The sequence below is a fragment of the Pseudomonas sp. GNP012 genome (assembly GCF_054343835.1).
Genome location: NZ_JBTGUU010000001.1, coordinates 230,686 through 286,764, shown reverse-complemented (window position 1 = coordinate 286,764; position 56,079 = coordinate 230,686). Strand labels below are relative to the sequence as shown.

54 protein-coding genes and 1 pseudogene (1 of these 55 only partly in view) are annotated in these 56,079 nt (G+C 60.4%); 27 read left to right on the top strand and 28 right to left on the bottom strand.

Annotated elements, in window-relative coordinates; translation table 11 throughout:
• Window positions 1-123 precede the first annotated feature (123 nt).
• Window positions 124-1,305 (bottom strand): NO-inducible flavohemoprotein, encoded by a 1,182-nt coding sequence (gene hmpA / locus ACXX83_RS01230; protein WP_126049370.1) that lies wholly within the window; start codon window positions 1,303-1,305, stop codon window positions 124-126.
• Window positions 1,306-1,461: 156 nt separating this feature from the next.
• On the opposite strand from hmpA, the gene norR reads away from it, so the two are divergent.
• The 4 genes from norR (at window position 1,462) to ACXX83_RS01210 (ending at window position 5,091) form a co-directional block, all read left to right on the top strand.
• Entirely contained in the window at window positions 1,462-3,012 is a 1,551-nt protein-coding gene (gene norR / locus ACXX83_RS01225) for a nitric oxide reductase transcriptional regulator NorR (protein WP_217837231.1), read from the top strand.
• Between the two features lie 187 nt (window positions 3,013-3,199).
• Complete coding sequence (locus ACXX83_RS01220; protein ID WP_458547375.1) at window positions 3,200-4,102, top strand: chemotaxis protein CheV; 903 nt, start codon at window positions 3,200-3,202, stop codon at window positions 4,100-4,102.
• 27 nt (window positions 4,103-4,129) lie between these two features.
• On the top strand, window positions 4,130-4,588 hold the full coding sequence (locus ACXX83_RS01215; RefSeq protein ID WP_193601746.1) for a GNAT family N-acetyltransferase: 459 nt from the start codon (window positions 4,130-4,132) through the stop codon (window positions 4,586-4,588).
• A 176-nt stretch (window positions 4,589-4,764) separates the two neighbouring features.
• The gene (locus tag ACXX83_RS01210; RefSeq protein WP_458547374.1) at window positions 4,765-5,091 is read left to right on the top strand and encodes a hypothetical protein; all 327 of its coding nucleotides are present in this window, start codon (window positions 4,765-4,767) and stop codon (window positions 5,089-5,091) included.
• A 93-nt stretch (window positions 5,092-5,184) separates the two neighbouring features.
• On the opposite strand, the gene ACXX83_RS01205 is transcribed toward ACXX83_RS01210, so the two are convergent.
• Window positions 5,185-5,442, bottom strand: a complete 258-nt coding sequence (locus ACXX83_RS01205) for a hypothetical protein (RefSeq protein ID WP_458547373.1) — start codon at window positions 5,440-5,442, stop codon at window positions 5,185-5,187.
• 213 nt (window positions 5,443-5,655) lie between these two features.
• Here ACXX83_RS01205 and ACXX83_RS01200 point away from each other — a divergent pair, with 213 nt between their 5' ends.
• Window positions 5,656-6,630, top strand: coding sequence for a 2-hydroxyacid dehydrogenase (locus tag ACXX83_RS01200; RefSeq protein WP_458547372.1), 975 nt, complete (start codon window positions 5,656-5,658; stop codon window positions 6,628-6,630).
• 196 nt (window positions 6,631-6,826) lie between these two features.
• Entirely contained in the window at window positions 6,827-7,336 is a 510-nt protein-coding gene (locus tag ACXX83_RS01195) for a DUF2165 family protein (protein ID WP_217837228.1), read from the top strand.
• A 6-nt stretch (window positions 7,337-7,342) separates the two neighbouring features.
• Here the strand turns inward: ACXX83_RS01195 and ACXX83_RS01190 are convergent, their stop codons facing one another.
• A complete protein-coding gene (locus tag ACXX83_RS01190) occupies window positions 7,343-8,245 on the bottom strand; it encodes a DMT family transporter (RefSeq protein WP_095965844.1) in 903 nt (300 codons plus the stop codon).
• Between the two features lie 151 nt (window positions 8,246-8,396).
• Here ACXX83_RS01190 and ACXX83_RS01185 point away from each other — a divergent pair, with 151 nt between their 5' ends.
• Entirely contained in the window at window positions 8,397-9,272 is an 876-nt protein-coding gene (locus ACXX83_RS01185) for an AraC family transcriptional regulator (RefSeq protein ID WP_217837227.1), read from the top strand.
• A gap of 93 nt (window positions 9,273-9,365) precedes the next feature.
• Here the strand turns inward: ACXX83_RS01185 and ACXX83_RS01180 are convergent, their stop codons facing one another.
• The 5 genes from ACXX83_RS01180 to ACXX83_RS01160 all read right to left on the bottom strand — a co-directional run bounded on the left by ACXX83_RS01180 (window position 9,366) and on the right by ACXX83_RS01160 (window position 15,398).
• On the bottom strand, window positions 9,366-11,795 hold the full coding sequence (locus tag ACXX83_RS01180) for a TonB-dependent siderophore receptor (protein ID WP_458547371.1): 2,430 nt from the start codon (window positions 11,793-11,795) through the stop codon (window positions 9,366-9,368).
• 239 nt (window positions 11,796-12,034) lie between these two features.
• Window positions 12,035-13,024, bottom strand: a complete 990-nt coding sequence (locus ACXX83_RS01175) for a FecR family protein (RefSeq protein WP_458547370.1) — start codon at window positions 13,022-13,024, stop codon at window positions 12,035-12,037.
• The gene (locus tag ACXX83_RS01170) at window positions 13,021-13,593 is read right to left on the bottom strand and encodes an RNA polymerase sigma factor (protein ID WP_041474778.1); all 573 of its coding nucleotides are present in this window, start codon (window positions 13,591-13,593) and stop codon (window positions 13,021-13,023) included. The genes ACXX83_RS01175 and ACXX83_RS01170 overlap by 4 nt, the downstream gene beginning before the upstream one ends.
• 235 nt (window positions 13,594-13,828) lie before the next feature.
• Entirely contained in the window at window positions 13,829-14,236 is a 408-nt protein-coding gene (locus ACXX83_RS01165) for an HPF/RaiA family ribosome-associated protein (protein WP_007970346.1), read from the bottom strand.
• A 214-nt stretch (window positions 14,237-14,450) separates the two neighbouring features.
• Window positions 14,451-15,398 carry a LysR substrate-binding domain-containing protein gene (locus ACXX83_RS01160; protein ID WP_217837224.1) on the bottom strand — a complete coding sequence of 316 codons (948 nt, stop codon included), beginning with the start codon at window positions 15,396-15,398 and terminating at the stop codon, window positions 14,451-14,453.
• Window positions 15,399-15,533: 135 nt separating this feature from the next.
• Here ACXX83_RS01160 and ACXX83_RS01155 point away from each other — a divergent pair, with 135 nt between their 5' ends.
• Entirely contained in the window at window positions 15,534-16,910 is a 1,377-nt protein-coding gene (locus ACXX83_RS01155) for an L-serine ammonia-lyase (protein ID WP_458547369.1), read from the top strand.
• A gap of 309 nt (window positions 16,911-17,219) precedes the next feature.
• Window positions 17,220-17,537 (top strand): DUF3509 domain-containing protein, encoded by a 318-nt coding sequence (locus tag ACXX83_RS01150; RefSeq protein WP_126049345.1) that lies wholly within the window; start codon window positions 17,220-17,222, stop codon window positions 17,535-17,537.
• Here ACXX83_RS01150 and ACXX83_RS01145 read toward each other — a convergent pair.
• Entirely contained in the window at window positions 17,534-18,034 is a 501-nt protein-coding gene (locus ACXX83_RS01145) for a phosphate-starvation-inducible protein PsiE (protein WP_458547368.1), read from the bottom strand. The two genes, ACXX83_RS01150 and ACXX83_RS01145, sit on opposite strands and share 4 nt — an antisense overlap.
• A gap of 276 nt (window positions 18,035-18,310) precedes the next feature.
• Between ACXX83_RS01145 and ACXX83_RS01140 the strand changes: the two are divergent.
• Window positions 18,311-18,550: pseudogene (locus ACXX83_RS01140) on the top strand (YebG family protein); the annotation flags it as partial.
• A 260-nt stretch (window positions 18,551-18,810) separates the two neighbouring features.
• Here the strand turns inward: ACXX83_RS01140 and ACXX83_RS01135 are convergent.
• Window positions 18,811-19,830 (bottom strand): Glu/Leu/Phe/Val dehydrogenase family protein, encoded by a 1,020-nt coding sequence (locus tag ACXX83_RS01135; RefSeq protein ID WP_007970336.1) that lies wholly within the window; start codon window positions 19,828-19,830, stop codon window positions 18,811-18,813.
• Between the two features lie 183 nt (window positions 19,831-20,013).
• Here ACXX83_RS01135 and ACXX83_RS01130 point away from each other — a divergent pair, with 183 nt between their 5' ends.
• A complete protein-coding gene (locus tag ACXX83_RS01130; protein WP_126049341.1) occupies window positions 20,014-20,817 on the top strand; it encodes a SirB1 family protein in 804 nt (267 codons plus the stop codon).
• A 117-nt stretch (window positions 20,818-20,934) separates the two neighbouring features.
• Here ACXX83_RS01130 and maiA read toward each other — a convergent pair whose 3' ends face one another.
• Genes maiA through hmgA form a run of 3 tightly spaced genes read right to left on the bottom strand, consistent with a single transcriptional unit; the run spans window position 20,935 to window position 24,195 of the window.
• On the bottom strand, window positions 20,935-21,570 hold the full coding sequence (gene maiA, locus ACXX83_RS01125; protein WP_407802207.1) for a maleylacetoacetate isomerase: 636 nt from the start codon (window positions 21,568-21,570) through the stop codon (window positions 20,935-20,937).
• Between the two features lie 12 nt (window positions 21,571-21,582).
• Entirely contained in the window at window positions 21,583-22,887 is a 1,305-nt protein-coding gene (gene fahA, locus ACXX83_RS01120; protein WP_015093535.1) for a fumarylacetoacetase, read from the bottom strand.
• A 3-nt stretch (window positions 22,888-22,890) separates the two neighbouring features.
• Window positions 22,891-24,195 carry a homogentisate 1,2-dioxygenase gene (gene hmgA, locus ACXX83_RS01115; protein WP_458547367.1) on the bottom strand — a complete coding sequence of 435 codons (1,305 nt, stop codon included), beginning with the start codon at window positions 24,193-24,195 and terminating at the stop codon, window positions 22,891-22,893.
• A 163-nt stretch (window positions 24,196-24,358) separates the two neighbouring features.
• Between hmgA and ACXX83_RS01110 the strand changes: the two genes are divergently transcribed.
• Complete coding sequence (locus ACXX83_RS01110; RefSeq protein WP_217837219.1) at window positions 24,359-25,156, top strand: IclR family transcriptional regulator; 798 nt, start codon at window positions 24,359-24,361, stop codon at window positions 25,154-25,156.
• Window positions 25,157-25,225: 69 nt separating this feature from the next.
• Here the strand turns inward: ACXX83_RS01110 and ACXX83_RS01105 are convergent, their stop codons facing one another.
• The 3 genes from ACXX83_RS01105 to ACXX83_RS01095 all read right to left on the bottom strand — a co-directional run bounded on the left by ACXX83_RS01105 (window position 25,226) and on the right by ACXX83_RS01095 (window position 31,102).
• Window positions 25,226-27,772, bottom strand: a complete 2,547-nt coding sequence (locus tag ACXX83_RS01105; RefSeq protein WP_458547366.1) for a helix-turn-helix transcriptional regulator — start codon at window positions 27,770-27,772, stop codon at window positions 25,226-25,228.
• Window positions 27,773-27,914: 142 nt separating this feature from the next.
• On the bottom strand, window positions 27,915-29,285 hold the full coding sequence (locus ACXX83_RS01100; protein ID WP_458547365.1) for a DUF1329 domain-containing protein: 1,371 nt from the start codon (window positions 29,283-29,285) through the stop codon (window positions 27,915-27,917).
• A gap of 23 nt (window positions 29,286-29,308) precedes the next feature.
• Window positions 29,309-31,102 (bottom strand): DUF1302 domain-containing protein, encoded by a 1,794-nt coding sequence (locus ACXX83_RS01095; protein ID WP_458547364.1) that lies wholly within the window; start codon window positions 31,100-31,102, stop codon window positions 29,309-29,311.
• Between the two features lie 544 nt (window positions 31,103-31,646).
• Here ACXX83_RS01095 and ACXX83_RS01090 point away from each other — a divergent pair.
• Window positions 31,647-32,417 (top strand): N-acetylmuramoyl-L-alanine amidase, encoded by a 771-nt coding sequence (locus tag ACXX83_RS01090; RefSeq protein ID WP_458550152.1) that lies wholly within the window; start codon window positions 31,647-31,649, stop codon window positions 32,415-32,417.
• Window positions 32,418-32,491: 74 nt separating this feature from the next.
• On the opposite strand, the gene ACXX83_RS01085 is transcribed toward ACXX83_RS01090, so the two are convergent.
• The 4 genes from ACXX83_RS01085 to ACXX83_RS01070 form a co-directional block, all read right to left on the bottom strand.
• Window positions 32,492-33,403 (bottom strand): SDR family oxidoreductase, encoded by a 912-nt coding sequence (locus tag ACXX83_RS01085; RefSeq protein ID WP_126049324.1) that lies wholly within the window; start codon window positions 33,401-33,403, stop codon window positions 32,492-32,494.
• A 296-nt stretch (window positions 33,404-33,699) separates the two neighbouring features.
• Complete coding sequence (locus tag ACXX83_RS01080; RefSeq protein WP_217837213.1) at window positions 33,700-34,602, bottom strand: alpha/beta fold hydrolase; 903 nt, start codon at window positions 34,600-34,602, stop codon at window positions 33,700-33,702.
• The gene (locus ACXX83_RS01075) at window positions 34,602-35,384 is read right to left on the bottom strand and encodes a class II aldolase/adducin family protein (protein WP_217837212.1); all 783 of its coding nucleotides are present in this window, start codon (window positions 35,382-35,384) and stop codon (window positions 34,602-34,604) included. The genes ACXX83_RS01080 and ACXX83_RS01075 overlap by 1 nt, the downstream gene beginning before the upstream one ends.
• A gap of 226 nt (window positions 35,385-35,610) precedes the next feature.
• The gene (locus ACXX83_RS01070) at window positions 35,611-36,066 is read right to left on the bottom strand and encodes a flavodoxin (protein WP_458547363.1); all 456 of its coding nucleotides are present in this window, start codon (window positions 36,064-36,066) and stop codon (window positions 35,611-35,613) included.
• A 102-nt stretch (window positions 36,067-36,168) separates the two neighbouring features.
• On the opposite strand from ACXX83_RS01070, the gene ACXX83_RS01065 reads away from it, so the two are divergent.
• Window positions 36,169-36,645, top strand: a complete 477-nt coding sequence (locus ACXX83_RS01065) for a PAS domain-containing protein (RefSeq protein WP_217837210.1) — start codon at window positions 36,169-36,171, stop codon at window positions 36,643-36,645.
• A 54-nt stretch (window positions 36,646-36,699) separates the two neighbouring features.
• Window positions 36,700-37,305, top strand: coding sequence for a hypothetical protein (locus tag ACXX83_RS01060; RefSeq protein WP_217837209.1), 606 nt, complete (start codon window positions 36,700-36,702; stop codon window positions 37,303-37,305).
• Between the two features lie 3 nt (window positions 37,306-37,308).
• Here the strand turns inward: ACXX83_RS01060 and ACXX83_RS01055 are convergent, their stop codons facing one another.
• Window positions 37,309-38,268, bottom strand: a complete 960-nt coding sequence (locus tag ACXX83_RS01055) for a MerR family transcriptional regulator (RefSeq protein WP_217837208.1) — start codon at window positions 38,266-38,268, stop codon at window positions 37,309-37,311.
• Window positions 38,269-38,491: 223 nt separating this feature from the next.
• Between ACXX83_RS01055 and ACXX83_RS01050 the strand changes: the two genes are divergently transcribed.
• The 7 genes from ACXX83_RS01050 (at window position 38,492) to ACXX83_RS01020 (ending at window position 43,123) form a co-directional block, all read left to right on the top strand.
• A complete protein-coding gene (locus ACXX83_RS01050; protein ID WP_458547362.1) occupies window positions 38,492-39,061 on the top strand; it encodes a putative antibiotic biosynthesis monooxygenase in 570 nt (189 codons plus the stop codon).
• A gap of 173 nt (window positions 39,062-39,234) precedes the next feature.
• The gene (gene folM, locus ACXX83_RS01045) at window positions 39,235-39,945 is read left to right on the top strand and encodes a dihydromonapterin reductase (RefSeq protein WP_007970306.1); all 711 of its coding nucleotides are present in this window, start codon (window positions 39,235-39,237) and stop codon (window positions 39,943-39,945) included.
• Between the two features lie 20 nt (window positions 39,946-39,965).
• The gene (gene folE / locus ACXX83_RS01040) at window positions 39,966-40,526 is read left to right on the top strand and encodes a GTP cyclohydrolase I FolE (protein ID WP_102701473.1); all 561 of its coding nucleotides are present in this window, start codon (window positions 39,966-39,968) and stop codon (window positions 40,524-40,526) included.
• A gap of 2 nt (window positions 40,527-40,528) precedes the next feature.
• On the top strand, window positions 40,529-40,900 hold the full coding sequence (folX, locus tag ACXX83_RS01035; RefSeq protein ID WP_007970304.1) for a dihydroneopterin triphosphate 2'-epimerase: 372 nt from the start codon (window positions 40,529-40,531) through the stop codon (window positions 40,898-40,900).
• Window positions 40,901-40,996: 96 nt separating this feature from the next.
• Window positions 40,997-41,293, top strand: coding sequence for a DUF1244 domain-containing protein (locus tag ACXX83_RS01030; RefSeq protein WP_008023232.1), 297 nt, complete (start codon window positions 40,997-40,999; stop codon window positions 41,291-41,293).
• Window positions 41,286-41,624 carry a HopJ type III effector protein gene (locus tag ACXX83_RS01025; RefSeq protein WP_218480072.1) on the top strand — a complete coding sequence of 113 codons (339 nt, stop codon included), beginning with the start codon at window positions 41,286-41,288 and terminating at the stop codon, window positions 41,622-41,624. The genes ACXX83_RS01030 and ACXX83_RS01025 overlap by 8 nt, the downstream gene beginning before the upstream one ends.
• A 248-nt stretch (window positions 41,625-41,872) precedes the next feature.
• Window positions 41,873-43,123, top strand: a complete 1,251-nt coding sequence (locus tag ACXX83_RS01020; protein ID WP_458547361.1) for a 2-aminoadipate transaminase — start codon at window positions 41,873-41,875, stop codon at window positions 43,121-43,123.
• 173 nt (window positions 43,124-43,296) lie between these two features.
• Here the strand turns inward: ACXX83_RS01020 and trxB are convergent, their stop codons facing one another.
• The gene (trxB, locus tag ACXX83_RS01015) at window positions 43,297-44,253 is read right to left on the bottom strand and encodes a thioredoxin-disulfide reductase (RefSeq protein WP_007970300.1); all 957 of its coding nucleotides are present in this window, start codon (window positions 44,251-44,253) and stop codon (window positions 43,297-43,299) included.
• Window positions 44,254-44,568: 315 nt separating this feature from the next.
• Between trxB and cysZ the strand changes: the two genes are divergently transcribed.
• Both cysZ and ACXX83_RS01005 read left to right on the top strand, forming a co-directional pair.
• Complete coding sequence (gene cysZ, locus ACXX83_RS01010; protein WP_102675408.1) at window positions 44,569-45,321, top strand: sulfate transporter CysZ; 753 nt, start codon at window positions 44,569-44,571, stop codon at window positions 45,319-45,321.
• A gap of 57 nt (window positions 45,322-45,378) precedes the next feature.
• On the top strand, window positions 45,379-46,578 hold the full coding sequence (locus tag ACXX83_RS01005) for a glycosyltransferase family 4 protein (protein WP_217837203.1): 1,200 nt from the start codon (window positions 45,379-45,381) through the stop codon (window positions 46,576-46,578).
• A gap of 118 nt (window positions 46,579-46,696) precedes the next feature.
• Here ACXX83_RS01005 and ACXX83_RS01000 read toward each other — a convergent pair whose 3' ends face one another.
• From ACXX83_RS01000 to ACXX83_RS00990, 3 genes are all read right to left on the bottom strand, one after another.
• The gene (locus ACXX83_RS01000; RefSeq protein WP_102675407.1) at window positions 46,697-47,800 is read right to left on the bottom strand and encodes an NADH:flavin oxidoreductase; all 1,104 of its coding nucleotides are present in this window, start codon (window positions 47,798-47,800) and stop codon (window positions 46,697-46,699) included.
• Window positions 47,801-48,019: 219 nt separating this feature from the next.
• Complete coding sequence (locus ACXX83_RS00995) at window positions 48,020-48,502, bottom strand: glutathione peroxidase (protein ID WP_007970293.1); 483 nt, start codon at window positions 48,500-48,502, stop codon at window positions 48,020-48,022.
• Between the two features lie 122 nt (window positions 48,503-48,624).
• Complete coding sequence (locus ACXX83_RS00990) at window positions 48,625-49,110, bottom strand: FKBP-type peptidyl-prolyl cis-trans isomerase (RefSeq protein ID WP_007942189.1); 486 nt, start codon at window positions 49,108-49,110, stop codon at window positions 48,625-48,627.
• On the opposite strand from ACXX83_RS00990, the gene ACXX83_RS00985 reads away from it, so the two are divergent.
• From ACXX83_RS00985 to yihG, 3 genes are all read left to right on the top strand, one after another.
• Window positions 49,079-49,405 (top strand): DUF3565 domain-containing protein, encoded by a 327-nt coding sequence (locus ACXX83_RS00985; RefSeq protein ID WP_458547360.1) that lies wholly within the window; start codon window positions 49,079-49,081, stop codon window positions 49,403-49,405. The genes ACXX83_RS00990 and ACXX83_RS00985 overlap by 32 nt on opposite strands.
• A gap of 61 nt (window positions 49,406-49,466) precedes the next feature.
• Window positions 49,467-51,566 carry a phosphate acetyltransferase gene (gene pta, locus ACXX83_RS00980; protein ID WP_458547359.1) on the top strand — a complete coding sequence of 700 codons (2,100 nt, stop codon included), beginning with the start codon at window positions 49,467-49,469 and terminating at the stop codon, window positions 51,564-51,566.
• Window positions 51,567-52,472, top strand: a complete 906-nt coding sequence (yihG, locus tag ACXX83_RS00975; RefSeq protein ID WP_458547358.1) for a 1-acylglycerol-3-phosphate O-acyltransferase, YihG family — start codon at window positions 51,567-51,569, stop codon at window positions 52,470-52,472.
• A 178-nt stretch (window positions 52,473-52,650) separates the two neighbouring features.
• On the opposite strand, the gene cysN is transcribed toward yihG, so the two are convergent.
• The 3 genes from cysN to ACXX83_RS00960 all read right to left on the bottom strand — a co-directional run.
• Complete coding sequence (gene cysN / locus ACXX83_RS00970; protein WP_102701496.1) at window positions 52,651-54,549, bottom strand: sulfate adenylyltransferase subunit CysN; 1,899 nt, start codon at window positions 54,547-54,549, stop codon at window positions 52,651-52,653.
• A 9-nt stretch (window positions 54,550-54,558) separates the two neighbouring features.
• On the bottom strand, window positions 54,559-55,476 hold the full coding sequence (cysD, locus tag ACXX83_RS00965) for a sulfate adenylyltransferase subunit CysD (RefSeq protein WP_007970286.1): 918 nt from the start codon (window positions 55,474-55,476) through the stop codon (window positions 54,559-54,561).
• A 259-nt stretch (window positions 55,477-55,735) separates the two neighbouring features.
• Window positions 55,736-56,079, bottom strand: partial view of a Nif3-like dinuclear metal center hexameric protein gene (locus ACXX83_RS00960; RefSeq protein ID WP_116580973.1) — the 3' portion only. The gene runs 415 nt beyond the window's last position; the window shows 344 of its 759 coding nt (coding positions 416-759); the start codon falls outside the window, past its right edge; its stop codon occupies window positions 55,736-55,738.

Genomic DNA, 56,079 nt, shown 5'->3' with positions numbered 1-56,079 from the left:
GCCCTCATCGCGGGCAAGCCACGCTCCCACAGGTTTTGTGTCGTTCACATCAATCTGGATCGACACAAATCCCTGTGGGAGCGGGCTTGCCCGCGATGAAGGCGACGCGGTCTCCGGTACTATTTATTCCAGCGCCGCTGCCGGCCCGAAGAACTCATAGCGGCTTTGCTTCTCCGGGACACCCAGTGCCTTGAGATGGCGCTTGATGGACGCCATGAAACCTTTCGGCCCCAGGAAGTAAACATCCAGGTCACGCTGCTCCGGCAGCCATGCATTCAACTGCTGCTGGCTCAACAAACCGACCTTGTGCGCCGCCGGGCTCACGCCATCGTCCTCGGAATAGCAGTAGAAGCGCTTGAGTTGCGGGTGACGCTCGGCCAGGCCATCGATCCAGTCGCGGAAGGCATGCACGCTGCCGTTGCGCGCGCAGTGGATGAAATGCACCGGCCGCTGAGTCTCCAGCGCCGCTTCGAGCATCGCCAGGGTCGGGGTGATGCCAACGCCGCCGCTGATCAGTACCAATGGTTTGTCGCTGGCGGTCAGGGTGAACTCGCCCGATGGCGGGAACAACTGGATGCTGTCGCCGACATGCATCTGGTCATGCAGGTAGTTGGAGGCGCGACCACCGGCTTCACGCTTGACGCTGATGCGGTACTGGCCTTTGTTCGCCAGCGCCGACAGCGAGTAGTTACGACGGATCTCTTCACCGTCGAGGATCAGTTTCATGCCGATGTACTGGCCGGGTTCTGCCGCGAGGATCGGACCTTTGTCCGCGGGTTCAAAGTAGAACGAAGTGATCTCGGCGCTTTCCTGGACCTTGTCCACCACGATGAATTCCCGCGCCCCGCGCCAGCCGCCGTGGGCCTGTTCTTTTTGGTCGTAAACGCTGGCTTCGGCACCGATCAGGATGTCCGCCAGTTGGCCGTAGGCCGCGCCCCAGGCCGCGATCACTTCAGGGGTGGCGATCTCTTCGCCCAGTACTTCGGCGATGGCCCGCAGCAGGCAGCTGCCGACAATCGGATAGTGTTCAGGCAGGATCTGCAGGGCCACGTGCTTGTTGATGATCTTGGCCACCAGGTCGCCCAACTGGTCGAGCTGATCGATATGACGCGCATACATCAATACGCCGTTGGCCAAGGCACGCGGCTGGTCACCGCTGGCCTGGTGGGCCTGGTTGAACAGCGGGCGAACTTCCGGGTATTCGGAGAGCATCATGCGGTAGAAGTGCGTGATCAGCGCCTCACCACCGCTTTCGAGCAGCGGCACGGTGGATTTGACGATGGCACGGTCTTGAGCGCTCAGCATAAGGTGACTCCTGGTCTTCTTGGGTTGCTAACGGATTACCCTATGCGTATCAGCTTTCGTGCCAACTATTTAATCGTTTAAAATCAATGAGTTAATAACTTAATAGTCATTTCGACACTGCCTGCTTTATAGTCATACCGACTACACGGAGTCACTATGACTGCAAAACCACTGCTCACCGCTTTGCTGCCCCTGGTCTCCGACCTGTCCCGCGAGCTGCCCGAGGGCGAGCGTTATCGCCGCCTGCTGGAAGCCATGCGCGCCTTGCTCCCGTGCGATGCCGCCGCCCTGCTGCGCCTTGATGGTGAATGGCTGGTGCCACTGGCCGTCGACGGCTTGAGTACCGACACCCTCGGTCGGCGTTTCAAGGTCAGTGAGCACCCGCGTTTCGCAGCGCTGCTCGGCAGCCCCGGCCCGACCCGTTTCGCTGCCGACAGCGACTTGCCTGATCCTTATGACGGCCTGGTCGATGGCCTGGATGATCATCTGGAAGTCCACGACTGCATGGGTTGCCCCTTGTTCATCGACGAGCGCCCATGGGGTCTGTTGACCCTCGACGCCCTCGATCCGGAGCGTTTCGAACCGATCGAACTGGATGCCCTGCAAGCCTTCGCCAGCCTCGCGGCCGCCACGGTCAACGCCGCCGAGCGCATCGAGCGATTGAACAACCGGGTCGAAGATGAGCATCAGCGCGCCGAGGTCTACCGCCAGGCCAGCGGCCAGCAGAATCGCGAGTTGATTGGCCAGAGCAAGGCCCACAAGCGTCTGGTCGAAGAAATCAGCCTGGTCGGCGGCAGCGACCTGACCGTGCTGATCACCGGCGAAACCGGGGTCGGCAAGGAGTTGGTGGCCCAGGCCATCCATGCTGCCTCGCCCCGCGCCGACAAGCCGATCATCAGCCTCAACTGCGCCGCATTGCCCGATACCTTGGTGGAAAGCGAGTTGTTCGGCCATGTCCGCGGCGCTTTCACCGGGGCGATGAACGACCGTCGTGGCAAGTTCGAACTGGCCAATGGCGGCACGCTGTTTCTCGATGAAGTCGGTGAGTTGTCGCTGACCGTGCAGGCCAAGCTGTTGCGCGTGTTGCAGAGCGGTCAATTGCAGCGACTGGGTTCGGACCAGGAGCATCAGGTCGACGTGCGCCTGATCGCGGCGACCAACCGCGACCTCGCCGAGGAAGTGCGCAGCGGTCGTTACCGTGCCGACTTCTACCATCGCCTCAGCGTTTATCCGCTGCTGGTGCCGGCCCTGCGCGATCGCGGGCGCGATGTGCTGCTGCTCAGTGGTTACTTCCTCGAGCAGAACCGCTCGCGCATGGGCCTCAACAGCCTGCGCCTGAACAGTGACGCCCAGACCGCGCTTTTGGCCTACGACTGGCCCGGCAATGTGCGCGAGCTTGAACATTTGATCGGTCGCAGCGCCTTGAAAGCCTTGGGCAATTGCAAGGAACGGCCGAAGATTCTCAGCCTGAGCGCCGCCGACCTGGACTTGCCCAACGCCAGCGTTGAAACCGCTGCAGAGCAACCTGTCGCCACCGTCACCCAAGCGCCGACCGGCGATTTGCGTGAGGCCACCGAGCGTTATCAGCGTCAAATGATCGGTGCCTGCCTGGAACGGCACAACAACAACTGGGCAAGCGCGGCCCGTGAGCTAGGCTTGGATCGGGCGAACCTGGGGCGAATGGCCAAAAGGCTCGGCATGAAGTGATGGCCCCTTCGCGAGCAGGCTCGCTCCCACAAAGGTAGTGACAATCCCTGTGGGAGCGAGCTTGCTCGCGATGGCGTCTTACTGTTCGCCGCAATAGTTAAAGCCTGCTGCAAACAAGTCGATAACCCGGCATCGAAGTCATGGCAATCCCGGGATTGCCCGTCACCTTTTTCCAGAGAAGGTTCATATGTCCTCCACCAAAGCCCGCGCAGACTCACTTTCGCTTCTGCTGTTTACCCTGCGCAGCGGCAAGCTGATGGCGATCAACCTGCTCAAGGTCAGTGAGATCATTCCCTGCCCGCCGCTGACCCGGCTGCCGGAGTCACACCCCCATGTCAAAGGCATCGCCACCCTGCGCGGCGCATCGCTGTCGGTGATCGACCTCAGCCGCGCCATTGGCGAGCGCCCGCTGGAAGACCCGAACGGCGGCTGCCTGATCGTCACCGATGTCAGCCGCTCCAAGCAGGGCCTGCACGTGCAGGCCGTGAGCAAGATTGTTCATTGCCGGACCACCGACATCCGCCCGCCGCCCTTCGGCTCCGGTGGTTTGCGCGCCTACATCACCGGCGTGACCTCGGTCGATGGCACCCTGGTGCAGGTACTGGACATCGAAAAGGTCATCCACGGCATCGCCCCGGCACAAATCGAAATGGCGCCGACCGAACTGAGCATGGAAGACGCCGAACTGCTCGGCAACGCGCGCATCCTGGTGGTCGACGACAGCCAGGTCGCCCTGCAGCAATCAGTGCACACCTTGCGTAACCTTGGCCTGCAATGCCATACCGCCCGCAGCGCCAAGGAAGCCATTGACTGCCTGCTGGACCTGCAAGGCACCGCGCAGCAGATCAACCTGATCGTCTCGGACATCGAAATGTCCGAGATGGACGGCTACGCCTTAACCCGCACCCTGCGGGAAACGCCGGACTTCGCGCATCTTTATGTATTGCTGCACACGTCGCTGGACAGTGCGATGAACGCCGAGAAAGCACGACTGGCGGGGGCGAACGCGGTGCTGACCAAGTTCTCTTCGCCGGAATTGACCCAGTGCCTGATCACTGCGGCCAAGGCTGTCGCCGAACAGGGATATTGAGCCTTGGCCGAGGATTTTTGCTGGCTGATGCGGCGCGACCTCACTGAAGTCGTGCCGTCACCCGATTGGCCAGCTGGCCTGCAACTGAGCGAATACCATCCCGAAATCGGCGCAGCCGTGCACCGGTTGATGGAGTTCGGTTACCTCGAAGGTGGCGGTCGCGTGGCAGCGCTGGACATGTGGCAATGGCAGTTCGAAAGCGACCCGGAATATGACCCGGCGCTGTGCTTTATCGCCCGGGATGCCGAAGGCATTGTTGGCGTGTGCCAGTGCTGGACCAGCGCCTACATCAAGAACCTGGTGGTGCATCCACGGTTTCAGGGCCGAGGATTGGGACGTGCCTTGTTGTTGCAGGCGTTCAAGGTGTTCCAGCAACGGCGCGAAGGATATGTGGATTTGAAGGTGCTGGAAGACAACCACCGGGCGCGGCGATTGTATGAAAGTGTCGGGATGCGTGCCGTTCGCCGGGAGCCGGTTCCGGACTGATACGCCGCAGTCGCGAGCGGGCTCGGTCCCACAGGGTTGTGTGTCATGCACAGAATTTGTGGTCGTACTCGGTCAGCGTGGGAGCGGGCTTGCCCGCGAAGAGGCCGGCAAAACCGCCTCAAAACCTTCAGGCATACTCCATCCTTGGCCATTGTACATCCAAGGACGCCTGAACCATGAAAGCAGCCACCCTGACTTTTCTCTGCCTCACCGCCCTCACCTCTCAGGCCTGCGCCTCCAGCCCCGACGCCTGGGCCGCCTACGACAAGGCCGTACTCGCCAGTTGCACCAAGGCCAGCGGCCTGAAAGACGCCAAACCCGTGGGCAACGCCGCGCAGTTCGATGACCGGGTTGGCTATACCGCGCTCCTGCTCCAGGGCCAGTACCCGCAAAAGCACATGAAAGGCGCACAAGGCGCCGAGCTGTGCCTCTACAACAAAAAGAGCAAAACCGCGTACGTCACCGAATGGGACTCCATCCGCCCGGCCGCCAAGGTCAATTGAGTGGCTCACATTTCGTTGCGGGCAGTTTGATCAATAACTTGTGCTACCAGCATTGGCCTGCTCGCGAAGACGGCAGGCCAGGCACTGGAAATTTCAGCGTTTACCCATCGACCGACGAGTCCCCGGCGGCGCCATGCCCGGCGTCTTGGTGTGGCCGTTCTTGGCGCCGTTCTTGTACCACGGCTGGTTCGAGCCTTTGGCTGCCGCCAGTTCGCCCGGCTTGAACGGGAACTTGAATGCCGGGATCCCGGCTTTGGCTTCGCTGTCGCTGCTGGAGTCGACGCTGTCTGGCAGCTCTGCCTGCACGTCGCTCTGGGCGTCGGCGACCGGCGGTTGTTTCGGGGAAGTCATGAAAGCTCCGGGTGATGCATGAAATGTCGGGCCCGGTGAGCGAGCCGCATGCCACAGTATAAGGAGTGCGGCAGTATACCGGAACGGCAGCGACAAGCTTCAAGCGGCAAGCTTCAAGTTAAAAACGATGGGGGCGACTTTTAAACTTGCAGCTTGCCGCTTGAAACTTGTAGCTTGCTAAGCATTCTTCACCGCCCGACGAGCCCGCCTCTCATGAAAAAGACTGTCCTGGCCTTCAGCCGCGTCACCCCGGTAATGGTCGAACGCCTGCAACAGGATTTCGACGTCATCGTGCCGAATCCGAAAAACGGCGACATCAACGCCCAGTTCAACGAAGCCCTGCCCCACGCCCACGGCCTGATCGGCGTTGGGCGCAAACTCGGCCGCGCCCAACTGGAAAACGCCGCCAGGCTGGAAGTGGTGTCCAGCGTCTCGGTGGGCTACGACAACTATGACCTGGCCTACTTCAACGAACGCGGAATCATGCTGACCAACACGCCGGACGTGCTCACCGAAAGCACCGCCGACCTGGCGTTCGCGCTGTTGATGAGCAGCGCACGCCGCGTCGCCGAACTGGATGCCTGGACCAAAGCCGGGCAATGGCAGGCCACTGTCGGTGCGCAGCTGTTCGGTTGCGATGTGCATGGCAAGACCCTGGGGATCGTCGGCATGGGCAATATCGGTGCGGCCATCGCCCGACGTGGTCGCCTGGGGTTCAACATGCCGGTCATCTACAGCGGCAACAGTCGCAAGACCGGGCTGGAACAGGAACTCGGCGCGCAGTTTCGCAGCCTCGATCAGTTGCTGGCCGAAGCTGATTTCGTCTGCCTAGTGGTGCCGCTCAGCGAGAAAACCAGGCACTTGATCAGCCATCGCGAACTGGCGCTGATGAAGCCGAGCGCGATACTGGTGAACATCGCTCGTGGCCCGGTGGTGGATGAACCGGCGCTGATCGAAGCGCTGCAAAACAAGCGCATTCGTGGTGCCGGGCTGGACGTGTACGAAAAAGAACCACTGGCCGAGTCACCGCTGTTCCAGCTGAACAACGCCGTAACCTTGCCGCACATCGGCTCGGCCACCCATGAGACCCGCGATGCCATGGCCAACCGTGCCTTGGCCAACTTGCGCAGTGCCCTGTTGGGCGAGCGGCCACAGGATCTGGTCAATCCGCAGGTGTGGAAAGCCTGATTAAACAATGGCACGTCATAATCGGCGTGCCACTTTATATAAAGCCTGGAAAACATCCCCTTTTAAACAACTTACCACCCAACCCATACAACAAGCGACACAACTCGCAAAGCACTCCTCCCCCCAACACCATCTAAACATCTATAAACTCCGAAAAACAATAACGCATCAATCGTACATTCGGAGATCATCCTGCATGAGCTATTTCACCACTGCCTGCCTGGTAAGGCGGAGCAAATTAATAGTTGTCTTCATGGCGGCACTATTCGGTATAACGACCCTTCTCAACAATATTACCGACTACGCTGCATACGCTGAGTATATCGGGCGAATCATCAGCATGAGCGACACCACCGGCAATGACTCCCGCCAATACCGCGCCATCAGCTCAACCCTGTTTCACCACCGATTTTACTGGGCACTGATCACACTCGAGACCATATTCACATGCAGCTGCATAGTTGGAGTCTATCAACTCTACCGTAAACTCAACGCACCACTCAGCGAGTTCCACGAAGCCAAAAAATTCGCAATAAGCGGCTTTATTACAGCCATTTTTGCGTATCAGACCTTCTACATCATCATACTAAACGAATGGTTTGACTTAGAGTACTCCAAACAGGCCAACGCCTTTGAATGGGCACAAACTCACATTGAATACATGTTCTTCGGCATTATTTATCTGTTGGCGGCAAAGGATTCCTGAATAGTTTCAGGCCAGCTTGCCCGCCACCGGACTGGCACTTGCCTTGGGCTTGCGAAACACCAGCACATTACCCAACATGACCATCACCAGCCCCGCCATTGCCGGAGCGGTCCACTGGTAACCCTCGGCGAACGCCGAGACATTTAGCGCCACCACAGGGAACAGCACAGTGCAGTAGGCAGCACGTTCCGGCCCCATGCGGCCGACCAGCGTCAGGTAGGCGGTGAAACCGATCACCGACCCGGGAATCACCAGATACAACAGTGAGCCGATATAACGCGCGCTCATTTCCAGGTCGAAGGGAATGCCTTTGACCAGACACCACACCGAGAGCATCGCCGCCCCGTAGGCCATGCCCCAGGCATTGGTGGTCAGCGGCTTGAGACCAGCCTTCTGTTGCAGGCTTGAGAGCATGTTGCCCGCCGAGAAACACAAGGTGCCGCACAGGGCCAGACCAAGGCCGAGCAAGGTTTCCGGGCTGGCGGTATGCCCGGCCAGTTCCGGCCAGAACAGCAGGCCCAGCCCAAGCAGGCCCAGCGCACCGCCCATCAGCACGTTGCGGGCGATTCTCTGACCGAAGAACACCCGCGCGTTGAGGGCATTCCACAAGGTAGCGGTGGAAAACACGACGGCCACCAGACCGCTGGGGATCCACTGGCTCGCGGTAAGGAAGCACATGAAGTTGACGCAGAACAGACACAGGCCCTGAGCCAGGCAAATCAGGTGCCCGCGACGGTTCATCACTTGCAGGCGCCGACTGAGCAACAGAATCACGAACAGCACCAGCGCGGCGAGGCCGAAGCGATAGACGATCGACACGGGAATCGCCACCACGCCCAGCTGCCATTTCAAGGCAATCCAGGTGGTGCCCCAGATCAGCACGGTCAGCAGGTACAAAGAAAGGTTCATGACAAAGGCTCCTCGATAGGTGCCCAGTGTCCGGCGCCACGCCTGGACGCACTTGCATAAACTTGCGCTTTTGTCTGGCGACAGGCTGGCAGGCGCACGTCTACGGAGTAGGATGCAGGGCGTTGGATGCAGGTGTTAGAGAGCAACGATCATGGCTGCACTGGATACCCTACAAGTCTTTCAAGCCCTCAACCGCTCGCCGAATGCTCGTCTGGAGCACAGCGCCGAGCTGGGTGACGGCTTGTCTGCAGCCTTGTGGAGCAATCACCACGACGCCCGGGAATACGAAGCGCCCAGCCACCACACGTTGTCCTGCTACATAGCCGGCGGCACCGGCACCTTCCGTCGCGATCAGCCCGGCAACAAGGGCGCCCCGGACAAACTGTGCATCCTGCCGGCCGACCACCAGTCAGGCTGGGTGATCAACGGCGACATTCGCCTGGCGCACCTGTATTTCAGCCCCGAACAATTTGCCCTCGGCTGCGTCACCCTGCTTGATCGCGAGCCACGGGAAATGCAGCTGCGCGAGCAGACCTTTCTCGATGACCCGCAGCAGGCGCTGCGCTTTCGGCAATTGATCAGCTTGAACTGGGACGAACCGGGCGAGCGCCTGCTGACCAGCAGTCTGGCCCACGAACTGCTCAGCCATGCCCTGCTCAGCCAGGTCAACGCCCGACAAGGCCTGCGCCTTAAAGGTGGATTGGCCGCGCATCAGCGTCGGCATCTGGTGGAGTACATCAACAGCCATCTGGACGAGGCCATCAGCCTCGGTCAGTTGGCTGCGTTGTGCGCGTTGTCGGAGTACCACTTCGCGCGGATGTTCCGCGAAAGCTTCGGCTTGCCACCCCACCAGTACCTGCTGGCGCGGCGCATGAACCGGGCGCGGGAATTGCTGCGCACGACGGCGCAGCCACTGGGGGAGATTGCGCTGGCTTGCGGTTTCTCCAGTGCCAGCCACTTCACCAATCGCTTTCGCCAGTCACTTGGCGGGACGCCCGGTGAGTATCGGCAGGCGTTTTTGCGCTAGAGCATCGCGCCCCCTGTAGGAGCTGCCGCAGGCTGCGATCTTTTAACTCGCTACTGCAAGATCAAAAGATCGCAGCCTTCGGCAGCTCCTACATTAAAACTCCAAGGTGCTCGACAACGTCACCTGCCGCGAATCTCCCATGGAAACAAAGAACCGGCTCGCCGCCGAGGTGTAGTAGGTGCGGTCGAACAGGTTCTTCACGTTGAGCTGGAACTTGACCCTCTGCCCGTCGAGCTGGGTGTCGTAGGTGGCGAACGCATCGACCACGGTGTAGCTCGGCAGGTCGAAATCGTTCACCGCGTTGCCCGCGCGCTCCCCCACATAACGCGCCCCGGCGCCGACCCGCAGTTGATCAGCGCCAATGACGCTGCCGAAGTCATAGACCGCCGACAACGAACCGCTGTTCTTCGCCACGTTTTGCAGTTGATTACCCTTGTAAACCGGGTCTTCGGTGACTTCGGCATCGGTGTAGGCGTAACTGCCGATCATGCTCCAGCGATCGGTGAGCTGACCGCTCAAGTCCACTTCCAGGCCACGGGAGCGCACTTCGCCAGCAGCGCTGTAGATCGTGGTCGGGCCTTCGGCGTTGGCCACCAGCACATTGCGCTTCTTGATGTCGAACAGCGCGATGTTGCCGGTGACGCGACCCGGCAGATCAAGCTTGGCCCCCAACTCCCAGGACTTGGCTTCTTCCGGCGCGATGCCGCCGTCAAGCACCGTACTGCTGCCGCTCAACGGCGCGATGGTCGAGTTGGGTTTGAACGATTCGGTGTAGCTGCCGTAGAACGACAAGGCATCGGTGTACTTGTACACAAGGCCCGCGCGCGGCACCCATTGCTGCCCGTTGCTGTCGGTGTTGGCGTGGAACGGCACGCCTTTGCCGGCGTACTGGTCATAAACCTGGATACGCGCGCCGGCCACCAGAATCCATTGCTCGTTGAGGTGGATGGAATCCTGCAGGAAGGCCGAATCGCTGCGCAGTTCATCGGTCTGCGCGCTGTCGGGCGCACTGACGGTGGTGCCCGCCACTTCCCGACCATAGACCGGATTGACATAACTGAACGTGGTCAGGCTTTTCTGGCGGATCAGGTCTTCGCGGTAGATCTTGCGGTACTCGTCATCGATGCCGAACAGCAGGTCGTGCTGCATGCCGAGCACATTCACATTGCCTTCGAGGCTGGCGGTGGTGAATCGGTCGGTGCTGATCGCGTTCTGCGTGCCGTCCATGTTGCGGGTCAGGGTGCCCTTTTTTGTGTCGATGGCAGTCACTCGCACCTGGCTGGCGTCGTAGGTTTCGCGGTTCCAGCTATAGCCGAAATGGGCTTTCCAGTTGTCGTTGAGTTCGTGATCGGCCTCGAAGTGATAGAGGTCAGAACGCCCTTCCATGTTGTTGAACGGCTCGTCGAGACGCTCGTTGCGCGAGATGTCCAGCGGGTGGTTGGTCCGCGGGTCGATCAGCGTACCGCGGTCGAACGGCGTGAGGAATTCGCGGTGCTCATAGGCGAACAGCAGCTGGGTGCTTTCGCCGTACCAGGCCAGCGACGGCGCAATCAGGCTTTCGCGATGCACGCCGAAGTTGCGCCAGTAATCTTCGTCTTCGTAGTCCAGCACCATGCGGTAGGCCAGCCCGGAATTGCCGAGGGCGCCGGTGCTGTCGAGAGTGCCGCCGCTGCCGTTCTTGCCGTCGTCATAGCTCGAACCGCGCGCAGTCAGCGCGTTGTACTGCTCAAGTTCGGGCTTCTTGCTGACCATGTTGACCACGCCGCCCGGATCCTGGATGCCGTAGAGCAACGAGGCCGGGCCCTTGAGCACTTCGACCCGGTCCACACTGGCGTTGAGGCCGCGCCCTTGCACGATCGGCATGCCGTCGCGCATGATCGAGCCGTTACGGTTGTCCCCAAAACCGCGAACCATCACCGAGTCCTGGGTGCTGCCCAGGGTGTTGGCCTGGGTGATTCCGCTGACGTTGGCCAGGGCGTCATCGAGATAGCGCGGTGCCTGATCGCGGATCACCTGGGCCGGGACGACATTGATGGTCTGCGGGATGTCCTGAATCGGGGCCGAAGAGCGCATCACCGAAGAGGTCGGTGGCGGCTGGTAGCTCATGGACTCATCCATCACCGAGGTGATAGTGGTCGCGCCCAGTGTCAACGCACCTTCAGTCGGCTGCGGTTCCAGCGCCATGGTATGGCCGTCGGTGCGGCGGAACGTCAATCCCGAACCGGTGAGCAGACGTTGCAGGGCCTGTTCGGCACTCATCTGTCCATTGACCGCCGGCGCATTGAGGCCGTACGGCGCTTCATCGGTATAAACGACGCTGATGCCGGTTACCCGACTGAAATCACTCAGGGCCTGGGGCAGCGGTTTGGCGGCCAGCGAGAAACTGAACTGCGCACGCGGCTGACTGCTGCCCGTCTCTGCGGCCAGCGCCAGGCCAAGCGGCAACAACGCCGATGCCGAAAAGCTCAACGCAGACACACCCAACCATTGTTTGACCGAACCCGATTTTGCCCTGGACTTCATGACTCATGACCTGTGTAGAACCGCAACGGATGCGAATGACTCGCAGTTTCAGTCACTACACGGATGGCGATCGGGTTTACCTCACAACGATTTGAAAATATTTTTTATTCAGGGTGACGTGGTGTTTGAACTGGCCCCTTCGCGGGCAAGCCCGCTTCCACAGGGTTGTGTGTTGCCCTAATCGTGTGACCGACTCAGTACCTGTGGGAGCGGGCTTGCCCGCGAAGGGGCCGCCAGCTTCAACGCAAAATAATCAGATGCCCCAACACCTGATGCTGCTCAAACCCCAACACCCCCTGCAACGAACTCAACACCGCCTGCGGGTCCCTGCTCGGGAAGCTGCCACTGACCCGGCGTGCCGCCAGTTCATCGTTGAGCAACACAATCCGCCCGGGGTAATAGCGCCCCAGATCCCGCACCACATCGGCCAGCGTCGCCTTGTAATAATTGAGCCAGCCCTGGCGCCATGCCAACTGCGCTTCGCTGTCCACCGCGTGGAGTATTTGTGCCGAGCCTTCGCCGTAGGCGACTTGCTGGCCGGCGGTGAGGATTTGCTGTTCGGCATCCTGGTCCGCCGTCACCCCGACTCGCCCGGACAGCACCGTGACCTGCGCCCCCCGAGGTTGCAAACGGACTTCGAACTGCGTGCCCAGCACCCGTGCCTGGCCTTTCTCGGCGTCCACCACAAACGACTCACCGCTGTGAGTAACGTTGAAAAACCCGGCGCCGCGACGCAGTTGCACATGCCGCTCGCCGCGACTGAAATCCACGGCGATGGCACTGTCGGCATCCAGTGTCACCTGCGACTGATCGGCCAGGGTGACGGTGCGGATTTCCCCCGGTGCCGAGACGAAGTCCGCGCCCAGGTCATCGATCCAGCGCGAGGGCTGCCAGCCTGTACCGAGACTGACCATCAACAGCATACACGCCGCCATCGCCAGCACACCGGACCAACGCCCGACCGTGCTGCGCCGAGACTTGTCCATGGCGTTGAGATACCTATGCAAGGCCAGGGCTTCTTCATCGGCGAGCATGCGCGCCGGTCCTTCGCTCAGCTCCCACAAGACCTGCGCCCGGGCATAGGCCTCGGCATGGGCGGGATCGGCCTGCAACCAATGACTGAAAGTCGCCTGATCAGCACTGCCGGGCTGGTCATGCAACAGACTCAGCCAGGCCAGCGCTTGCTGTTCCTGAGCGGGCGTCGGGATGACGCGTTCGAAGTGGTTCACGGTGCTTTCCCTGGCGTACGCGGTTCGGGGTCCCGAAGGCTGGCCTTGCAGGCTTCGAGGGCGCGCATCATATGTTTTTCAACGGCACTTTGGGACAAGCCCATGGCCTTGGCGATCTCGGCGTATTTACGGCCGTGAATGCGATTGAGCAAAAAGATCTGCCGCGTGCGCTGCGGTAACGCGCGCAATGCGGCTTCGACGTGACGCAGATCGTTGCCCGCCTCCAGCGCCGCTTGCGGTCCGCTGCCATGGCTGTCCGGTGATTCCACCAGCATGCCTTCGCTGGCCCGCACCCGCGTGCCTTCACTGCGCAAATGATCGATGGCGATGTTGCCGGCGCAGCGCAACAGGTAGGTACTGAGTTCCTCGACTTGCACCAGCGGCCGCCGCCAGAACCGCAGGAACAAGTCCTGAACCAGGTCCGCTGCCGTCGCCTTGCAACCGACACGCCGACTCACCAGCGCTTCCATTTGCGAACGCTGGGAGAGAAACACCTGGAGAAAATGTGCACGGTCGCCGCGCTGTTGATCACGCTCGATATCGTGGGGGTCGGGTGGGAGAGTCATCATCGTTCATGTTTCGACCTGAAAACCGGGGAGGCCACGACAGCCTCAGGGGCCCGGCAAGGCCGCAATATTAATGATAAATATTCTCATATGCAAAAAGATCGGATGAAGCCCTCTATCTCACCCGTTGGTTCACCACAGCCCATGCCAATGACCATGGAATCCAAAAGCCACCGAAACGAGAACGGGCCTGCAGTGCAGGCCCGTTCTCATGGGAAGGTAAAAAGTGAATCAGGTGTCAGCCGTTAAGCGCTGCCTGTTCGTTTTCCAGAAACTCTTCTTCCAGCAGCTGGTCAGCATGGGCGCCACTCTCGATGGGCACCACATTTGCTCGTTTGCCGCGTAATTTGCCGAACATATGCTCCAGCGCATGTTCAAGTTTGGTGGCTGCTCCGTCGATCGCCTGCTCCATGGTGGAGGCTTTATGGGTGACGGAAACCGGTTGATGGCCTTTTGGCCGCGCCTCCAGCTGGCAGCGCATGTCGTGGGGACCCGGCTTGTCGCCGTTCTCGTCCCGCAGGTGAACCTCGACGCGTGTCAGGTCCTCTTCGTAGCGTTCGAGCGTGCTCTCAATGGTCGTACGTACCCACTCCTCCAGTCGTTTACTGCCTTGAATATGGTTATCGCTATTGACTTGGATTTGCATAGTTCATCCCTTATTTCAGCTAGCTCGCGAGAGGCCGGTCAGCTAAGCCCTTGGGCGTCATCACCGTGACCTCTTGGTTACACAATCGGTCTGTACGCTGAACAATTCAACCCCCTGAAAAAGATAAATGTTCAATCGCAAAAAAAGCCGGACAACCGGTAAAAGCGCTGTTAAGGTCGGGAGTTGGGTCGACCTGCTCTTGCGTAATAATTGCTCACATTTGCTGCTCCCCCAACGGATGCAGGCTGCGAAAAGCCTCCGCCTCCTCCACCAACCAATCGTGCACCGCGCGCACACCCGGATGGCTCAATGCCCCCGGTGCGTAAAGCAGCATGTAGCGCTTGTGATTGGGCACCGCCAGGCCAAACGGCACGATCAACGCCCCGCGTTCCAGCTCATCGTTGAGCAACGTTCGTCGGGCAATCGCCACGCCCATCCCGGCAATGGCCGCTTCGATGGTCAGGTGATTGCGATTGAAGGTATGCCCGCGCCGCACATCCGCCCCTTCGAAGCCGATGGCGTTGAGATAAAACTCCCATTCCGCATATTCATAGCTGCCGCGCCAGGCGGTGATGTCGTGCAACAACGGAAAGTGCATCAGGTCTGCCGGACCGTGCAGCGGCGGACGACCCCGCAACAGGCTCGGCGCACACACTGGGAAAATCTGTTCATCGAGCAAGGCTGTGGATAACAGCCCCGGGTAGCTGCCGTCGTTCAGGTCGATCGCCAGGTCGAAGTCACCTTCATGCAACGGCACGCTGCTGTCCTCGGCCACCAGGCGCAACTGAATGTCCGGGAACCGCTGCTGCAAACGCGGCAGGCGCGGCGTCAGCCATTTGCTCAGGAAGGACGGAATCGAACGCACCCGCAGAATCCCGCTGATCATGCCCGCATCCAGTCGCCGCAATTCCGCGTCGATACTGCCAAAAGCCTCGTTGACGGTAATGGCCAGCCGCTGGCCCTCCGCGCTCAGCTCCACGCCACGGGCGCGGCGGTGAAACAGGCGAAAGCCCAGGCGCTCTTCCAACTGGCGGATCTGCTGGCTGACCGCTCCCGGTGTGATGTGCAGTTCTTCGGCGCAGCGGGTGAACGACAGGTGCCGCGCGGCACAGGCAAACACGTTCAGCCAGACATAGGTCTGGGCATGTAATTGACGGCTCATCGTTTAGTCCTGCTAAAGGATGTCTTAGGAAATTTCATTGGTCACGTAGGACCTTGGCAGGCAGTATCGCCGACATAGCGCTTGTCCTACAAAAATGGCGGCGATTCCTCTTCCATTGCTTGTGCAGGCTTTAGCATGGCTATCAGTGTTTTCGATCTCTTCAAAGTTGGCATCGGCCCGTCCAGTTCCCATACCGTCGGTCCGATGCGCGCCGCCGCGACCTTCGCTCAACAACTGGTCGAACTGGGTTTTCTGACGGACGTGCGACGCGTGGAGATTCGCCTTTACGGCTCTCTGTCGGCGACCGGCGTCGGTCACGCGACGGACCGCGCCTGCGTCATGGGCTTGATGGGCGAATGGCCCGACAGCATCGATCCCACCACCATCGACCGCCGCATTCACACCCTGCGCGAAACCGGCAAATTGTGTCTGGCAGGCGTTGCGGACATTGCCTTCGACTGGCAACACGATCTCCTGCTGCTTGACGAAAGCCTGCCCTACCACCCCAATGCCATGTCCATGACGGCTTTCGGTGAAACCGGCGAGCTGTTCGAGCAAACCTATTACTCGGTGGGTGGCGGTTTCATCATCGAAGCCGCCGAAGCCGAGTCCGGGATCGCACCGGCCGGCGATGTGGTGCTGCCTTACGATTTCTCCAGCGCCGCCGAACTGCTCAAGCTGTGTAACGAGCACGGGCTGCGGGTCAGTGAGCTGATGATGGCCAACGAACGGGCGTGGCGTGGTGATACCGAGATCCGCCAGGGCCTGTTGCATATCTGGTCGGTGATGCGCGAATGCGTCGAGCAAGGCTTGCGTCACGAAGGCATACTGCCCGGCGGTCTGAATGTTCCACGCCGAGCGGCGAAACTGCATCGCAGCCTGCAGGAAATCGGCAAGCCGAATGTCATCACCTCCACCTTGTCAGCAATGGAATGGGTCAACCTGTACGCCCTTGCCGTGAACGAAGAAAACGCGGCAGGCGGGCGCATGGTCACGGCGCCGACCAACGGCGCAGCGGGAATCATTCCGGCGGTGCTGCATTACTACATGAAGTTCAATGCCGATGCGTCTGACGACGACGTGGTCGCGTTCTTCCTGGGTGCAGCCGCCGTTGGCATCCTGTGCAAGAAAAACGCATCGATCTCCGGGGCCGAAGTCGGCTGCCAGGGCGAAGTCGGCTCTGCCTGCGCCATGGCCGCCGCGGGCCTGGCAGAGGTGCTGGGGGCCAGCCCGGAACAGTTGGAAAACGCCGCCGAAATCGGCCTGGAACACAACCTCGGCCTCACCTGCGACCCGGTTGGCGGTCTGGTGCAAGTGCCGTGCATCGAACGCAACGCAATCGCCGCCGTGAAAGCCATCAACGCCACGCAAATGGCCCTGCGCGGTGATGGCAAGCACTTCATTTCCCTGGACCGGGTGATCCGCACCATGCGCGACACCGGAGCCGACATGCACGACAAGTACAAAGAGACGTCACGGGGCGGACTGGCGGTGAACTGGGTGGAGTGCTGATCACTTTGGAGGCACGTCGAGGTTTATTGCCCTGAAACGTGCAGAAAACGCGGCCCCTGTAGGAGCGAGCCTGCTCGCGAAAAACCCTCAGGCGCCGCAAACCATCTGGTTTGACGCATTATCGTTCACGCCCATCGCGAGCAAGCTCGCTCCTACAGAACTTGTTTTTTGTCCGACAATTTTTCCGGCATGGGCCTTGCTACTTCCCTGTTGGAACAATGATGGCGAGATGGCCGATGGTCTGGCGTTGCGAACCAACCCGATCACGGCCGGTCAACAACTGCACGTTCAATCAGGCGGTGACGCATCATGGACAACCCTTTCCAGCTCATTACCGATGCCTTTGCAGCGGATTACCAGATCAACCTGAGCATTCAGGGCCTGGACGGCAGCATCATGCTGACCCTTTCCAACAGTGGGCGCGTAGTGGCCAAACGCATGATCAGCGCCGAACAACGCAATGACCCCCAACGCCTCAAGCGACTGGTTCAAAGCATTCAATTCGGCATTGCCATCGAACAGGGCCACAGCGCCGTGGCCATCCTCGAAGCCATGACCACCGACAGCGCACGGACCTTGCCGCCCCCTCCCGTCAAAGGGCGGCTGCGCCCCACGCTCGGGCTCTAGATTTCGTCCTTCTCGACCTCTGGATGTTCACTGGAACCCGCGCCGATCTTGCGATGCGGATTTTCAATCTTCACCGAGGGAAATTGCGACGAAGCGTAACGCACCACCAGAATCGCAAACGCCAACAGCAGGATCCCGCCGCACAGGTAAATGATCCCCAGGTCCGGCGGGTTGTGGTGCGAAACGTTGGAAATCAGCAGTCGCGTCAGCGCGGTAATCGCCACGTAGATCAGGAAGCGCACGGGCATGTGGTTGGTCTTGAAGTAAATCCCGACCATCGCCCCCAGTTCCAGATAGATGAACAGCAGCAGGATGTCATCGATCTTGATGTGCCCCTCTTCGATCATCCCGAGAAATTCCATCACCGCCGCCCACGCGGTCACCGCGCCGATGGCGAACAGCGCCAGGTAATGAAAGGTCTCGACGAACAGATTGCCCAGGGACTCGGCCAGTTCATGCACGCTCTGCCGCAGTTTCTCGGCCCAGTTGATTTTCACGATGATGCTTCCTTAGGTCGGTTCGACCGGATGATGCGGGTTGGACGTGACGGTTTTTCTGCATGCAGAAAAAAGGCCAGCCCATGATGGCGAGGCGTTCTGGATTGCGCGCCGTGGCGTTTGGTCGCACCTGTGCAGGACCTCGCCTGACAAATACCGAAACCGGTCTACATTAAAAAGCCACTACCCAAACGACAGGGTTTCGCTTATCCTTTCGCTGTATATAGATACAGTAGTCGAAACCGACAACCAATGTGAAGGCATGTGAGGTGGTGAATGGCCGTCGAAGTGGTATACCGCAGCAGCCGAGATCTGGAGCGCTTGTTCATGGATAAAGCCGAAGCTGACCGTCATGACAAAATGCTCGAACTGGCCGAATTGCTGGCTGAAGTGTTGCAAAAAGCCGTTCCGTCCCTGACCGAGCAGCAAGTGGAAGAAGCCGGGATCTACATGGCGAAGAATCGCGATGTGTTCGCCAAGGCGTTCAAGAGCCAGCCGGACGCCCTGTCCGAACTGCTTGCGGCACCTGTTGAAGTCGTGGAACCGGTTGTAGCGCCTGAGGTGGTTGAAGCCGCTGAGCCGATCACCTCGGCCAAGCCTGCCAAGGCTGCGAAAACAGCAAAATAAGCGACTCCCGAATTGAATAGGCCCTGAGTCCGATGGAGTCAGGGCCTTTTTCATGTCCTAAGATCAAAAGATCGCAGCCTTCGGCAGCTCCTACACGGGATAACGTTCAACTTGTAGGAGCTGCCGAAGACTGCGATCTTTTGATCTTTTTATCGATACAGCACCTTTTCCGCCAACTCGTCCGCCACCCGGGCCGGCGAACGTTTTTCCGCCTGGGCGTGGGCAAACACCTCGGTCAGGCGCGAGCTGATTTTCGACAGGTGTGCGGTGATGGTCGACAGTTCTTCACCACGGTGCTTGAGCGACACATAGATCAGACCGCCGGCGTTGATCACGTAGTCCGGCGCATACAGGATGCCGCGACGTTCCAGTTGGTCGGCGACATCCAGATGCGTCAGCTGATTGTTCGCCGAACCGGCCACTGCCGAGCAGCGCAGTTGCGTCACGCTGTGGCTGTTCAGCACCCCACCCAAACCGCATGGCGCAAGAATATCGCAAGGTGTGCTGAGCAGTGCGTCGTTGGCGATGGGGTGGGCCCCGAGTTGCTCCATCGCCAGTTGCACCTTGCCGTGATCGATATCGCTGACCAGTAGTTCGGCACCGGCGGCGTGCAACTGTTCTGCCAGGGCATAACCGACGTTGCCCAGGCCCTGAATGGCGACGCGCAGACCTTCGAGGTTGTCGCTGCCCAGTCGTGCCATCGCAGTGGCGCGAATGCCGGTGAATACGCCCATCGCCGCGTGCGGCGCGGGGTCACCCGCCGAGGTGGTGCTGGTGACATGTTGGGTCTGTTGGGCGATGCAATCCATGTCCGCCACTGAGGTACCGCTGTCGATGGCCGTGATGTAGCGCCCGTCCAGCTGATTGATACAGCGCCCGAAGGCTTCGAACAGCGCGGCGCGGTTGGCCACATGAACGGGGCGAATGATCACCGCCACGCCGCCGCCCTGGGCCAGGCCGGCCAGTGCCGCCTTGTAACTCATGCCTTGGGCAAGGCGCACCGCATCCTCGACCGCAGACTCGTCGCTGGGATAGGCAAGATAACGACATCCACCCAGGGCAGGCCCTAGTCGGCTGTTATGAATGGCAATGACCGCCTTTAACCCGGTGACCGGGTCAACGCTCAGATGCAGCGATTCAAGGCGAGTACTTTGCATGAGAGCGAACATCGTAAGGCTCCCGAATCACTTCTTGTAGACGCCAGTATAGGCTTGCGCCCGAAAATTGCAGAAGCGCACCGGAATAAGCACGGCTGCGATGCAGGCTTTCGGAAATAACCGGAATTCGCTCTTGCGCAGCACTGGACGAATGCCGGAGAGGGGACTAAAACGAGGCATTGCCCGGAGATTTTGATGACCCCGCGCCAATCGTTCTTCGCCTGTCTGCAACGTTCACCGCCCGCGCTGTTCGAGGCGGCGCTATGGATTGCGGTCGAGCATGACGGTGAAGTAAAGCCCCAGGCGGTACTGGCCCACTTCCAGGAGTTGCAGCAACGGGTCAGCGGTGGCTTGCCGATGCTGCCGGTCAGTGAACTGGCGCAACCGCTATTGCGGCGCATGAACGACCTGGGCTTCGCCCAGGACGACTTCACACCCTTGCGCCCGCAAGTGGCACTGCTCGACAAAGTGCTGGAGCGCCGACGAGGGCAACCCTTGACGCTGGGGTTGATTGCGCTGGAGTTGGCCAGGGGCCTGGAGATCCCCATGGTCGGGGTCAACTTTCCCGGGCATTTCCTGCTGCGGGTGCCGGGCTCCGATCATTTGCTCGATCCCTGCGGCGGCCGTCGCCTTTATCCGAACGATTGCCGAGAGTTGTTGCACCGCCAGTATGGCCCGGACATGAAGCTCAGCGCCGACCATCTGGTCACCGCCGAGCCGGTGCAGATGCTGCAACGGCTGTCGCGCAACCTGCGCCAGTTGTACCTCTCCCACGACGACTTCATCAATGCCCTGATCGACGCCGGGCGCGTCCTGGAACTGGGCAATGCCAGTAGCGCCGACTATCTGGCCCGGGCCAGCCTGTACCAACGGCTGGACTGCCCGAACGCCGAGCGTTTTGACCTGGAGCACGCACTGCTGCTCAGCGACGATCCCATCCAGCGGATTCGCCTCACGGACCGGCTGGGGCATTTACCGCCGAATGCCATCGTTCACTGATCAAAAATCATTGTGGGAGCGAGCCTGCTCGCGAAGAGGGAGTGTCAGTCAAATCAATATGACTGACACACCGCTATCGCGAGCAAGCTCGCTCCCACATTGGGTCTGTGTGAACCGTTATGGCGTATCTGGCTGATTCGCCGGATGCGCCTGGATGAACGCCGGGTGCGTCGCCGCCAATGCCGCCACTCGCCGGATGCGTGGATAAGCCTCAAGAGAAACATTGAAGCGCTCGGCCGCGTACAGCTGCGGAATCAAGTAGACGTCCGCCAGCCCCGGCTCGGGGCCGAAGCAGTAACCGTCATCACCAATCAACTGCTCTACCGTGGCCAACCCCTGGCCGACCCAGTGGCCGATCCACTCCACCACCTGCGGTTCGTCGTGGCCCGACTGGCGCAGCCGGTTGAGCACGCTGACGTTGTGCAGCGGGTGCACATCGCAGCCGATCACTGCCGCCACGCCACGCTCATGTGCGCGGGTGGCGAGGTCATTGGACAGCAGCGGCACCTGTGGATAACGTTCCTCCAGGTATTCGATGATCGCGGGAGACTGGATCAGCAACTCGCCTTCATCGGTACGCAAGGCCGGCACGCGGCCCTGTGGGTTGATGCCCAGATAAGGCGGCTGTCGATGCTCGCCGCCCTGGGGTGCGATCAGGTTGACGGGCAGGGATTGATAATCCAGGCCCTTGAGCGCCAACGCGATACGCACCCGGTACGACGACGTCGAACGGTAGTAAGTATAGAGTTCCATGCCCCGCTCCTCTCAGCGCGCCGGCAGCACTTTGCCGCGGCACTCACCGAAACCGATGGACGCGAAACCGTCGCGGCGGCAACGGCCGCGCAGGATGATTTCGTCACCGTCCTCAAGGAACTTGCGCACCTCGCCCGAGGCCAGTTCGATCGGCTTTTTACCGCCTTCGGTAATTTCCAGCAGGCTGCCGAACTGACCGTTCTCCGGCCCCGACAAGGTGCCCGAACCGAACAGGTCACCGGCCTGCAATTGGCAGCCGTTGACGCTGTGGTGCGCCACCATTTGCGCCACGGTCCAGTACATGTGCTGTGTGTTGCTCAGGGTCAGGCGATGGGCCGGCAGGTTCTGCTCGCGCATGGCCTCGGTGAGCAGCAGCACTTCCAGTTCGATGTCGAACCCGCCAGCGGCCTGATCGCGCTTGTCGAGCAGGTACGGCAGCGGCTGCGGATCGCCTTGCGGACGTGCAGGCTGGGCACGGCGGAATGGCTCCAGTGCTTCGGCGGTGACGACCCACGGCGAGATGCTGGTGATGAAGCTTTTCGACAGGAAAGGCCCCAAAGGCTGGTATTCCCAGGCCTGGATGTCCCGTGCCGACCAGTCGTTGAGCAGGCAGAAACCGGCGATGTGATCGGCAGCGTCGCCGATGGCAATCGAGTCGCCCATGTCGTTGCCCTGGCCGATCCAGATGCCCAGTTCCAGTTCGTAGTCCAGGCGCGCACAAGGGCCGAACGTCGGTTCGCTCTGACCGGCCGGCAACGTCTGGCCTTTCGGACGACGGACGTCGGTACCGGACGGGCGAATGGTCGACGCACGACCGTGGTAGCCGATTGGCACGTACTTGTAGTTCGGCAGCAACGGGTTGTCGGGACGGAACAATTTGCCGACGTTCTGCGCGTGCTCGATGCCGACGTAGAAGTCGGTGTAATCATTGATTTTTGCCGGCAGGTGCATCTCGCAATCCGCCGCCAGCGGCAGCAGTTTTGCGCCCTGGGCTTCGATCTTGCCGTGCAGGGTGCTGCCCTCGGCGAACAGTTCCAGCAAGCGCTCGCGCAACGCGACGCGAGCCTCACGTCCCAGCTCGAAGAAGGCATTCAACTGACCACCAAGGGTCGCTTCGACCGCGGCTTTCGCAGCGCCATCAAACAACCCGGCCTCAAGGGCCGCTTGCAGGTCAAAGATGTGTTCGCCGATGGCCACGCCACTGCGCGGTGCCGAGCCGTTGAGGCTGAACACGCCCAGCGGCAGGTTTTGCAGGGGGAAATCCGCATGGCCGTTGGCGGATGCAACCCAGCTGCGAGTGATGGAAGTCTGCGTCATGGGTTATCTCCGGGTCGGGTCGAAAGTGGCGGGCAGCGTAGCCCAGCAGGCATCGTAAGTGTTTTGCAGTTGCGGGCAATCGAGGGCGAAACGGCTCGGACGCAATACCTGGCTGGTTTCGAACATGAATGCCATGGTGTTGTCGATTTTCGCCGGTTTGAGGTCAGCGTTGATCGCTTTGGTGCAAGTCTCTCCGTCGGGACCATGGGCGCTCATGCAACTGTGCAAGGACGCACCGCCGGGCACAAAGCCTTCGGCCTTGGCGTCGTATTCGCCCTGGATCAACCCCATGAATTCGTTCATCAGGTTGCGGTGGAACCACGGCGGACGGAAGGTTTTCTCGGCCACCATCCAGCGCGGCGGGAAGATCACGAAGTCGAGGTTGGCCAGGCCATGAACGCTGGTCGGCGAGGTCAGGACGGTGAAGATCGACGGATCGGGGTGATCGAAACTGACGGTGCCGATGGTGTTGAAACGGCGCAAATCATATTTGTATGGCACGTTGTTACCGTGCCAGGCAACCACGTTGAGCGGCGAATGATTGAGCTCGCACGCCCACAGCTGGCCGAGGAATTTCTGTACCAGCGTGGTGGGTTGTTGCAGGTTCTCGTAGGCCGCCACCGGGGTCAGGAAGTCCCGCGGATTGGCCAGGCCATTGCTGCCAATCGGCCCCAGGTCCGGCAGACGCAACGGCGCGCCATGGTTTTCGGCGACATAACCACGGGCCTGCGGGTCGAGCAGTTCAATGCGGAATTTAAGACCGCGTGGCAGCACGGCAATTTCCAGCGGCTCCAGTTCAAGCACGCCCAGTTCGGTGGCAATGCGCAGGCGCCCCAGGTCAGGCACCAGCAACATCTCGCCGTCGGCGTTGAAGAACACGCGCTCCATGGAACGGTTCGCGCGGTAGTTGTAGATGCTGATACCGGCCGGTTTTTCCGCGCCCGAGTTGGCGGCCATGCTCACCAGGCCGTCGATGAAGTCGGTCGGCTCGGCGGGAATGTCCAGCGGGTTCCAGCGCAGGCGGTTGGGGGTCACCTCACCCAGCGGGCCGCCAGCCAGTTGCCGGTCCAGCTTGACGAATGCCGGGTGATTGGCCGACGGCTGAATGCGGTACATCCATGTCCGCCGTGCCTCGCTGCGCGGCATGGTGAACGCCGTGCCGGAGAACAGCTCGGTGTAGAGACCGTACGGGACTTTTTGCGGGGAGTTCTGGCCGACAGGCAGTGCGCCGGGCAAGGCTTCGCTGCTGAATTCGTTGCCGAAGCCTGACAGATAGGCCAGCGCTGGCATCGTTGAATCGGGGTTCATGGAGCCTCCTGAACAGGGAGTCGGCAGTGGCCGCTCACTCTGTTGCAGAGGTCGAGGCACGCCTGGGTTATTTTTATCGTAATTTGATTACGCATAACGTAATTTGATTGGTATTGACCGTCAAGCTATAAAGACGCCCATTCGTCCCGGGATCCCAGCCACCATGGAAAAAACCAGCGACAACAACGGTAAACAGAAAGTCCGCTCGGCCGAGGTGGGCACTGACATCCTCAAGGCACTGGCCGAGTTGTCGCCTTCGACTTCGCTGTCGCGCCTGGCCGAGCACGTGCAGATGCCGGCGAGCAAGGTCCACCGCTATTTACAGGCGCTGATCGCCAGCGGGTTTGCCGAACAGAACGCAGCGACCAACCATTACGGCCTGGGCCGTGAAGCCTTGCGCGTGGGGTTGGCAGCACTCAACAGTATGGACGTGCTGAAAGTCGCCGCCCTGCCCCTGGCCGAGCTGCGTGATGACTTGAACGAAACCTGCTTTCTGGCGGTATGGGGCAATCAGGGCGCGACCGTGGTGCACATTGAGCCGGCAGTGCGTGCGGTGACGGTGGTGACCCAGCTGGGCTCGGTGCTGCCGCTGCTCAGCTCTTCGACGGGACTGGTATTTGGCGCCTACCTGCCGAAACGCGAGACCGAGGATCTGCGCGTGCAGGAGTTGCAGTCCCACGCAGCCCATGTGCTGGCAGACGATCAGGCCTACGCGGCCCAGTGCGAACAAATCCGCGCACGCGGTTTGCACCATGTACATGGTTTGCTGCTGCCTGGGGTGGATGCCTTGTCGGCACCGGTATTCAACGCGATGGGCAGAGTGGTTGCCGTGCTGACGGTGGTGGGGCCGACATCCTTGTTCCATGCCGATGAAAACGGACCGGCGGCGCAGCGCCTGTTATCCGCCAGCCGTGCGGTCAGCTGGCGCATGGGTTATGAACCCGCCGCATCCGCGACCTGACTGCCATAGCTGTGCCAACCAGGCAGGGTTGGCATGCCTTTAATTCATTCCAAAACCAAAAACCAACACTTACCAAACCTGCATTATCAATCCCAGCTTCTTCGCCATGGCAACTGCCTGTGTGCGTCGCTCCACACCCAACTTGCTGTGAATGCGCCGGGCATGGGTTTTCACCGTATGCAACGAAATGAACAGTTGTTCGGCGATTTGCTGATTGGAGTTGCCTTGGGCAATCAGGTCCAGCACTTCAAGCTCTCGCCCGCTCAGCAAACAGACATCGGTGTCTCTATCGACCACTGGCGCCGCGCCCTGTAGACGACAGATCAGACTCGGCTGGCGCAAATTCAAATCACGCAATGCCTGTTGCCCATGACAACGCTTCACCAAGGCCAGGCCGGCCTCCAGCGCTGCATGAGCCATGCCCGGCTCATCCGTCAGGTACGCCACTTCACAGATTGCCAATTGCAACTCCGTTTCCAGCGCCAGCATGGCCTGTTGTTGCGCCTGCTTGAGTAACGCCTTGAGACGATCCATTGGACTTTGCGCCAGTTGAAGTTGAGTCTCGGCCAACACCAACTGGTATTCGATACGCGCAATCAGTTGCAGCGTGGCCGGTGGTGCCTGGCGTGCATGAGTCCCGCGATAATGACGCAAGACTCGGGTCAGCGCTTCCCGGACCAACTCCGGGCGCCCTTGCTGCAGCCAGAAATGACTGCTGATTTGCAGCAGTACGCTGCGATAAACCGTGTCGGGGATCTGTCGTTGCTGCATCAACCGTTCGGCTTCGCGCAGACGATCAAACGCAAGGGCATAATCGCGCTGGTTGGCGGCCATCTGCGCTTGCCCGAGAAAGCCATACAGCGCGTGCTTGTCCTGGCTTTTCAGGCAGTCCTCCAGGCCGGACTGGAAGAAACCGGCGGCCAGCTCATCTTGTCCCTGACAGAGGGCCAGCCGTCCTCGGCGCAGGGCAATTCGCCCCAATAGCGGTGTCGGTCGATCAGCTTCTCGAGACAACAGCGCAACAGTATCAGCCAACAAGCTCTCGGCGCGTCGGGGCGCTCCGCGCATCTCCAGCAACTGCGCGTGATCGAGTTCAAGCAGCCCTTCGAACAATAGCGAGCCTTGGGCGCGCGCCAGGCACAGTGCCTCGCGATTGAACGTCTGCGCCACATCGAGTTCGGCGTTGAGCAACGCCTGCTGGGTCAGTCCTGACAGGCACAATAGTCGCGCCGGCCAGGCATCGACACTCAACTCGGCCAGCGCTTCGAGAAAGTGCCCGCGAGCTGCCTCCATACGGCCTTGCAAATGCAGGAGCCAGCCCTGTTGCGCCTGCCAGCGTGCCAGCAGTTGCCGTTGCAGCGCCTGCGTAGGCTGCGGGGTAAATCGTGCCAGTTGCCCGATGCACGCGGCGGCAGGATCGAAACGTCCGGCAAACAACAACGCCGCGCTGACCAGCCCGACCAATTGCGGCGTAACAAGGGTCAGCTCAGCCTGTTGACGCTCGTGGAGTTTCAACAACAGGCAGACATTTTCGCGCCGGAACAAATGTTCGAGGCTGAAGTGCTGCAACAGACTGACCGCCACTTCGAACTCCTGCGCCAACAGCGCCTGCTCGAACGCACCTTGCCAGTCCTCTTCGGCGCTGAACCATTGGCACGCGCGGCGATGCCAGGATCGCCCGGCCGGGGTCGGCTCTTCAGCCATTGCCCGGGCCAGTGGCTCGAAGATCCGCAACCACTCGACGGAATCTTCCCAAGGCTCAATGAAGCAGCCCATGTCCTGCAACGCGTGCAGCCACTGCGCGCCCTCTCCCGTACCGAAAAGATGCTCGCACAGGCTGGCGTTGAAGCGTGGCAGATGAACCAACACCTGCCAGACCTCAACCAACTCCGGCGGCAAGGTGTTGAACAGCTCGTGCTGCAGATAATCGAGCAACGTTGCCGAACGCCCCTGCTCAACCGACCACGGGCAACCATTGAGCAACGCAATCCGCACACCAGCGCACCAGCCACCGCTGCGCTCAACCACCCTCTTGGCGGTCTGGGCCGCCAGGGTCGGCTCGACATGACCGAGCAACTGCCCGACCTCGGCCTCGGTAAACGCCAGCGCCCGGCCTTCGCACTCGTACAACTCATCATCGAGCAGCAGCCGCGGCCAGTTGCAGGAGGGTCGACGACGGGAACCCAGCCACCAGGTCAGCGCCGGGCTGGCGACGGCCAACAGGCGATCGAGCATCCGGTCGAGTTCCGGGTTGGGTGCACGGCAGTAATCATCCAGAAACAGCCAGGTCGGGGTCTGTAATCGGGCCAGATGCGCCAGCAGCCCGGGCTCATCCGCCGAGGGCAGATCCAGCGCTTGCGTCAGTCGCAACAGAAAATCGGCAGCACTCAACGACGCCCCCGCCAGCGGCAGCCAACAGACCCGACAGTGCTCCGGCGCCCGCAGCAGGCATTCGCTGAGCAACGCGCTCTTGCCACTGCCGGGCGGTGCGCAAAGCAACTTCACCCTCGCGGTCGACACCAGCATGGGCTCGATCAGCCGCTCGCGGGACAGATGATGGGACGACAGTCGGGGCACAAGGCCTGGGCGGTCCAGACAGTGCGTCATTGCAGTCATTGTGATGCGCCTTTTTTTATAATTCTGGCGCCACCCTAGCCCCCTCCCGAGCGCTTGTTGAAGAAGTATTCAACACACTGATCGCCCCCTATAAAAAAGGTGACCGCAAAGTCACCCTTTTGTGTAGGTGCCTGTAGGAAACCTACCTGACCCCCGTGCTACGCAAGGCTGCTGGTGTGTAGTCCCCCGCTTTTGCATCGATGTTGAATTCGAAGCTGCGCTTTTCTTCGTTCTTCATTCCCAGTGCGATATAGCGACCGGCAATCAGGTCATACAGCGCTTCGACGGTGTAGGCCGGCACCTGGTGATCGTAGTAGAACTGAGCATGCCCTTCGGCGACGCGCCAGAGCTGTCCACGCCCGTCGTAGTGGTCGGCCAGCGCCACTTGCCAGCTGTCTTCGTCGATGTACATGTGGCGCTTGGCGTACACGTGCCGCTCGTTCGGCTTGACCGTGGCGACGACTTCCCAGACCCGGTGCAACTCATAGCGGGTCAGGTCCTGGTTGATGTGCCCGGCCTTGATCACATCCGTGTACTTGAGGTCTGGCGAGTCGAGCTTGTAGCTGTTGTAGGGGATGTACATTTCCTTCTTGCCGATCAGCTTCCAGTCGTAGCGATCCGGCGCGCCGGAAAACATGTCGAAGTTGTCGGTGGTGCGCAGGCCATCGGATGAGGTGCCGACACCGTCATAGGCGACCTGTGGCGCACGCCGTACCCGACGCTGGCCGGCGTTGTAGATCCAGGCCTTGCGCGGTTCCTTGACCTGATCGAGCGTCTCGTGAACCAGCAGCACGTTGCCCGCCAGCCGCGCCGGTGCGGTCACCTCCTGCTTGAAGTAGTTGAGCACGTTATCGTCGCTGCCCGGTTTCAGATCGCTGAGCAACGACGGCACGGCGACTTCGTCCTTGAAGCGGATCACCGTGAAGTCGCCATTGGATTGCGGCGTCGCCTGGGTGATGGTGCGACGCAGATTGCCGCCGTGGTAACGGGTGACGTGGTTCCAGATCACTTCCACGCCATTCTTTGGAATCGGGAACGCGTAGTAGCGATTGCCGGTGAAGTTGGCCAGACCGTTACCGTCGTTGATCGGTGTTACGTTCAGCGCACTGCGCTTGGCCGACTCATAGATTTCTGCCGGTAACGCCACGGTGCGGTGGCTGGGATAGACCGGGATCTTGTAAGTCTCGGGGTAGCGCTTGAACATCGCTATCTGGCCGTCGGAAAGCTTGTCCTTGTACTTGTCGACGGTCGCTGCGGTGATCACGAACAATGGCTTTTCGTTGGCGAACGGGTCGGCCAGGAAACCTTTGCTGTCCACCGCGCCAGCGTTTTTCGGGATGCCACCGGTCCAGGCCGGAATCGAACCATCGGCATTGCCGGCCTTCTCGGCTCCGAGCGGGGTCAGGCTGGTGCCAAGCTTGTTGGCTTCCTCTGGCGACACCGCGGCCATCACGTTGGCGGCCAGCAGACTCAGAGCCAGAACGGTGCCCAATTGCAGAATCATCTTGCGCATTGAATTCATCCTTTTCAGCCAGATCAGAAGTTCACACCAAAGCTCAACGCCACGAAGTCACGGTCGGTGAGGACGTTGTAGTCCCCGCCGAAAAAATCGGTGTAACTGAGGCTTGCGGTATAGGTGTTGCGATAGTCCGCATCGACACCGAGGCTGATGGCCTTGGCGCCTTCGTTGAACAGGCCGTTGGGGCCATAGCCGGAGACGTCGTGGGACCACGAGAGATTGGGCCTGACGTTGATCCCGGCGATGAGGTTGTTGTAGTCGAGGATGGCCCGAGCGCGATAACCCCACGAAGTCGAGGTCACGAAGCCGTCGGTGTCGCCGCCGAAACCATACTGGCCATACACCGAGTCGCGGCCGTAGCGCAACTTCGTACGTGCTTCCAGGCCACCGACCCGAACCACCGCCGCCTCGCCCACCAGCGTCAGGCGATCGGCACCTGCGACCTGATCGATGAAATGCGTCAAGGTGCTCTGGACCTGCGTCACCTCCTTGCGGCGGTAACCTGTGTTGTCAGCCCCCGGTGACGTGGCGATGGGCGATGCCGCACCGCCTGCAATCGGATTGAGCATGGCCAGGGTCAGGTCATTGGTGTTGACCTGTACCGGGAGGTTGGGGCGGTAGCTGATTTCCCCGCTCCACGCAGTGCCGGTCGATAAGGTGGTGGCGAAGCTGGCGCCGTAGAGGCGGATGTCCTCCGGATATTCGAGGTAATACTGGCCGCGACCGAGCATCACACTCTGGGCCAGGCCTGAACCGCTGCCGGGGGCGATTCGGTTGGCGGCGGCGACGATTCCCGGAAGGCTTACCAGCGTGCTGAGCCCGGCGGTGGTGGTCCCGACGTTGGGGCCGCGGCTGTGGTAGTTCATGAAGTACAGGCCGTACTCGGTGTCGTCCCCCAGCCAGCGCAACGCCGTACCCCACTGTCCGGAATCCCGGGCATCACGGTCGCCACCACGGGGAACGATCACGCCCTCTTTGCTGACCTCGAAGCCCTGGCCAAAGGCAGCCGCAATCGGCTGCAAGGGTGCAATGGCCGGGCTGGCGACGGTGTAGCCCTTGTTGCAGCCATCGGCCACCACATCGACACCAAAGAAGGTGCCGCAGTTATCGACGACCGTCTGATCCCATTCCAGTTGATAGAAGCCTTCCACGGTCAACTTCTCCGTCAGGCCCTGGGAGGCGAAGAGCATGTTGACCGGGATCAGGCCCTCCTTGATCTCGGCTCCAGGACGACGGAACGCGGACACGTCGACCGGGTTGATACTGTTGATCGAGTTGCCGATGAAGGTGCTCTCCCCCCAACTGACCACCTGCTTGCCGGCACGCACCGTGCCCGGCAAATCGGCGAGGGAGTAGTTGTGATAGACGAATGCGTCGAGGATTTGTCCGCCTGAAGACTTGGCGCCTTCTTTGCGATTGTGATCGCTGATGTCCTTGAATGGGCGGCTTTCATCCTTCAGTTCGAAGTCGTACCAGTACTTGCCACGCACAAACGCGCCGGTGTCGCCGTACTTCAGTTCGAGGTCATGAATGCCCTTGAAGATCTTCGAGAAGGTTTCGCCTTTCTTGAAGTTCAGGCGCCCGTCGTCACCAGTCGAAGACTGGCCGGAACCGCCATTGACGGTGCCTACCAGGGCATCATCCGCATCACGCATGCCCCAACTCGCGCCGACTGACAGCGAGGAGTCGAACGTCCCCTCGATTTCCCCGATGCTGAACGAAATGGCCTGAGCCTGGGCACAGCAGCCCAATGCGACCGCGGCCGCCAGCGCCTGCGGTGTGAAGATGGCGCGCATTGTTGTTTTTGTCATGCGTCTTCCCCGGTGAGTGACAGAAGGCCTCACCCTACTGCCGGGGCACCGGGATCGATAAGCGCACCAAAGAGGTATTCGTGGTGTACCTCTAAAGGATGACTGGCACAAGGTCACTACCCGGAAGTCGGGCAGCCGAATCCTGACTGTTGCCCGTGCTGCAACAGTGCATGTCGGGAATTGGTATTTTTCCTACGGCGCCGAGGGCTTATTCTTACTTGGCTGCCACGGAGCCTGCGCCGTGACTGAAGATTTCAGATGATTCGAGGATTCGGTTCATCGCCCGTGTTCACTGACGTTGATTTGTAGCTCCTGATCCAACGTCTTACTTTGGCCGCTGCGTTTGCAGCGGCCTTTTTTATGGGCGATGTTTTTTGATGAATGACTGCGACCAAGAAAAAGTTCGCATGCCTACATTGCTTTCAGAAAACGACTACCAGCATTGGGAAACATCACAAGCACTCCAGCCATTAAGTTGACCAGCAAGTCGGCGAACAACCTTGATCTTCGTCCGACTGCAAACTTACTTATTGCGAGTGCAACCATGAAGCCCATCAACTACAACAAGTATCGCTCAGCCAGAAGCTTCAACAGCCGAATACGCTTTCTGGTTCTTCACTACACCGCCGCTAACTTCTCAAGTTCTGTCAGTGCCCTGACCGGCCCGAATGTCAGCGCGCACTATCTGGTTCCGGATATCACCGACCCCAGCTACCTGAAAGCCGGTTATACCGGGCAGGAAGTGTTCAACCTGGTGGATGAAAGCCATCGCGCGTGGCATGCGGGCGTCAGTCAGTGGGGTAACCGTAGCAATCTGAATGACACGTCAATCGGCATTGAGGTGGTCAACCTGGCGACTGACAACAAAGGCCAATTCACCTTCCCGCCTTATCACCCCGAGCAGATTGCCGCGATTGAACTACTGGCGCTGAACATCCTCAAGCGCTACCCGGATATCACGCCGACGCAGGTGTTGGGCCACTCCGATATTTCAATCGGCCGCAAGAGCGACCCGGGGCCGATGTTTCCCTGGCAGGCGCTGTACCTGAAAGGCGTCGGCGCCTGGTTCGATGAAGCCACTCGGGACCAATACCTGAGCCAATACACCACATCGGGTGTTCCAGGCCGAAGCGAATTGCTGGGGCTGTTCAAGTCCTATGGATACGATGTTTCGGGCGCCTCGACGGAAGGTGGTTTTCAACAACTGGTGCGGGCATTCCAGATGCATTTTCGCCCGGAAAAATTTGACGGAAAAATGGATGCACAGACAGCCGCCAATCTGAAGGCACTGGTATTCAAATACTTTTCCGGCTGATCGATGGCAAACGATTTTCCAACCGACAAATGCAGCAACCGGCAAGGTCAGTCAATGTGACCTTGCCGACAATGTCAGAGCGAATACTTCTGCAAATTCCCCATCATTTCCTTCAGCGCATCGATATTGTCCTTCGGATGCGCCGCACCTTCGAAGTCGCAAATCTGCTGCCAATGCGCCGCCACGTCTTCCGGTGAGAAGCCGGCCCGTGGGTCGAACCCGACACCGAGACTGCGTTCCCAGCGGACCTTGCCCATCCAGCCACCGCCGACTTCAAACAGACCGGAGGTTTCCTGGCAGGTCTCGCTGGCCAGGTACACCACCAGCGGGCTGACCAGTTCCGGCTTGAGCTGTTCGAAGACTTGCGGCGGGATCAGGCCTTCGGTCATGCGCGTGCCGCCGGTGGGGGCGATGGCGTTGACCAGGATGTTGTTCTTGCGGCCTTCGATGGCCAGGGTGCGGGTCAGGCCATAGAGACCGAGCTTGGCCATGCCATAGTTGGACTGGCCGAAATTGCCATAGATACCCGAGGTTGACGCAGTGAAAATCACCCGGCCGTAGTTCTGCTCGCGCATATGTGGCCAGGCGGCACGGGTGACTTTGTAGGCACCTTCGACGTGGACGCGGTAAACCAGGTCCCAGTCGGCGTCTTCCATTTTGTGGAAGGTCTTGTCACGCAGGATCCCGGCGTTGTTGACCACCACGTCGACGCGACCGAAGACGTCCAGGGCATGCTGGACCAGTTTGTCACCGTCAGTGACCGAATCGTGGTTGGCCTCGGCAATGCCGCCGGCCTCGCGTATGTCCGCTACCACGCGGTCGGCGGCCGAGGCATTGGCGCCTTCGCCCTGGGTCGAGCCGCCCAGGTCGTTGACCAGAACCCTGGCTCCCTGTTTGGCGAACAGCAGTGCATGCGCCCGTCCCAGGCCGCCACCGGCACCGGTGATGATCACGACTTTATCTTCGAAGCGCACAGACTCATTCATGGGGGGACTCCAGCAGGCCAAGGGACAATGAGTCCGAGTTTCCGGCACAGCGCAGCGGGTCACAATCAACACGGGGAGGCTGAATGGTGCGCGATAAGGCTGGGGGATGATTGATAGAGAAATGGACACGAACCCTGTGGCGAGGGTAATGCTGTCCAGTCAAGCGAGAATGATCCACTGTTGGAGCGAGCTTGCTCCGGGCGTCGTTCCGACGATAGTCGTTATCGATGCCGTGTGTTTACTGACTAAACGCGGCGCTCTTGAGTTCATCGCGAGCAAGCTCGCTCCTACAAGGTTCAGGAGCAGGCGACTTTGCGCGGCGGAGAAAGCAGCTGATCGCGAAACGCCAGGTAGTGCCTGAGGACCTCGCAGGGTGCCTCGATCTGCGGGTAGTGACCGATGTCGGGCAACACCACGGTGTCCGCATCCGGGATCAGTTCCCGGTAACGCTCGACCATATGCACACCGGAGATCGGATCGACCCCGCCATCGATCACTCGCAGCGGCACTTCACCGCGCTGCATCGCGCTCACCCAGCGGTTGCGCCAGACGCGTCGCTCCGGGATGTAGGCGATCAACTTGTGCATGATCCGTGGCCCACGCTGGCTTTCGACCAGGCTCCAGAAATCATCCATCTGGCTTTCACTGGGCCGGGTTTGCGGGCCGAAAATCTGCCGAAAGCTTCTCACCAGGCCATCACGGCTGAAGGCGCGGCCAATCATCCAGCCCAAAGGGCTGAGCAAGAGCTTTTGCATCAATACCGGGCGGTGGGTTTCCGGAAACAACCCGCCGTTGAGAAACACACAACTGGCCAGCTCCACCCGCGACTCGTAATGCCGGGCCAGCAGTTCCTGGGCCACGCTGTCGCCATAGTCGTGGGCGAACAGGTGCACCGGCTGCTCGACATTCAGGTGTTCAAGCAGTGCCTGTTGCAGATCCGCTTGCTCCAGCAGGCTGTATTCGTGGTTCTCCGGTTTGGCCGAATCGCCGAAGCCCAGCATGTCGCAAGCGATCACGCGAAAGCGCTGGGTCAATGGCTGCCACAGGTAATGCCAGTCCCAACTGGCGGACGGAAAACCGTGAATCAGCAACAGCGGCTCACCCTGCCCCGCCGTCCAGTAACGGATGCTGTGGCCACGGAACAAGAACGTCTGGCTGCGTTTGCGCCAGACACACAGAGGAATCTCGGCAAGTGCCATTAGAGTTTATAACCCGGGTCCAGTTTATCGAGCTTGCGCAGCAGCGCCGGCCACGCCAGCGCTCCGCCCATTCCTTGAGCACTTCTGGTGACACCCGCGATCATGGCTTTGGCGCCGGCCAGAATCTGCGGTTCGATGGCAATCAGTTCAGCCGCACCGTTTTGTGCCATGACCTGAATGTCGCAGGCACGCTGAAAGGTAAACATCATCAGGAACGTATCGGCGATGCTGCTGCCGCATGTCAGCAGACCGTGGTTATGCAGCATCAGGAAATTGTTTTCACCGAGATCAGCCTGCAGCCGCACCTTCTCTTCATGGTTGAGCGCCACACCTTCGTAGGCGTGGTAGGCCAGGCTGGAAAGCACGAACAACGACTGTTGGCTGATCGGCAGCACGCCCTGCTTCTGTGCCGAGACCGCCACCCCTGAAGCCGTGTGGGTGTGCAGCACACAAACAACATCGTGACGGACTTCATGCACGGCGCTGTGGATGGTGTAACCCGCCGGATTGATCTCGTAAGGACTGTCCATCAGCTTGTTGCCGGCCTGATCCACCTTGACCAGGCTCGACGCGGTCATTTCGTGAAACATCAGCCCGAACGGGTTGATCAGGAAATCTTCGGTGCCGGGCACCTTGGCAGAGATGTGGGTAAAGATCAGGTCATCCCAACCATGTTGGGCAACCAGGCGATAACAGGCTGCCAGGTCGACGCGGGTCTGCCACTCGGCAGCACTGACCTGGTCTTTGACACTGTGTGGCGATTGGACGGGAGCGACAGTCACGGCAAGAAGCCTCGGTGTTTTTATTATGGAGTGTTTCCTATGTTCACCGAGTCTAGTCAGCCCTTGAGGTTCGTGTAGTTGCATTGGCAGCCAGCTTGGTGACCCTGCGAGTCAGTCGCCCTGCCACCCAGGGATCCATGTCAAACGACCGGCGCCAGCGATGGTCTGACAGGCAGTTTTTTACCGTACTGTCAGAACCCTGACTGACATGGATGTGAGGGTAACGTCAGGTGCGCAGTGCGCTGATCAGGCCCTCCAGCCAAGGCTCGGCGTCCGTCTCGGGGGTCACGCTTTCGCTGGCGTCCAGGCGCAGCATTGGCAGCACTTCGCGAATGCCCAGTTCACCGAACAATTCGCGCATCTGCTCGCCGCCGCCACAAAAAGTATCGCCATAACTCGCATCGCCCAATCCGATCACCGCCCCCGGCAAACCGCGCCAGGCTGCTGGCAATTGGTCACGAATGGTCGAATACAGTGGTTGCAGATTGTCCGGCAGCTCACCCATGCCGGTGGTCGAGGTCACCGCCAGAAAGGCTTCGGGGCCAAACGCCTGGACGTCGGCGAGGGTCGCACGCGAGTTGTGCCAGGTTTCGAAACCGGCAGCGTTCAACAGGCTGACGGCGTGGCGGGCAACTTCTTCGGCCGTGCCGTACACCGAGCCGGAAATGATGGCGACTTTCATCAAACTGATCCTGAATCCGAGTAAAAGACCCGGATATTAACACCACAGTCGTGATTATTCTTTTAGAATGCAATTGACAATCAATCAGGAAGGGATGCTCCGATGATTAATGCTCAACTGCTGCAAATGGTGATCAACGCCTCCAACGACGGCATCGTCATAGCCGAAAAGGAAGGCGATCAGGACAAAATCCTCATTTACGTCAACCCCGCGTTCGAACGCCTGACGGGCTACTCCAGCGAAGAGATCCTCTATCAGGATTGTCGTTTCCTGCAGTCGGGGGATCGCGACCAGGACGCCCTGCCGTTGATTCGCGACGCCTTGAACCGAGAAGGTTCCTGCCGGGAAATACTGCGCAACTACCGTAAGGACGGCACACCGTTCTGGAATGAGCTGTCCCTTTCAACGGTGAAAAATCCAGCGGACGGGCAGACCTACTTTGTCGGTGTGCAGAAAGACGTCACCGTGCAGGTCAAGGCGCAACAGCGCGTGGCACAACTGGAGGGACAGGTGGCTGAACTCCAGGCGGAGCTTGCTGCGCTCAAGGCGACGAACGGCGCAAACGAAACCCAGAATTAATGGTCAGTAACTACAATCACCAATGACTTTGTAATTATATCTTTCGAGCTGGCCATGCAACGCGACGCGCTCCTGACCCAGGATGAGCTGGATTTCATCCAGACCATGCAACACAACCCGCAACTCAATGTGCGGGATGCGACGTCGAGCCTGCTCGTCAACGGTGGATCGCAAATCCGTGACCTGCTCACCCGCCTGGCGGCCCATGAGCAGGTCACCATTCAAGCCAGCTTCGAAAACCAGCAAATAACCTTCCCCCTGCACCTGGTGGAAGACGAGTTCCATGCGATGCATTTGCGTCTCGGCGTGCCGAGCATCTATGAAGACGGGCCCATGGCCCGGCCTTGGCGTCTGGTACTGGACGAGCCGGTAGCGCTGGAAAACGCCCAGGGTCAACCCGGCACCCTGTGGGTACACGAAGTGTCGTGCAAAGGGGTTTTGCTGGAGGTTCGCAACAAGACCAAGCCACCGAAGCATTTCGCCTTGTGGTTCAGCCCCTCAGGCTATGAGCGGATTGCCTTGCGCGGCACCTTCGAGAAGGAAAACGCACAGGGCTTCTACGCCTATCAACTGAACCAGAGCGATACGGACGAAACCGAGCGTCTGCGTCAGTTCATCCTGCAACAGCATCGTCTGACTCATCCAACGCTGCATCTCTGAACTTCAAGTATCCAGATTTCCCGCCAGGAACTGGTTCAGACGCTGGCTCATGACCTTCCCTTCATTGCCCAGGCAACCGATCGATGACCCGGCCAGGCTGCCCTGCGCCAAGTCAGAGGCATCACCGGCCAAAAACAATCGACACTCCAGGCCCATGGCCAGGCGATTCAAGCGACGCGGCAACTCGGCATTCGGTACATGATTGGAAAACAGCACCAGTGCCACGGGCTTGATCCTTTCACACATCAGCGCCAGCTCCTCGAATGGCTGGCCTATGTTCAATACGCGAATGGTCGATGGCCCGGAACTCAGGAACAGGGCGGCGACCAACAGCTCCAGCTCCCGACAGTGACCATCCAGGGCACAGATGACCACGTGATGCGGTTGCCTCTCGCGCGTCAACAGCAAGCGCTGCACTACCCGGGAACGTAGAAAACCATCCAGGAACAGCCACTCGCTGGTTACGCCGAACTGGTCCTGGCGTTGCAACAACTGCTTCCAGACGGGGATCAGAATGTCCTGAAACACCACCGCCAGGGCGTAACTGGAGAAGATTTGCCCGTAGACCTGCTCCAGCTGAAGGTCGTCAAACCCGTTGACTGTCGCAAGAACCTGCTGCTGCCACTGCGCGTAATCGGCTTCCACGAGGCTGTTGGGGATGATGTGCGACAACGTCTGGAGCGGCTCGGTCCTGGCCAGGATCTTGCCGATCCTGCTGACCGCAACACCGCGTTCGATCCAGCCGAGAATGCTGCGAACGCGCTCAATATCGGACATCGAATACAGTCGATGCCCGCTATCGGTGCGTGTTGGAACAATCAGGCCATAACGTCGCTCCCAGGCGCGAAGCGTGACCGGGTTGACACCTGTCAGTCGCGCCACCTCGCGAATGGGAAAGAGCTCTTCCTGTTCGAGTGTGATGGCCTGCGCGGATCGTGAAGCGACGTCTGTATGTATCGGCATCCTGTTGAAACATCCTTGTATCGTCCGAGCGTCATTCTAACGCCCCCGCCCCGTAAAGTTTCCGTAAAAAATCGATACTGCGAATGAGCGGATAAACGTCACAGACGCCACGGGCAGAATCAGGAATAATCCTTGCTTGTTTCAAGTCGCAGCCCACCACCCCGGCGCTGCGCCTGGCGAAGCCCCTATCCGGAGCGACGCAAATGCCTTATGGAGATACACAATGTCTACCTCACCCGTCACGCTGATGGTTGCGCGCCGCGTTGCCAATGGACGTTATCAGGACCTGATCGCCTGGCTGCGCGAAGGCGAACAACTGGCCACCGACTTTCCCGGTTATCTCGGCTCCGGTGTACTCGCTCCGCCGCCCGGGGACGACGAATTCCAGATCATCTTCCGCTTCGTCGACGAGCAGACCTTGCACGCCTGGGAACATTCCGTCTCTCGCAGCGCCTGGCTCGGACGCGGCAGCGACCTGTTCGCCCACCCGACAGAACACCGGGTCAGCGGCATCGAAGGCTGGTTTGGCGTCGCCGGCCAACGCCCGCCGCGCTGGAAACAGGCCGTGGCGATCTGGCTGGCGTTCTTTCCGGTCTCGCTGCTGTTCAACTTTGTGCTGGGGCCGCTGCTGGGCGAGATGGCGCTACTGCCCCGCGTGCTCGTCAGCACCCTGTGCCTGACGCCGTTGATGGTTTATTTCTTCATCCCTTTGTCCACTCGACTGCTTGCCACCTGGCTGAACAGTGCCTCTACGCGGCCCTTGCCCGCACAACCCACTACCCAAAACCACTGACAACCCTTGTGGGAGCGGGCTTGCTCGCGAAGACGGTATGTCAGTCAACATTTGTTCCGGCTGACACAACGCTTTCGCGAGCAAGCCAGCTCCCACACAGGCCCGTTTTGCATAATAGGTAGAGCGCTGCCGTCGCTGGTATAGTTTTACTCTCACCGCGACGCGAGCCGTTCATGACTTCTTCCGCAGCCCCTATCCTGATTACCGGCGCCGGCCAGCGTGTCGGCCTGCACTGCGCTCGGCGATTGCTGGAAGACGGCCATCGCGTGATTTTCAGCTACCGCAGCGAGCGGCCCGGCGTACAAGCCCTGCGCGACCTGGGGGCCACCGCCGTGTTCGCGGACTTCGCCAGCGAGGCCGGAATCCTCGCCTTCATCAGTGAACTGAAAACCCACACCGACTGTTTGCGGGCGATTGTCCACAACGCCTCCGAATGGCTGGCCGAAACACCGGACACTGACGCCGCCGCATTCACCCGCATGTTCAGCGTGCACATGCTGGCGCCCTACCTGATCAACCTGCATTGCGCCGATCTGTTGCAGCGCTCAAGCCCCGCCGACATCGTGCACATCAGCGATGACGTGACCCGCAAGGGCAGCAGCAAGCACATCGGCTATTGCGCCAGCAAAGCCGGACTCGACAGCCTGACCCTGTCCTTCGCCGCCAGGTACGCACCGGACATCAAGGTCAACGGGATTGCGCCCGCCCTGCTACTGTTCAACCCTGAAGACGACGCGGCCTACCGCGCCAAGGCACTGGCCAAGTCCGCGCTGGGCATCGAACCCGGCTGCGAAGTGATCTACCAGAGCCTGCGCTATCTGCTCGACAACCCTTATGTCACCGGCACCACCCTGACCGTCAACGGCGGAAGGCACATCAAGTAAGTGTCCCGCGAGGATTTTCCATGACGTTATCCCTGCCCCAGAATTATCGAGAGATCCTCATCGGCCTCGGTGAGAATCCAGACCGCGAAGGCCTGCTCGACACCCCGGTGCGCGCAGCCAAAGCCATGCAGTACCTTTGCCATGGCTACGAACAAAGTGTCGAAGAGATCGTCAATGGCGCGCTGTTCGCCTCCGACAACGATGAAATGGTGATCGTCGACAACATCGAGCTGTATTCGCTTTGCGAACACCACATGCTGCCCTTCATCGGCAAGGCGCATGTGGCTTATATTCCAACCGGCAAGGTGCTGGGGCTGTCGAAGATTGCGCGGCTGGTGGACATGTTCGCCCGGCGCCTGCAAATCCAGGAAAACCTCACCCGGCAAATCGCCGACGCCGTGCAACAGGTGACCGGTGCGGCAGGCGTCGCAGTGGTCATCGAAGCGCAGCACATGTGCATGATGATGCGCGGCGTCGAGAAACAGAATTCGACCATGAACACCTCCGTGATGCTCGGCGCCTTCCGCGAGTCGAGCAACACCCGCCAGGAGTTCCTGCAATTGATTGGACGGAGCAAGTAGCAATGCCACAACTTCAGCCAGGCATGGCACGCATCCGGGTCAAAGACCTGTGCCTGCGTACCTTCATCGGCATCAATGAGGATGAAATCCTCAACAAGCAGGATGTGCTGATCAACCTCACCATTCTGTACGCGGCCCAGGAAGCGGTACGTGACAACGACATCGATCACGCGCTGAACTACCGCACGATCACCAAGGCGATCATAGCCCACGTGGAAGGCAACCGCTTTGCGCTGCTCGAACGCCTGACCCAGGAAATTCTCGACCTGGTGATGGCCAATGCATCGGTGCTCTACGCCGAGGTCGAAGTCGACAAGCCCCACGCGCTGCGATTCGCCGAATCGGTGTCGATAACGCTTGCAGCGAGCCGCTAGCTACAAGCTACAGGCGCCAAGCTGTAAACTTGCAGCCACCGCAATCCAACTTGCAGCTTGAAGCTTGCCGCTTGAAGCTGTCTCGCAGAGACCGCCATGACCGATCAACAACGCCTTGAACTCGAAGCCGCCGCCTTTCGTCGGCTGGTGGCCCACCTGGACAGCCGCAAGGATGTGCAGAACATCGACCTGATGAACCTCTCGGGCTTCTGCCGCAACTGCCTGTCCAAGTGGTACAAGGCGGCGGCGGATGAGCGCCAGATCGAGGTCAGCCTCGACGAAGCCCGCGAAGTGGTTTACGGCATGCCGTACGCCGAATGGAAAGCCCAATATCAGCAAGAAGCCAGCGCCGAACAACAGGCGGCGTTCGCCAAAGGAAAACCCAATGAGTGATTTGAACACCCTGCGCGCCAGCCTCAACAGCGGCGAACATGCCTTCGCCGACACCTTGGCGTTCATTGCTGGCGGTTACGACTACCAGCCTCAGGCCTTCAACAACGGTGGTGTGGAAAACGCGGCCGGGCAGAACGAAGGCTCGTGCAAGACCCTGGGGCTCGCGCTGCTCGAAGGCTTGAGCGATGAAGAAGCCCTGCTGGCTTTCGGCGAGCATTACCGCTCGGTGCTGGCAACGCCAGAAGGCAGCGACCACGGCAACATCCGGGCGTTGATTGCCCACGGCCTGGCGGGTGTGAAGTTCGTCCAACAGCCGCTGACACGCCGCTGATTTGATTTGTAGGAGCGAGCCCGCTCGCGATGGACTGAAGAACGCCACGGGGTGTCAGGCTCCCAGCGTCATCGTTCACCACCATCGCGAGCAAGCTCGCTCCTACAGGTTTTGCGTTCATGGCGCGGAATTGATCACAAGCACAACCCGACTTTTAAGATTGACCCGGCAACTTTATTTCGTTTGCCCCGTAGCACCGCTCACGGCTTAGATAAAAAGAAGTCCTCCTTCTTCCGAGCCGGTCATTCATGCGCAGCGAAACCATCAGCCAGTCGATCAACATCGTTCACCCTGTCACGCTCAGCCACGGCAAAAACGCCGAGGTCTGGGACACAGATGGCAAACGCTACATCGACTTTGTCGGTGGCATTGGCGTGCTCAACCTCGGCCATTGCCATCCGCGCATCGTCGAGGCCATTCGCGAACAAGCCACGCGGCTGACCCACTATGCGTTCAACGCGGCGCCCCATGTGCCTTACCTCGAACTGATGGATCGCCTCACTGCGTTCATGCCGGTGGGTTACCCGGTCAGCGGCATGCTCACCAACAGCGGCGCGGAAGCGGCGGAAAACGCCCTGAAGATCGTCCGTGGCGCCACCGGGCGCAGCGCGGTCATCGCCTTCGACGGTGCATTCCACGGCCGCACGCTGGCCACGCTCAACCTCAATGGCAAGGTGGCGCCCTACAAACAGAAAATCGGCGTGCTGCCGGGGCCGGTGTATCACCTGCCCTTTCCCGGCCCGGACAACGGCGTGACTTGCGCCGAAGCCCTCAAAGCCATGGAGCGCCTGTTCAGCGTCGAGATTGATGTCGAAGACGTCGCCTGCTTTATCGTTGAACCGGTGCAGGGCGAAGCGGGTTTCCTGGCCATGGACGTCGAGTTCGCCCAAACGCTGCGCAAGTTCTGCGACGACAAGGGCATCGTGCTGATCGCCGATGAAATCCAGTCCGGTTTCGGCCGCACCGGCCAGCGCTTCGCTTTCTCACGGCTGGGCATCGAGCCGGATCTGGTCCTGCTCGGCAAAAGCATCGCCGGCGGCGTGCCGCTGGGGGCGGTGGTCGGGCGCAAATCGCTGATGGATAACCTGCCCAAGGGCGGACTCGGTGGCACTTACTCGGGCAATCCCATCGCCTGCGCCGCCGCGCTGGCGACGCTGGATGAAATGACCGATGCCAACCTGCACGCCTGGGGCGCACAACAAGAGGAAGCGATTGTCGGCCGCCATGAAACCTGGCGCGCGAACAACCTGACGCCGTACCTGGGCCGACTTACCGGTGTAGGTGCGATGCGTGGTATCGAGCTGATCAACGCCGATGGCTCGCCCGCCCCGGCACAATTGACCCAACTGCTGACTTTGGCGCGGAATGCGGGCCTGCTGCTGATGCCCAGTGGCAAATCGCGGCACATCATTCGCTTGCTGGCGCCGTTGACCATCGAGGCTGCGGTGCTGGAAGAAGGGCTGGATATTCTTGAAGCCTGTCTTGAAAAACTGACCTGAACACTATCCCTGTGGGAGCGGGCTTGCTCGCGAAAGCGGTGGATCAGCCAGCATCAATGTTGAATGACACACCGCTTTCGCGAGTAAGCCCGCTCCCACACCGGAGTGTTATCAAGCATTAAATCGTGGGCATAAAAAAACCGGCCGAGGCCGGTTTTTTTACCAAAACAGAATCAAGCGTTCTGCAGATTGTCGAGGTAACGCTCGGCATCCAGTGCCGCCATGCAACCGGCGCCCGCCGAGGTGATGGCTTGACGGTACACGTGATCAGCCACGTCACCGGCGGCGAAAATGCCTTCGAGGTTGGTGGCGGTGGCGTTGCCGTCACGGCCGCCCTGCACAACCAGGTAACCGTCTTTCAACGTCAACTGGCCTTCGAACAACGAAGTGTTCGGGGTGTGGCCGATGGCGATGAACACGCCGTCGACTTTCACTTCGTCGAAGCTGCCATCGTTGTTCTTCAGGCGGGCACCGGTCACGCCCATGTTGTCGCCCAGCACTTCGTCCAGGGTCGCGTTCAGCTTCAGCTCGATCTTGCCTTCGGCAACACGGGCGTTCAACTTGTCGATCAGGATCTTCTCGGCGCGGAAGGTTTCGCGACGGTGGATCAGGGTGACTTTGCTGGCGATGTTGGCCAGGTACAGGGCTTCTTCGACAGCGGTGTTGCCACCGCCGACCACAGCCACCGGCTTGTTGCGATAGAAGAAACCGTCGCAGGTTGCGCAGGCGGAGACGCCTTTGCCCATGAACGCTTCTTCGGACGGCAGGCCCAGGTAACGAGCACTGGCGCCGGTGGCGATGATCAGGGCGTCGCAGGTGTAGGTCGCACTGTCGCCAGTCAGGGTGTATGGCTTGGCAGCGAAGTCCACGGCATTGATGTGATCGAAAACGATCTCGGTTTCAAAGCGTTCGGCGTGCTCGCGCATCCGCTCCATCAGCGCCGGGCCGGTCAGGCCGTGGACGTCGCCCGGCCAGTTGTCGACTTCGGTGGTGGTGGTCAGTTGACCGCCGGCCTGCATGCCGGTGATCAGCAGTGGCTTGAGGTTGGCACGGGCGGCATAGACCGCAGCGCTGTAACCGGCAGGGCCGGAACCGAGAATAATCACTCGCGAATGACGAACTTCAGACATGACCTGCTCCTGTTGACCGGCCCGGAACACCTGGCGCGGAACGCCGGATCGCCGGCTGGAATAAAAAAGAACGGTTGAAAGCACTTGGGGAAGGCTTGAACACGACCGTCCTGTAAAAAGATTGGGTGCAGCGTATCGAGGGGGCGAAGATTAAGGAAATACGGATTAACAATCCAGCTCATAGGTGGTCTCTATGCAATCTGCCCGACGATATCGACGTCTTTGTTACAGTGAATGTCGATACCGCCACCGCGCTTTCGCATGTGTAGCAAAGCCGGTAAGGTCGGCGCGTTTTCCCTCTGCTCGGAGCACGCTATGCCCGCCCCTGTTCTGTCCGGCCCGCAATACCTGCGCGAAGGCCTCAAGCTGGTATTGAGCCCAAGCCTGCGTTTGTTTGTGCTGTTGCCGCTGGCAATCAACCTGGTGCTGTTCGTCGGATTGATTTACCTGGCCGGTCACCAATTCAGCCTGTGGGTCGACACGCTGATGCCGTCCCTGCCCGACTGGCTGAGTTTTCTCAGCTACATCCTCTGGCCGCTGTTCGTGGTGCTCGTGGTGCTAATGGTGTTTTTCACCTTCACCATGCTTGCCAACGTCATTGCCGCGCCATTCAACGGCTTCCTCGCGGAGAAAGTCGAAGTGGTGGTGCGCGGCACCGATGATTTTCCGGCCTTCAGCTGGGGCGAACTGATTGCAATGATCCCGCGCACCCTGGCCCGGGAAATGCGCAAGCTTGGCTACTTCCTGCCACGGGCGATCGGGCTGTTCATCCTTTCGTTCATCCCGGTAGTGAACATCATTGCCGCGCCGCTATGGCTATTGTTCGGGGTGTGGATGATGGCGATCCAGTACATCGACTACCCGGCGGACAACCACAAGCTGGGCTGGAACGAAATGCTTGGCTGGCTGCGCGAGAAGCGCTGGCAGAGCATGAGTTTCGGCGGGATTGTTTATCTGGTGTTGCTGATTCCGGTGGTCAACATCCTGATGATGCCGGCGGCCGTGGCCGGGGCGACGCTGTTCTGGGTGCGTGAGCGCGGCGCGGAAAACCTGGTGACCCAGCGCTGAGCCATCAGCACCGGTACCACAGTCACAAATCCATCATCCCGACGTCACACTGACGACATGGCCCCAGCCGACACTGGGGTCATGACGACAGCTCTGCATATCACCCTGATCACCGAAACCTTCCCTCCGGAAATCAACGGCGTGGCCAATACCCTGGGTCGCTTGTGCGACGGTTTGCGCGCGCGCGGGCATCAGGTGGAACTGGTGCGACCACGCCAGGGCTGCGACCAGCAGTTGGGCAGCGACGATGAATTACTGCTGTGCCGCGGCTGGCCGCTACCGGGCTATCCCGGCCTGCAATGGGGTCAGTCGTCGATGCACAAGCTGCTGCGGCGCTGGACGCGTCACCGCCCGGACGTGCTCTACATTGCCACCGAGGGCCCGTTGGGCCTGTCGGCCTTGCGTGCAGCACGGCGTTTGGGGATTTCCGTGGTCAGCGGTTTCCACACCAATTTCCAGCAGTACTCCAACCAGTACGGCCTTGGTTTGCTCACGCGCCTGCTGACTCACTACCTGCGCTGGTTCCACAACCGCTCGACCATGACCCTGGTGCCCAGCGTCAGTCAGCGCATGGAGCTGGAACGACGGCATTTCGAACGGCTGGCGTTGCTCTCCCGAGGGGTCGACAGTGAGTTGTTTCACCCGGCCAAACGCTTGAATGGCCTGCGCGAGCAATGGGGATTGGCCGAGGACGACATCGCCGTCATTCACGTCGGTCGCCTGGCCCCGGAAAAGAATCTTGGCCTGCTCAAACGCACCTTCAATACCCTCAAGGCGAGTTATCCCCGGCGCACCCTGAAACTGATCGTGGTCGGCGACGGTCCGCAGCGCCAGGAGCTGGAAAAGGAAATGCCCGAGACGATTTTCTGCGGCACCCAGCGGGGTGAAGCCCTGGCGTGTCACTACGCATCAGGCGATGTGTTTCTGTTTCCGAGCCTGACTGAAACCTTCGGCAATGTGGTGCTTGAAGCACTGGCCTCGGGGCTCGGCGTGGTGGCCTATGATCAGGCAGCAGCGGCCCAGCATATTCGTCATGGCTACAACGGTGTGTTGGCAATGCCGGGGGATGAAGAAGCGTTCTGCGATGCAGCGGCATGGCTGCTGGAGGACGGGGAAGCCTTGCGCAATGTGCGGCTCAATGCGCGCCAGCATGCCAGTCGCCAGGGTTGGGCGACGATCATCGAACAGTTCGAGGGACAGTTGCGCGGGGCCTGTGCCCGGGAGATGGTGGTGCCGAATGCACCGATTGTTCCCTGATTTCCGGTGACCTTGGGTCAGCCATCGCGAGCAGGCTCGCTCCCACATTGGTTCTGTGTCGTACACAAATCCCCTGTGGGAGCGAGCCTGCTCGCGAAAGCGGCAGTAGGGTCGCCGCTTAAACCAGCGTCATCAACGCTTCACGGCTGAACGGCAGGATGTCGTCCTCACGACCATCGCGCACTTTCTGTGCCCAGTCCGGGTCCACCAGCAACGCACGACCGACCGCCACCAGGTCGAACTCGTCGTTGTTCAGGCGCTCCAGCAGTTTTTCCAGGCTGGCCGGTTGTGCCACTTTGTCGGTGTTGACCATGAACTGCAGGAACTCGCCATCCAGGCCGACGCTGCCCACGGTGATGGTCGGCTTGCCGGTGAGTTGGCGGGTCCAGCCAGCCAGGTTCAGCTCGGAACCGTCGAACTCCGGCTCCCAGAAGCGGCGGGTCGAGCAGTGGAAAATATCCACGCCGGCATCGGCCAACGGCTTGAGGAACTCGCCCAGCGCCTCCGGGGTTTGCACCAGACGCGCGGTATAGTCCTGCTGCTTCCACTGGGAGAAACGGAAGATGATCGGGAAACCTTCACCGACCGCGGCACGCACGGCCTGAATCAATTCAATGGCGAAGCGCGAACGGTTGGCCAGGCTGCCGCCGTATTCGTCGGTACGCTGGTTGCTGCCTTCCCAGAAGAACTGGTCGACCAGGTAACCGTGGGCACCGTGGATTTCCACGCCGTCCATGCCGATGCTCTGGGCGTCCCTGGCAGCCTGGGCGAACGCGGCGATCACGTCCTGGATATCCTGCTGGGTCATGCCGTGCACAACGACCTGTCCGTCCTTGATTTTTTCCGACGGGCCATAGCCCGGCACGCTGGCGTCCGGCTCGGTGCCGATACGACGTACGCTGCCCACATGCCACAACTGCGGAACGATCTTGCCGCCTTCGGCGTGAACGGCGTCGACAACTTTCTTCCAGCCGGCCAGAGCCGCTTCACCATAGAAGTGCGGAACGTTAGGGTAGCCGTTGGAAGCCTTGTGACCGACGGTGGTGCCTTCGGTGATGATCAGGCCGACGCCTGCAGCGGCGCGGCGACGGTAGTATTCGATCACTTTGGAATTCGGCACGCCGCCGGGAGAAAAGGAGCGGGTCATCGGCGCCATGACGACGCGGGTCGGCAATTCGAGGGTGCCGAGGTGGAACGGTTTGAACAGGGCTTTTACGGGCATGGGACGCTCCACGGAAGGATGACTTTATGACGGGGATAATATGGAGTGTCCAACGCATTGAACAGCACTATTGATTGCAGTGATTAAGAGTCAAAAGGTAGGAAATATTGTGGGAGCGAGCCCGCTCGCGATGGTCGTCAACGATTACGCTGTAATCCAGACACAGCGCGGCGTTCTCAGGTTCATCGCGAGCAAGCTCGCTCCTACAGGGGAGGGGAATCAGCTCAGCGCTTTTTCAATCGCATGAACAATGGTCGGATCATCCGGCGCCGTACGTGGCGAGAACCGCGCCAGTACGCGGCCGTCCTTGCCCAGCAGGAACTTCTCGAAGTTCCAGGTGATATCGCCGGGGAATTCCGCGCCCTCGCCCGCCAGCAAGCGGTACAACTGATGACGGTCATGCCCGTTGACTTCCAGCTTGCTGGACAACGGGAAGGTCACACCATAGTTGAGGCTGCAGAAATCCTTGATCTCCTGCTCGGTCCCCGGTTCCTGCCCGGCAAACTGGTTGCACGGCAGGCCCAACACGCTGAAGCCTTTGGCCTTGTATTGTTGGTAGAGGTTTTCCAGCGCCGCGTACTGCGGGGTCAGGCCGCATTTGGAGGCGACGTTGACCACCAGTACGACTTGGCCTTTGAAAGGCGCCAGAGGTAGCTCCTGTCCATCCAGGGCTGTCAATTTAAGGTCGTGAAAAGCACTCATGGCGTACTCCAGATTCCCGTGTTCTTCTCGAAACAGCCACTTGGCGGTGTCATCAGGGACAGCCGCAGACTAAAAAGGCGCCCTCGGGGCGCCTCTCCAGTTATCTGAGCTTAGCGCAGAAATCAGTGGTGATGGCCACCTTCGCCATGGACGTGGCCATGAGCGATTTCTTCCTGGCTGGCGTCACGGATGGCAACGATCTTGACCTGGAAATTCAGGCGTTGACCGGCCAACGGATGGTTGCCGTCAACGGTCACGTCGTCGCCGTCCAGATCACGGATGGTCACGATCTGCATCTGGCCGTCCGGAGCGGAAGCGTGGAACTGCATGCCCACTTCCAGCTCGTCGACGCCTTCGAACATGCTGCGGCTCAGGGTGCTGACCAGTTCGGCAGCGTATTCGCCGTAAGCGTCTTCCGGTTCAACGGCTACGGTCAGCTCGTCACCGACAGCCTTGCCTTCCAGAGCCTTTTCCAGGCCCGGGATGATGTTGCCTGCGCCTTGCAGGTAGACCAGCGGCGCGCCGCCGGCGGAGCTGTCGATGACCTCACCAGCGTCGTTGGTCAGGGTATAGTCGATGGAGACAGCCTTATTGGCGGCGATCAGCATGGGGCGAGACCTTTTGCATAAGAAGATTGAAAGGCCAAGTTTAGCGAAGCAATCGACCGAAAGCGAACACAACCCGGACAAACGGGATTCGACGGTCACAGGCTTCCATCAAGACAAGGACGGCCACTGGGTGGCCGAGCTTTCCTGCGGCCACACCCAACACCTGCGGCACCAGCCGCCCTGGCAATCCCGGGCCTGGGTCATGGACCCTGTGCAGCGCCAGGAAAAAATAGGCCGACCCTTTGCCTGCGGTTGGTGTGCACAAGGCACGGTTAGCGATAACCTTGTCGACTGAATTTCGGTAATCGACCAGCCATAGGTCGTGACCATTGCCATGCACCGTCCAGAGAATCCGCATGCAAACTTTTTTTATCGCGCCCACCGATTTTGGTGTGGGTCTGACCTCCATCAGCCTCGGGCTGGTACGCACCCTTGAGCGCGCCGGGCTCAAGGTCGGCTTTTTCAAACCGATTGCCCAGCCGCATCCGGGCGACACGGGCCCGGAACGTTCCACCGAGCTGGTGGCGCGCACCCACGGCTTGAAACCGCCTCAGCCACTGGGCCTGGCGCATGTCGAGCGCATGCTCGGCGACGGCCAGCTCGATGAGTTGCTCGAAGAAATCATCAGCCTGTATCAGCAGGCGGCCATCGGCAAGGACGTGCTGATCGTCGAAGGCATGGTGCCGACCCGCAGCGCCAGTTACGCCGCGCGGGTCAACCTGCACCTGGCCAAGAGCCTCGACGCCGAGGTGATCCTGGTCTCGGCACCGGAAAACGAAGTGCTTACCGAGCTCTCCGGTCGCGTCGAACTACAGGCGCAATTGTTCGGCGGCCCGAAAGACCCGAAAGTCCTCGGCGTGATCCTCAACAAGGTCAAGACCGAGGAAAGCATGGAGGCCTTCGCCACGCGCCTGAAGGAGCATTCGCCATTGCTGCGCAGTGGTGATTTCCGCTTGCTCGGCTGCATTCCGTTCCAGCCGGAACTGAACGCCCCGCGCACCCGCGACGTCGCCGACCTGATGGGCGCGCAAGTGCTCAACGCCGGTGATTACGAAACCCGGCGCATGACCAAGATCATCATTTGCGCCCGCACCATGCGCAACACCGTGGAGCTGCTCAAGCCCGGCGTGCTGGTGGTGACCCCCGGCGACCGCGACGACATCATCCTTGCCGTCAGCCTCGCGGCCTTGAACGGCGTGCCGCTGGCCGGGCTGCTGCTGACCAGCGACACCCTGCCCGACCCACGCATCATGGACCTGTGCCGCGGCGCCCTGCAGGCCGGGCTGCCGGTGCTGTCGGTGAGTACCGGTTCCTACGACACCGCAAACCTGCTCAATGGCCTGAACAAGGAAATCCCCATCGATGACCGCGAGCGCGCCGAAATCATCACCGATTTCATCGCTGGCCATCTCGATGCCAACTGGTTGCACCAGCGCTGCGGTACACCGCGCGAGATGCGCCTGTCGCCAGCGGTGTTCCGTTATCAACTGATCCAGCGCGCCCAGGCGGCCAACAAGCGCATCGTGCTGCCCGAAGGCAGCGAGCCTTTGACCGTGCAGGCCGCCGCGATCTGCCAGGCCCGCGGCATCGCTCGCTGCGTGCTGCTGGCCAAGCCCGAGGACGTGCAGGCCGTCGCCCGCGCCCAGGGCATCGAGCTGCCGCCAGGCCTGGAAATCATCGATCCGGACTTGATCCGCGAGCGCTACGTCGAGCCGATGGTCGCGCTGCGCAAAAGCAAAAGCCTCAACGCGCCGATGGCCGAGCAACAACTCGAAGACACCGTGGTGATCGGCACCATGATGCTGGCTCTGGATGAAGTCGACGGGCTCGTATCGGGCGTGATCAACACCACCGCCAACACCATCCGCCCGGCCCTGCAGCTGATTAAAACGGCGCCCGGCTGCACCCTGGTGTCTTCGGTGTTCTTCATGCTGTTCCCCGAAGAAGTGCTCGTCTACGGCGACTGCGTGATGAACCCGCACCCGAGTGCCAGCGAACTGGCCGAGATCGCCCTGCAAAGCGCCGACTCGGCCGCCGCGTTCGGCATCACGCCACGGGTGGCGATGATCAGCTACTCCAGCGGCGAGTCGGCCAGCGGCGAAGAAGTCGAGAAGGTCCGCGAGGCCACCCTGCTCGCCCACGAACAACAGCACTCGCTGCTGATCGACGGCCCCTTGCAGTACGACGCCGCGGCCAACGAAAGCGTCGCCCGGCAGCTGGCGCCGAACAGCCAGGTGGCCGGTCGTGCCACGGTGTACGTGTTCCCCGACCTCAACACCGGCAACACCACCCACAAAGCCGTGCAGCGCAGCGCCGACTGCGTCAGCCTCGGGCCGATGCTGCAAGGCCTGCGCAAACCGGTGAACGATTTGCCGCGCGGCGCGCAGGTCGACGACATCGTCTACACCATCGCCCTGACCGCGATTCAAGCCGCCAACCGACCTATGGATGTGTAAATGCTGGACTTCCTACCCGCCCCGTTGCGCGGCGTGATCGCCTCGCTGCTGCTGGCATTGAACACGATTTTGCTCTGCTCGTTCCTGTTCTGCGTGGCACTCGTCAAGGCATTGCCGTTCGTCCTCACCCAACTCATCGCGGGCTGGCTGATGAGTCATACCCATGAAGCCTGGATCAGCCTCAACAAAGGCTGGATGAACCTGGTGCGCCGCACGCGCTGGCACATCAGCGGCCTGCAAGGCCTCGACTACCGGCACTCGTACCTGATCACCAGCAACCACCAGAGCTGGGTCGACATCCTGGTGCTGCAATACGTGCTCAACCGACGCATCCAACCGTTGAAGTTCTTTCTCAAGCAGGAGCTGATCTGGGTCCCGGTGATTGGCCTGGCCTGGTGGGCGCTGGGCTTTCCGTTCATGAAGCGCTACTCCAAGGCCTATCTGGAGAAGCACCCGGAGAAGAAAGGCAAGGACCTGGAAACCACCCGCAAGACCTGCGCGAAATTCCGCGACAACCCGGTGGGAATCTTCAACTTCGTCGAAGGCACGCGCTTCACCGAGGGCAAGCATGCCCAGCAGAAATCGCCTTTCAAGTACCTGCTCAAGCCCAAGGCGGGCGGCATTGCCTTTGTGCTGGATGCGATGGGTGAGCAACTGGAGTCCATCGTCAACGTGACCATCCACTACCCGGCCGGGCGTCCTGGTTTCTGGGACTTGTTGTGCGGGAACATTGCGGACGTGGTGGTGCACTTTGAAGAGTTGAACATTCCGCCGCAGTTCATCGGCAAGAACTACGACCAGGATGGTGAGTACCGATTGCAGTTCCAGGGCTGGATCAATCAGATGTGGCAGGACAAGGATGCGCTGCTGGAACAGTTGCATCGCGAGTATCCAGCGAAGTCTTGAGGTGCCTGTACTGGCCTCTTCGCTGGCAAGCCAGCTCCCACAGGGACCGTGTCGTTCACAAATTTTTCGAACGCCCTCAAAACTGTGGGAGCGGGCTTGCCCGCGATAGCTATTTCCAGGACACAAAAAAACCCGCAGACCATCACTTGTCTGCGGGTTTTTCATTTTGCGCTAAGGCTTAAATCGCACCACGCTCGCGCAGCAGACCCAACACTTGCTTGACGCCTTCTTCCAGCGACACGGACTGGGTGTCGATCACCAGATCGGCATCCAGCGGCACGTCGTACGGGAAGGACTCGCCCGGGATGTTATCCCCGGCCGCCGCGTACAGGCCCTGCGGATCACGCTCGGCGCAGACGGTCGGCGAAGCCTGGACGTAGACCGTCAGCAGACGTTCCTTGCCGATCAGTTCCCGGGCCTGTTCACGACCTTCGGCACTCGGCGCAACGAACGCCGCCAGGGTCAGCAGACCGGCTTCGTTGAACTGACGCGCAACGTGCGCGGCACGACGCCAGTTCTCGGTACGCCCGGCGCGATCCTGTGGCAGACCTTTGTTCAGGTCGTGACGCAGGTTCTGGCCATCGAGTACGAACACCGCACGACCCAGGTCGAACAGCTTGCGTTCAACCGCATACGCCAGGGTGCTCTTGCCCGCGCCCGACAAGCCGCTGAACAACACGGTGGCCGGTTGCTGGCCGAAGCGCTGGGCGCGCTCTTCAGTGGCGACGTGGGCCAGCTTGCCGTGGTGCGTGCTGGTGCCATGGGCCAAAGGCTGGGCGACGATCATGCCGGCGCCGACGGTGCCGTTGGTCAAGCGGTCGATGATGATGAAGGCGCCGGTAGTGCGGTTGCTGTCGTAACCGTCGAGGGCAATCGGCGCGTCGAGCGCGATCTTGACCTTGCCGATTTCGTTCAACTGCAACGCGCTGGCCGGACCTTCTTCCAGGGTGTTCACGTCGACTTTGTTGACGATGCTGGCGATGGAGCCCGGCACGTAACTGGTGGCGCGCTTGATGTCGTATTTCTTGCCCGGCAGCATCGGCTCTTCAGCCATCCACACCAGCATGGCTTCGAAGCTGTCAGTCACCGGCGGCACGTTGTCGGCGTGAACCAACAGGTCGCCACGGGAGATGTCGATTTCGTCTTCCATGGTCAGCGTGACTGCCTGACCTGGACCGGCGTGTTCCAGTTCACCTTCGAAGGTGACGATGGACTTCACGCGGCTGCTCTTGCCCGACGGCAGCACCACGACTTCGTCGCCTTTCTTGACGATGCCGCTGGCCAGTGTACCGGCGAAGCCACGGAAGTTCAGGTTCGGACGGTTGACGTACTGCACCGGGAAACGCAGGTCGGTGAAGTTGCGATCGCCCGCCACTTCCACGGTCTCGAGGATTTCCATCAGCGACTGGCCGGTGTACCACGGCGAGCGCTCGGACTTGTTCACCACGTTGTCGCCCTTCAGTGCCGACATCGGCACGAAGTGCATGCTGGTGGGCTTCATCTTCAGGCCTTCGGCGAACTGCAGGTAGTCGGCCTTGATCGACTCGAACACGCCTTGGTCGAAGTCCTTGAGGTCCATCTTGTTGATGGCGACGACTATGTGCTTGATGCCCAGCAACGAGGCGATGAAGCTGTGGCGACGGGTCTGGGTCTGCACGCCGTAGCGGGCGTCGACCAGGATGATCGCCAGGTCACAGGTGGACGCACCGGTGGCCATGTTGCGGGTGTACTGCTCATGGCCGGGGGTGTCGGCGATGATGAATTTGCGCTTGGCGGTGGAGAAATAGCGGTACGCGACATCGATGGTGATGCCTTGTTCACGCTCGGCCTGCAGACCGTCGACCAGCAACGCCAGGTCGATGTCTTCGCCGGTGGTGCCGACTTTTTTCGAGTCGCGGGTGATCGCTTCCAGGTGATCTTCGTAGATCATCTTGGAGTCGTGCAGCAGGCGCCCGATCAGGGTGCTCTTGCCGTCGTCGACGTTACCGCAGGTCAAAAAGCGCAGCAGCTCTTTACGTTCGTGCTGGCCCAGGTAGGCGAGGATGTCCTCGCTGATCAAATCAGATTGATGCGACATGACAGCCCCTTAGAAATAACCTTGACGTTTTTTGTCTTCCATCGAGCCTGCGCCATCGTGGTCGATGACACGGCCCTGGCGCTCGGAAGTTCGCGTCAGGAGCATTTCCTGAATGATGTCCGTAAGGCTTTCGGCCTCGGACTCCACCGCGCCCGTCAACGGGTAGCAACCAAGGGTACGGAAACGCACTTTCTTTTTGACGATGCGCGCTTTGTCTTCATCGCTCAGGTGCTCGAGGATGCGCTCGTCGTCGATCATGATCAGCGTGCCGTTCTTCTCGATGACTTCGCGTTCGGCGGCGAAGTACAGCGGGACGATCGGGATGCCTTCAAGGTAGATGTACTGCCAGATGTCCAGCTCGGTCCAGTTCGACAGCGGGAAGACGCGGATCGACTCGCCCTTGTTGACCTTGCCGTTGTAGACGTTCCACAGCTCGGGACGCTGGTTCTTCGGGTCCCAGCGGTGCTTGCTGTCGCGGAACGAGTAAACGCGCTCCTTGGCGCGGGATTTCTCTTCATCGCGACGGGCGCCGCCGAACGCTGCGTCGAAACCATGCTTGTCGAGTGCCTGCTTCAGGCCCTCGGTCTTCATGATGTCGGTGTGCTTGGCGCTGCCGTGGGTGAACGGGTTGATGTTCTGCGCCACGCCGTCCGGGTTGACGTGGGTGATCAGGTCGAGGCCCAGTTCCGCGACCATCTTGTCACGGAAGGCGTACATCTCCTGGAATTTCCAGCGAGTGTCGACGTGCATCACCGGAAACGGCAGCTTGCCCGGGAAGAACGCCTTGCGTGCCAGATGCAGCATCACGGCGGAGTCTTTACCGATGGAGTACAGCATCACCGGGTTGTCGAACTCGGCGGCCACCTCGCGGATGATGTGGATGCTTTCCGCCTCCAGCTGTTTCAGATGCGTCAGTTTGTCGACCATGGCTACTCACGAAAGCTTTCTTATGAACGGCCAGCGGGCCGTGTTCGAGCGGGGATCCTAGCACAGCGACCTCTTCTAATCAGGACGCCAACTAGATCGAAAGAGCATATGAATATGCCCCGCTGTTTGGGCACATCGCCCCCCCCTGTAGGAGCGAGCTTGCTCGCGATGAACCTGAGACCACCGCGGGGTGTCAGGCTTCCAGCGTTATCGTTGACGACCATCGCGAGCAAACTCGCTCCTACAGGGGATCCCGGATTCAGATCGGATTGGGGCAATCGATGAAGATGTGCTCCAGCGCAAAGCGCCGCGCCAGATAATCCCCCAGCGCCTGAACGCCGTAGCGCTCAGTCGCATGGTGACCGGCGGCGATGAAGCTGATGTCGTTTTCCCGTGCACTGTGGAAGGTCTGCTCGGAAGCCTCGCCGCTGAGGTACAGGTCGACGCCGGCCGAAATGGCCTGATCGATGTATCCCTGGCCGCCACCGGTGCACCAGCCGACGCGGCGGATCATGGCGCTGCCTTCGATCAACAGTGGCTCACGACCCATGACTTCCTGCACGCGGCGGGCAAAATCCCGGGGCATCATCGGCTCGTTCAGCG

Coding starts and splice junctions, on each gene's coding strand:
- ACXX83_RS01085 (WP_126049324.1), bottom strand. CDS start 33,403: ATGAATGAGTCTGTGCGCTTCGAAGATAAAGTCGTGATCATCACCGGT.
- folM (WP_007970306.1), top strand. CDS start 39,235: ATGACTTCTTCCGCAGCCCCTATCCTGATTACCGGCGCCGGCCAGCGT.
- ACXX83_RS01005 (WP_217837203.1), top strand. CDS start 45,379: ATGGCCCCAGCCGACACTGGGGTCATGACGACAGCTCTGCATATCACC.
- ACXX83_RS01095 (WP_458547364.1), bottom strand. CDS start 31,102: ATGACAAAAACAACAATGCGCGCCATCTTCACACCGCAGGCGCTGGCG.
- ACXX83_RS01195 (WP_217837228.1), top strand. CDS start 6,827: ATGAGCTATTTCACCACTGCCTGCCTGGTAAGGCGGAGCAAATTAATA.
- ACXX83_RS01160 (WP_217837224.1), bottom strand. CDS start 15,398: ATGAGCCGTCAATTACATGCCCAGACCTATGTCTGGCTGAACGTGTTT.
- ACXX83_RS01080 (WP_217837213.1), bottom strand. CDS start 34,602: ATGGCACTTGCCGAGATTCCTCTGTGTGTCTGGCGCAAACGCAGCCAG.
- fahA (WP_015093535.1), bottom strand. CDS start 22,887: ATGACGCAGACTTCCATCACTCGCAGCTGGGTTGCATCCGCCAACGGC.
- ACXX83_RS01220 (WP_458547375.1), top strand. CDS start 3,200: ATGTCCTCCACCAAAGCCCGCGCAGACTCACTTTCGCTTCTGCTGTTT.
- ACXX83_RS01055 (WP_217837208.1), bottom strand. CDS start 38,268: ATGCCGATACATACAGACGTCGCTTCACGATCCGCGCAGGCCATCACA.
- ACXX83_RS01050 (WP_458547362.1), top strand. CDS start 38,492: ATGTCTACCTCACCCGTCACGCTGATGGTTGCGCGCCGCGTTGCCAAT.
- ACXX83_RS01100 (WP_458547365.1), bottom strand. CDS start 29,285: ATGCGCAAGATGATTCTGCAATTGGGCACCGTTCTGGCTCTGAGTCTG.
- trxB (WP_007970300.1), bottom strand. CDS start 44,253: ATGTCTGAAGTTCGTCATTCGCGAGTGATTATTCTCGGTTCCGGCCCT.
- ACXX83_RS01025 (WP_218480072.1), top strand. CDS start 41,286: ATGAGTGATTTGAACACCCTGCGCGCCAGCCTCAACAGCGGCGAACAT.
- pta (WP_458547359.1), top strand. CDS start 49,467: ATGCAAACTTTTTTTATCGCGCCCACCGATTTTGGTGTGGGTCTGACC.
- cysZ (WP_102675408.1), top strand. CDS start 44,569: ATGCCCGCCCCTGTTCTGTCCGGCCCGCAATACCTGCGCGAAGGCCTC.
- ACXX83_RS01105 (WP_458547366.1), bottom strand. CDS start 27,772: ATGACTGCAATGACGCACTGTCTGGACCGCCCAGGCCTTGTGCCCCGA.
- yihG (WP_458547358.1), top strand. CDS start 51,567: ATGCTGGACTTCCTACCCGCCCCGTTGCGCGGCGTGATCGCCTCGCTG.
- hmpA (WP_126049370.1), bottom strand. CDS start 1,305: ATGCTGAGCGCTCAAGACCGTGCCATCGTCAAATCCACCGTGCCGCTG.
- ACXX83_RS01090 (WP_458550152.1), top strand. CDS start 31,647: ATGAAGCCCATCAACTACAACAAGTATCGCTCAGCCAGAAGCTTCAAC.
- ACXX83_RS01205 (WP_458547373.1), bottom strand. CDS start 5,442: ATGACTTCCCCGAAACAACCGCCGGTCGCCGACGCCCAGAGCGACGTG.
- ACXX83_RS01165 (WP_007970346.1), bottom strand. CDS start 14,236: ATGCAAATCCAAGTCAATAGCGATAACCATATTCAAGGCAGTAAACGA.
- folX (WP_007970304.1), top strand. CDS start 40,529: ATGCCACAACTTCAGCCAGGCATGGCACGCATCCGGGTCAAAGACCTG.
- hmgA (WP_458547367.1), bottom strand. CDS start 24,195: ATGAACCCCGATTCAACGATGCCAGCGCTGGCCTATCTGTCAGGCTTC.
- ACXX83_RS00995 (WP_007970293.1), bottom strand. CDS start 48,502: ATGAGTGCTTTTCACGACCTTAAATTGACAGCCCTGGATGGACAGGAG.
- ACXX83_RS01185 (WP_217837227.1), top strand. CDS start 8,397: ATGGCTGCACTGGATACCCTACAAGTCTTTCAAGCCCTCAACCGCTCG.
- ACXX83_RS00990 (WP_007942189.1), bottom strand. CDS start 49,110: ATGCTGATCGCCGCCAATAAGGCTGTCTCCATCGACTATACCCTGACC.
- ACXX83_RS01135 (WP_007970336.1), bottom strand. CDS start 19,830: ATGTTCGCTCTCATGCAAAGTACTCGCCTTGAATCGCTGCATCTGAGC.
- ACXX83_RS01200 (WP_458547372.1), top strand. CDS start 5,656: ATGAAAAAGACTGTCCTGGCCTTCAGCCGCGTCACCCCGGTAATGGTC.
- ACXX83_RS01030 (WP_008023232.1), top strand. CDS start 40,997: ATGACCGATCAACAACGCCTTGAACTCGAAGCCGCCGCCTTTCGTCGG.
- ACXX83_RS01130 (WP_126049341.1), top strand. CDS start 20,014: ATGACCCCGCGCCAATCGTTCTTCGCCTGTCTGCAACGTTCACCGCCC.
- ACXX83_RS01155 (WP_458547369.1), top strand. CDS start 15,534: ATGGCTATCAGTGTTTTCGATCTCTTCAAAGTTGGCATCGGCCCGTCC.
- ACXX83_RS01020 (WP_458547361.1), top strand. CDS start 41,873: ATGCGCAGCGAAACCATCAGCCAGTCGATCAACATCGTTCACCCTGTC.
- ACXX83_RS01065 (WP_217837210.1), top strand. CDS start 36,169: ATGATTAATGCTCAACTGCTGCAAATGGTGATCAACGCCTCCAACGAC.
- cysN (WP_102701496.1), bottom strand. CDS start 54,549: ATGTCGCATCAATCTGATTTGATCAGCGAGGACATCCTCGCCTACCTG.
- ACXX83_RS01070 (WP_458547363.1), bottom strand. CDS start 36,066: ATGAAAGTCGCCATCATTTCCGGCTCGGTGTACGGCACGGCCGAAGAA.
- folE (WP_102701473.1), top strand. CDS start 39,966: ATGACGTTATCCCTGCCCCAGAATTATCGAGAGATCCTCATCGGCCTC.
- cysD (WP_007970286.1), bottom strand. CDS start 55,476: ATGGTCGACAAACTGACGCATCTGAAACAGCTGGAGGCGGAAAGCATC.
- ACXX83_RS01060 (WP_217837209.1), top strand. CDS start 36,700: ATGCAACGCGACGCGCTCCTGACCCAGGATGAGCTGGATTTCATCCAG.
- ACXX83_RS01210 (WP_458547374.1), top strand. CDS start 4,765: ATGAAAGCAGCCACCCTGACTTTTCTCTGCCTCACCGCCCTCACCTCT.
- maiA (WP_407802207.1), bottom strand. CDS start 21,570: ATGGAACTCTATACTTACTACCGTTCGACGTCGTCGTACCGGGTGCGT.
- ACXX83_RS00985 (WP_458547360.1), top strand. CDS start 49,079: ATGGAGACAGCCTTATTGGCGGCGATCAGCATGGGGCGAGACCTTTTG.
- ACXX83_RS01215 (WP_193601746.1), top strand. CDS start 4,130: ATGCGGCGCGACCTCACTGAAGTCGTGCCGTCACCCGATTGGCCAGCT.
- ACXX83_RS01150 (WP_126049345.1), top strand. CDS start 17,220: ATGGACAACCCTTTCCAGCTCATTACCGATGCCTTTGCAGCGGATTAC.
- ACXX83_RS01190 (WP_095965844.1), bottom strand. CDS start 8,245: ATGAACCTTTCTTTGTACCTGCTGACCGTGCTGATCTGGGGCACCACC.
- ACXX83_RS01170 (WP_041474778.1), bottom strand. CDS start 13,593: ATGATGACTCTCCCACCCGACCCCCACGATATCGAGCGTGATCAACAG.
- ACXX83_RS01180 (WP_458547371.1), bottom strand. CDS start 11,795: ATGAAGTCCAGGGCAAAATCGGGTTCGGTCAAACAATGGTTGGGTGTG.
- norR (WP_217837231.1), top strand. CDS start 1,462: ATGACTGCAAAACCACTGCTCACCGCTTTGCTGCCCCTGGTCTCCGAC.
- ACXX83_RS01110 (WP_217837219.1), top strand. CDS start 24,359: ATGGAAAAAACCAGCGACAACAACGGTAAACAGAAAGTCCGCTCGGCC.
- ACXX83_RS01000 (WP_102675407.1), bottom strand. CDS start 47,800: ATGCCCGTAAAAGCCCTGTTCAAACCGTTCCACCTCGGCACCCTCGAA.